The organism is Acidimicrobiia bacterium (assembly GCA_040289475.1).
In the GTDB taxonomy this organism is placed as follows: domain Bacteria; phylum Actinomycetota; class Acidimicrobiia; order ATN3; family PSLF01; genus PSLF01.
This window is the reverse complement of the sequence record PSLF01000006.1, coordinates 57672-107245: the sequence shown is the minus strand read 5'-3', so window position 1 is coordinate 107245 and position 49574 is coordinate 57672. Positions and strand designations below refer to the sequence as shown.

47 protein-coding genes and 1 tRNA gene (1 of these 48 only partly in view) are annotated in these 49574 nt (G+C 55.8%); 10 read left to right on the top strand and 38 right to left on the bottom strand.

The features are described from left to right. The first annotated feature begins 67 nt into the window (after positions 1-67). The gene (locus C4318_04985) at positions 68-286 is read left to right on the top strand and encodes a hypothetical protein (GenBank protein MER3454497.1); all 219 of its coding nucleotides are present in this window, start codon (positions 68-70) and stop codon (positions 284-286) included. 371 nt (positions 287-657) lie between these two features. Here the strand turns inward: C4318_04985 and C4318_04980 are convergent, their stop codons facing one another. The 6 genes from C4318_04980 to C4318_04955 all read right to left on the bottom strand — a co-directional run bounded on the left by C4318_04980 (position 658) and on the right by C4318_04955 (position 6497). Further along, positions 658-1641, bottom strand: a complete 984-nt coding sequence (locus tag C4318_04980) for a hypothetical protein (protein ID MER3454496.1) — start codon at positions 1639-1641, stop codon at positions 658-660. A gap of 75 nt (positions 1642-1716) precedes the next feature. After that, positions 1717-1789: transfer RNA gene (locus C4318_04975), tRNA-Thr, on the bottom strand. A gap of 59 nt (positions 1790-1848) precedes the next feature. Then, positions 1849-3276 carry a cysteine--tRNA ligase gene (locus tag C4318_04970; protein MER3454495.1) on the bottom strand — a complete coding sequence of 476 codons (1428 nt, stop codon included), beginning with the start codon at positions 3274-3276 and terminating at the stop codon, positions 1849-1851. Further along, the gene (ispF, locus tag C4318_04965) at positions 3273-4562 is read right to left on the bottom strand and encodes a 2-C-methyl-D-erythritol 2,4-cyclodiphosphate synthase (protein ID MER3454494.1); all 1290 of its coding nucleotides are present in this window, start codon (positions 4560-4562) and stop codon (positions 3273-3275) included. Before ispF ends, C4318_04970 begins: the two co-directional genes overlap by 4 nt. 6 nt (positions 4563-4568) lie before the next feature. Beyond that, the gene (locus tag C4318_04960) at positions 4569-5717 is read right to left on the bottom strand and encodes a twitching motility protein PilT (protein ID MER3454493.1); all 1149 of its coding nucleotides are present in this window, start codon (positions 5715-5717) and stop codon (positions 4569-4571) included. 300 nt (positions 5718-6017) lie between these two features. Next, entirely contained in the window at positions 6018-6497 is a 480-nt protein-coding gene (locus C4318_04955; protein MER3454492.1) for a CarD family transcriptional regulator, read from the bottom strand. 274 nt (positions 6498-6771) lie between these two features. Between C4318_04955 and C4318_04950 the strand changes: the two genes are divergently transcribed. After that, a complete protein-coding gene (locus tag C4318_04950; protein ID MER3454491.1) occupies positions 6772-7818 on the top strand; it encodes a hypothetical protein in 1047 nt (348 codons plus the stop codon). On the opposite strand, the gene C4318_04945 is transcribed toward C4318_04950, so the two are convergent. From C4318_04945 to C4318_04935, 3 genes are all read right to left on the bottom strand, one after another. Continuing rightward, a complete protein-coding gene (locus tag C4318_04945; GenBank protein ID MER3454490.1) occupies positions 7770-8585 on the bottom strand; it encodes a hypothetical protein in 816 nt (271 codons plus the stop codon). The two genes, C4318_04950 and C4318_04945, sit on opposite strands and share 49 nt — an antisense overlap. Before the next feature lie 115 nt (positions 8586-8700). Then, positions 8701-9057, bottom strand: a complete 357-nt coding sequence (locus tag C4318_04940) for a universal stress protein (GenBank protein MER3454489.1) — start codon at positions 9055-9057, stop codon at positions 8701-8703. Positions 9058-9159: 102 nt separating this feature from the next. Beyond that, entirely contained in the window at positions 9160-11709 is a 2550-nt protein-coding gene (locus tag C4318_04935) for an NDP-hexose 4-ketoreductase (protein MER3454488.1), read from the bottom strand. Positions 11710-12032: 323 nt separating this feature from the next. On the opposite strand from C4318_04935, the gene C4318_04930 reads away from it, so the two are divergent. Beyond that, positions 12033-13136 carry a geranylgeranyl pyrophosphate synthase gene (locus C4318_04930; protein MER3454487.1) on the top strand — a complete coding sequence of 368 codons (1104 nt, stop codon included), beginning with the start codon at positions 12033-12035 and terminating at the stop codon, positions 13134-13136. A gap of 54 nt (positions 13137-13190) precedes the next feature. Here the strand turns inward: C4318_04930 and C4318_04925 are convergent, their stop codons facing one another. From C4318_04925 to folB, 9 genes are all read right to left on the bottom strand, one after another. Next, positions 13191-15257, bottom strand: a complete 2067-nt coding sequence (locus tag C4318_04925) for a hypothetical protein (protein ID MER3454486.1) — start codon at positions 15255-15257, stop codon at positions 13191-13193. Between the two features lie 119 nt (positions 15258-15376). After that, positions 15377-16786 carry a lysine--tRNA ligase gene (gene lysS, locus C4318_04920; protein MER3454485.1) on the bottom strand — a complete coding sequence of 470 codons (1410 nt, stop codon included), beginning with the start codon at positions 16784-16786 and terminating at the stop codon, positions 15377-15379. Then, positions 16787-17563, bottom strand: a complete 777-nt coding sequence (locus C4318_04915; protein MER3454484.1) for a type III pantothenate kinase — start codon at positions 17561-17563, stop codon at positions 16787-16789. A 28-nt stretch (positions 17564-17591) separates the two neighbouring features. After that, positions 17592-18521 carry a nicotinate-nucleotide diphosphorylase (carboxylating) gene (nadC, locus tag C4318_04910; protein ID MER3454483.1) on the bottom strand — a complete coding sequence of 310 codons (930 nt, stop codon included), beginning with the start codon at positions 18519-18521 and terminating at the stop codon, positions 17592-17594. Between the two features lie 88 nt (positions 18522-18609). After that, complete coding sequence (locus tag C4318_04905; protein MER3454482.1) at positions 18610-18984, bottom strand: aspartate 1-decarboxylase; 375 nt, start codon at positions 18982-18984, stop codon at positions 18610-18612. 22 nt (positions 18985-19006) lie between these two features. After that, positions 19007-19954, bottom strand: a complete 948-nt coding sequence (locus C4318_04900) for a pantoate--beta-alanine ligase (GenBank protein MER3454481.1) — start codon at positions 19952-19954, stop codon at positions 19007-19009. Positions 19955-19970: 16 nt separating this feature from the next. Next, positions 19971-21065 carry a hypothetical protein gene (locus C4318_04895; GenBank protein MER3454480.1) on the bottom strand — a complete coding sequence of 365 codons (1095 nt, stop codon included), beginning with the start codon at positions 21063-21065 and terminating at the stop codon, positions 19971-19973. A gap of 19 nt (positions 21066-21084) precedes the next feature. After that, a complete protein-coding gene (folK, locus tag C4318_04890) occupies positions 21085-21645 on the bottom strand; it encodes a 2-amino-4-hydroxy-6-hydroxymethyldihydropteridine diphosphokinase (protein ID MER3454479.1) in 561 nt (186 codons plus the stop codon). 2 nt (positions 21646-21647) lie between these two features. After that, on the bottom strand, positions 21648-22052 hold the full coding sequence (gene folB / locus C4318_04885) for a dihydroneopterin aldolase (GenBank protein MER3454478.1): 405 nt from the start codon (positions 22050-22052) through the stop codon (positions 21648-21650). A 109-nt stretch (positions 22053-22161) separates the two neighbouring features. Here folB and C4318_04880 point away from each other — a divergent pair, with 109 nt between their 5' ends. Next, positions 22162-22686 carry a hypothetical protein gene (locus C4318_04880; protein ID MER3454477.1) on the top strand — a complete coding sequence of 175 codons (525 nt, stop codon included), beginning with the start codon at positions 22162-22164 and terminating at the stop codon, positions 22684-22686. A gap of 87 nt (positions 22687-22773) precedes the next feature. On the opposite strand, the gene C4318_04875 is transcribed toward C4318_04880, so the two are convergent. From C4318_04875 to C4318_04855, 5 genes are all read right to left on the bottom strand, one after another. Further along, complete coding sequence (locus C4318_04875) at positions 22774-23364, bottom strand: hypothetical protein (GenBank protein MER3454476.1); 591 nt, start codon at positions 23362-23364, stop codon at positions 22774-22776. Between the two features lie 184 nt (positions 23365-23548). Beyond that, positions 23549-24448: an enoyl-CoA hydratase gene (locus C4318_04870; protein MER3454475.1), complete on the bottom strand. Its 900-nt coding sequence runs from the start codon at positions 24446-24448 to the stop codon at positions 23549-23551. A 24-nt stretch (positions 24449-24472) separates the two neighbouring features. Continuing rightward, complete coding sequence (locus C4318_04865; protein MER3454474.1) at positions 24473-25165, bottom strand: hypothetical protein; 693 nt, start codon at positions 25163-25165, stop codon at positions 24473-24475. Then, positions 25162-26067 (bottom strand): hypothetical protein, encoded by a 906-nt coding sequence (locus C4318_04860; GenBank protein ID MER3454473.1) that lies wholly within the window; start codon positions 26065-26067, stop codon positions 25162-25164. The genes C4318_04865 and C4318_04860 overlap by 4 nt, the downstream gene beginning before the upstream one ends. Then, entirely contained in the window at positions 26057-27184 is a 1128-nt protein-coding gene (locus C4318_04855; GenBank protein MER3454472.1) for a hypothetical protein, read from the bottom strand. The genes C4318_04860 and C4318_04855 overlap by 11 nt, the downstream gene beginning before the upstream one ends. Positions 27185-27268: 84 nt before the next feature. On the opposite strand from C4318_04855, the gene C4318_04850 reads away from it, so the two are divergent. From C4318_04850 to C4318_04835, 4 genes are all read left to right on the top strand, one after another. Beyond that, a complete protein-coding gene (locus C4318_04850) occupies positions 27269-28117 on the top strand; it encodes a hypothetical protein (GenBank protein ID MER3454471.1) in 849 nt (282 codons plus the stop codon). A 559-nt stretch (positions 28118-28676) separates the two neighbouring features. Further along, positions 28677-28904 (top strand): hypothetical protein, encoded by a 228-nt coding sequence (locus C4318_04845; protein MER3454470.1) that lies wholly within the window; start codon positions 28677-28679, stop codon positions 28902-28904. Between the two features lie 29 nt (positions 28905-28933). Continuing rightward, a complete protein-coding gene (locus C4318_04840; GenBank protein ID MER3454469.1) occupies positions 28934-30304 on the top strand; it encodes a hypothetical protein in 1371 nt (456 codons plus the stop codon). 16 nt (positions 30305-30320) lie between these two features. Then, complete coding sequence (locus C4318_04835; GenBank protein MER3454468.1) at positions 30321-32813, top strand: hypothetical protein; 2493 nt, start codon at positions 30321-30323, stop codon at positions 32811-32813. A 5-nt stretch (positions 32814-32818) separates the two neighbouring features. Here C4318_04835 and folP read toward each other — a convergent pair whose 3' ends face one another. The 9 genes from folP to C4318_04790 form a co-directional block, all read right to left on the bottom strand. Further along, on the bottom strand, positions 32819-34078 hold the full coding sequence (gene folP / locus C4318_04830; protein MER3454467.1) for a dihydropteroate synthase: 1260 nt from the start codon (positions 34076-34078) through the stop codon (positions 32819-32821). A 3-nt stretch (positions 34079-34081) separates the two neighbouring features. Next, positions 34082-34705, bottom strand: a complete 624-nt coding sequence (gene folE, locus C4318_04825) for a GTP cyclohydrolase I FolE (GenBank protein MER3454466.1) — start codon at positions 34703-34705, stop codon at positions 34082-34084. Then, the gene (locus C4318_04820) at positions 34689-36533 is read right to left on the bottom strand and encodes a cell division protein FtsH (GenBank protein MER3454465.1); all 1845 of its coding nucleotides are present in this window, start codon (positions 36531-36533) and stop codon (positions 34689-34691) included. Before C4318_04820 ends, folE begins: the two co-directional genes overlap by 17 nt. A 47-nt stretch (positions 36534-36580) precedes the next feature. Then, a complete protein-coding gene (gene hpt, locus C4318_04815) occupies positions 36581-37123 on the bottom strand; it encodes a hypoxanthine phosphoribosyltransferase (protein MER3454464.1) in 543 nt (180 codons plus the stop codon). Positions 37124-37226: 103 nt separating this feature from the next. Next, complete coding sequence (gene tilS / locus C4318_04810) at positions 37227-38615, bottom strand: tRNA lysidine(34) synthetase TilS (GenBank protein ID MER3454463.1); 1389 nt, start codon at positions 38613-38615, stop codon at positions 37227-37229. 43 nt (positions 38616-38658) lie between these two features. Then, a complete protein-coding gene (locus C4318_04805) occupies positions 38659-39879 on the bottom strand; it encodes a hypothetical protein (protein ID MER3454462.1) in 1221 nt (406 codons plus the stop codon). Further along, positions 39876-40334, bottom strand: a complete 459-nt coding sequence (locus C4318_04800; protein MER3454461.1) for a hypothetical protein — start codon at positions 40332-40334, stop codon at positions 39876-39878. Before C4318_04800 ends, C4318_04805 begins: the two co-directional genes overlap by 4 nt. A 180-nt stretch (positions 40335-40514) precedes the next feature. Then, complete coding sequence (locus C4318_04795; GenBank protein MER3454460.1) at positions 40515-40835, bottom strand: hypothetical protein; 321 nt, start codon at positions 40833-40835, stop codon at positions 40515-40517. Further along, complete coding sequence (locus C4318_04790) at positions 40744-41367, bottom strand: RNA polymerase subunit sigma-24 (protein ID MER3454459.1); 624 nt, start codon at positions 41365-41367, stop codon at positions 40744-40746. The genes C4318_04795 and C4318_04790 overlap by 92 nt, the downstream gene beginning before the upstream one ends. Before the next feature lie 91 nt (positions 41368-41458). Between C4318_04790 and C4318_04785 the strand changes: the two genes are divergently transcribed. Further along, positions 41459-42346: an alpha/beta hydrolase gene (locus tag C4318_04785; GenBank protein ID MER3454458.1), complete on the top strand. Its 888-nt coding sequence runs from the start codon at positions 41459-41461 to the stop codon at positions 42344-42346. 42 nt (positions 42347-42388) lie between these two features. Here C4318_04785 and C4318_04780 read toward each other — a convergent pair whose 3' ends face one another. The 6 genes from C4318_04780 to C4318_04755 all read right to left on the bottom strand — a co-directional run bounded on the left by C4318_04780 (position 42389) and on the right by C4318_04755 (position 47578). Further along, positions 42389-43207: a hypothetical protein gene (locus C4318_04780; GenBank protein ID MER3454457.1), complete on the bottom strand. Its 819-nt coding sequence runs from the start codon at positions 43205-43207 to the stop codon at positions 42389-42391. Next, a complete protein-coding gene (locus C4318_04775) occupies positions 43204-43776 on the bottom strand; it encodes a hypothetical protein (GenBank protein MER3454456.1) in 573 nt (190 codons plus the stop codon). Before C4318_04775 ends, C4318_04780 begins: the two co-directional genes overlap by 4 nt. 30 nt (positions 43777-43806) lie before the next feature. Further along, a complete protein-coding gene (locus tag C4318_04770) occupies positions 43807-44667 on the bottom strand; it encodes a L,D-transpeptidase (protein ID MER3454455.1) in 861 nt (286 codons plus the stop codon). A 9-nt stretch (positions 44668-44676) separates the two neighbouring features. After that, complete coding sequence (locus C4318_04765) at positions 44677-45309, bottom strand: threonylcarbamoyl-AMP synthase (GenBank protein MER3454454.1); 633 nt, start codon at positions 45307-45309, stop codon at positions 44677-44679. After that, positions 45306-46409 carry a peptide chain release factor N(5)-glutamine methyltransferase gene (gene prmC, locus C4318_04760; protein MER3454453.1) on the bottom strand — a complete coding sequence of 368 codons (1104 nt, stop codon included), beginning with the start codon at positions 46407-46409 and terminating at the stop codon, positions 45306-45308. The genes C4318_04765 and prmC overlap by 4 nt, the downstream gene beginning before the upstream one ends. Before the next feature lie 101 nt (positions 46410-46510). Then, positions 46511-47578, bottom strand: coding sequence for a peptide chain release factor 1 (locus tag C4318_04755; GenBank protein MER3454452.1), 1068 nt, complete (start codon positions 47576-47578; stop codon positions 46511-46513). Between the two features lie 620 nt (positions 47579-48198). Here C4318_04755 and C4318_04750 point away from each other — a divergent pair. After that, a protein-coding gene (locus C4318_04750; protein MER3454451.1) for a glycosyl hydrolase crosses the window boundary here: on the top strand, positions 48199-49574 show its 5' portion. Its footprint extends 1261 nt past the window's final position; only the first 1376 of its 2637 coding nucleotides appear in the window; its start codon is at positions 48199-48201; the stop codon falls past the right edge of the window.

Genomic DNA, 49574 nt, shown 5'->3' with positions numbered 1-49574 from the left:
CCTAGAGCGCAGGCTGGAAGGAGGTCCCGTCTGGCTGGTCCGGCATGGTCGGGTTATTCCCGAGAATTTGCGCCGCGAGCTGATAACTGAGGACGAGCTGCTAGCCGCGATCCGTCGCCAGGGAATCTCTTCGGTGGAGGAGTGCGACCAGGTGGTTCTGGAGACAAGTGGGACCATCACCGTGATCCCCCGTCTCCCTACCCCGGTGGAGGAGGTCCTGGCCCGATTGGACCGGCTGGAAGCCAGGCTTAGCAGGCAAACTCGGGACCCCGCCGACGGGGCTTAGCCCTTTTCCAAAAGTGGGCCGCCGTGACGGCCCTCTCAACAACGCTGTCCCGGAGCAAGCCGCGGGTCTCCAGCCCAACCTTGTCGGCGATCACTGGCGTCACCGCGTTGTTGTCGCCGGTCGGGACGTTGAGGGCGACACCGTTTTTTGTAGCGCCCGGATGGCAGCTGCCGCAACGCCTCGACGGCTGCCGGTACGAGTGCAAACCGTACAGCGCAGGTACGCGGGCCCGCAGTCACTCCGCCACGTTTTCCAGACTCATTATCCACGCTGGGAATACGCATTAGGACGCGGAAGTGCTTCCAAATAGGGTGGGGCTGCCATCATGCAATCGTCCCATATATACTCCGTACCACAGAGTTGCGGGGTATCTATCTACGTCTACACAGTAGGTTTGCGGCTCTACCAGGATGCCCCTCGGTCAGGAATTCGGGATCGATAGCGCGGACCACCCTTTTTTCTTCGTCAATGAACTTAGGATCAAAACCCAAAAAAGACAGCTGTGCTAAAAAATCACCCGGGTCTACGCCCGCCCTTTTCAGATACTCCGGGGCCATCTCGCAGATGAGAACAACGTCGTCGCTTTTTTCTAGAGTCTTTTGCATGCCTTTGATTGCATACGGCTCGTGACCCTCTATATCCATCTTTATAAGGTCGAAGGTGGGTACGCCTAGAAACTCGTCTATCGAGACGACGTCTTGTCGGAGAACGGCTCTGACTTTGGCCTCGGGGTGTCTGTGGATGGAATGAGAGTCGGAGTCCTCATAGACAAACAAGTCGACAATGGATGCCCTTTCGCCAACCGCTAGACGGTGTGCTACAACTCTTTCGGCCACCCTGTTGAAGCGAACGTTGAGTTGTAAGAGAGCGAAATTCTGGGGCTCCGGCTCGAACGCTACGATTTGTCCTCCTTTGGCTTTACGGGCGGCCAGGATCGTATAGAGCCCAAACTGAGCGCCCAAGTCCAAGACCCGAGCACCCGGCTTTACAAGGTAGGTAAAAATCTCCCTCGTAAACGGTTCGTAGCTTTGAAGGCCATAGCTGGCCGTCTCGTAGGTACCAGCATGAACGAACAGCGGTATTCCCTGGTTGATCGAGAACATCACACCCGAGCAGGTCGCCGCCCGCTGCAGCGATACCTGAGCTCTCTCGGCTAATTCGAAGAGGGTCGGATATTTCCGTTCCCAAGCTTGAGACACGTTTCTCAGAAGAGGTGCAAGCGCCGAGAATATTAGACCCCTTCCAATAGTGGGGAGATACCGTGCCCATGCTGAAATCTGCAACGCTCGAGAAAAATCGCTAGAGGTGTCTATCGCGTTCTCGGTTTCAGAGTCAACACTTGAATTTCGGCCCATAGATCGGAAGTATCTCGCGATGTGTTGATGTCGGCAAGAACTTGACTCGCGCGCACCCTTGAGTTTTCCAGACCGAGCTGGTGGTCGGAGTCGAACCGACGACCTAGCGATTACAAGTCGCTTGCTCTACCGACTGAGCTACACCAGCACACCGAAGCACGCACCTGCTGGCCATCGCAGGCGCAACTCCTCGCTCTCTGGCAGGAGTCAATCTCCACGTGACCATCGCCACCGTGGCCCAGAAGGTGTATCCTCCACGGACACGCCGAGCTCTTCGAGGCGTGCCCGAGCCTTATCTGCCAGATCGAACATCCTCGCTGCACGTAGAGATTCCCGCAGTTCCAAAACTGTCTCTACGAGTCGATCCGAAATGTCGGCTCTATGACTCGTACTTCTTGCCGATGTCGGATCAAGATCGAGTCCTACCGATGACAGAAGCTCGCTCACGAGGGATGCGTATGCTTCTTTGACGGAATGTCCTGATCCGGAGTTGATGTCGTGGTTTCCAGCCTTTATAACTTCGAATACTACTGCCAAGGCTGCAGGAGTATTGAAGTCGTCGTCCATAGCTGAGGTGAACGCTTTGCGATAGCTGTCGATCTGGCTTCGAATGCGAGGAGGGACATCGTGCGTCTCGGACTTGCTCTCATGGCTTGTCGTGGCGCTACTGGCCCTGAAATAAAAGTCTTCTATGCGAGCGAGGGCAGCCTCGGCCTGCTCGATCTGATCTGCCCCGAAATCTAGTGGGCTTCGGTAGTGGGATCGGAGGGTTAGCATTCTGAAGGCCTCAGGGCGGTGCCTAGTCAAAGCCTCCGCGAGAGTAACGTAGTTACCCGTGGATTTGGCCATCTTCTCGCCGCCTAGGTTGACAAGGCCGGCGTGCATCCAGACCCGTGCGAAGGTGTGTCCTGCGGCTTCGGCCTGGGCTCTCTCGTTTTCGTGATGGGGAAAAACGAGATCCTGCCCACCCCCGTGGATGTCGAATCCATCTCCTAGGAACCGCAGCGACATGACGGAGCACTCGATGTGCCAGCCAGGCCTACCTTTGCCCCACGGACTGTCCCAAGACGGATCTCCTTCGAAGCTTTTCCATAGAGCAAAGTCGAGGGGGTGTCGTTTATTCTCTCCGGGCTCGACTCTGGCCCCGGCTCTCAGCTCCTCTATGTTCTTTCCAGAAAGCTCTCCATAGCGCGGGTAGGTTTCGATAGAGAAGTACACGTCGCCTTCCACGGCATAAGCGTGACCCGACTTGACCAGCTCCGAAATCATCTCGATCATGCCGTCGATGTGTTCTGTGGCCCTCGGAGCAATCGTGGGCCGCTCTATCCCAAGGGCAGCCATCGATTCGTTCCACACTTCGATGTAGCGGTTCGCGATTTCTTTGGCCGTAACTCCCTCCGTGGAAGCCCTTTGGATTATCTTGTCGTCGACGTCGGTGTAGTTCATCACAAACGAGACGTCATAGCCGCGGTACTCGAGATATCGGCGAATGACGTCGAACGAGAGCGCGGAGCGTGCGTGGCCCAAGTGGGGGGCGTCGTACACCGTTGGTCCGCAGACATACATAGCGACCTTCCCCTCCTCTCGAGGGAGAAACTCTACTTTTTCCCGAGCGAGAGTGGAGTAGATCCTCATTCGGCCTCGCTAATCTCAAAAGATTTCGCATCACACGGACGGAGAACCGCCGTGGCTAACGCCGCTATACCTTCTCCGCGTCCGGTAATGCCGAGCCCGTCCGTAGTGGTTGCCTTTACAGACACCGAGGAGATATCCATAGAGAGCGCCCTGGCAAGGGAGCTAGCTATATCGGCCGCATGAGGGGCGATCTTCGGCTCCTCGGCTATGACGGTGACATCCACGAAGTACGGCTCCAGACATTGTTGACGAAGCATTCCACAAATCTCCTCGAGAAACTCTGTGCTCTTGCGCCCTTTGTTTCTTGGGTCGGAGGACGGGTACAGAATACCGATGTCCCCAAGTCTTGCTGCGCCCAGCAGTGCGTCGGCCACAGCATGCGAAGCTACATCTCCGTCAGAGTGACCACGAAGTCCTTTTGGATATGCCAGTCTCGCACCACCCAATACGAGAGGAATTCCACTTTCTAGCCTGTGGGCATCGAAACCTACTCCGCAAAGCGCCCGGTGGGGTACGGGGGCAGAGCGCACTTGTTTAGAAGCAAGCCGAGCCTCGGCTTGCCCCGAAGGAAGTGGCACCACTCCCTGGGCCACCAGAGCTTCTGCCACAGCCCAATCTTCCTCGTAGGTGATCTTGAGGTTTAGTGCTTCACCCTCAACAAGGTGAACGTCCAACCCGGCAGCTTCGGCCATCGCAACGTCGTCGGTGGGCTCGATTGAGCGAAGGCTTTTCGAAAGCGAAGTCACAGAGTCGAAAGCCTTGAGCACCTCTGGGATTATCAGTCCCTGGGGAGTTTGGACCCGCCTTAGTAGTTCTCTAGGAACGGTCGAGACGACCCCGCCCTCCTGTACTAGCCTCACCGTATCGCTCATAGCTATAGAGGGAGCAACTGCAAGGGCTCCCGCCTCTAGCTGTAAGGCTACCCGCTGAAACAAATCCACCGAGGCGAACGGGCGGGCGGCGTCGTGCACTAAAGCGGCACTGAAGCCTCGCCGTACTGCCTCTTCCAACCCGATCCGAACTGATTGGTAACGGTTTTTGCCCCCCCTTACCACGTAACAAGCAAGGCCTGCATCGCGAAGGCCGAAGATTTTTGCCGATTCCAGCCACTTTTGCCATCCAGGAGGGACGACCGTTATGACCGCGCCCACGGCTTCTATATCTGTAGCCTTTCTCAGCGTCCACTCCACTAGGGGCAACCCAAACAGCGGCCGGAACTGCTTGGGCTCTGAGCCAGGGAGTCTCGCTGACTCGCCGGCGGCGGCAATGACAAGTGCTACCTTCACTGGATTTCAGTGGACTGTCGAACGTGTCTCACCGGAGGAGCGCTCGCCCGCATCGGCCTGGACACCCGCTTCGGTGCGGCTAGTAGGGATGGCGAAAAGCATGCGCCCTCTCGACGTCTGGGTGGACGAAGTTATCTGGACCTCGATTTCGGACCCAACCGCGCTAGCGGCGTGCTCCACCACTACCATGGTGCCGTCGTCCAAATACCCAACCCCCTGGTCGGGCTGCTCGCCTTCCTTCTTGATGGCGAGAACCATGACGTCCCCCGGCAACTTGGAAGGCCTGAGGCTCGTAGCGAGCCTGTTTGGATTTAGAACCGTGATTCCCTGGAGCTCGGCGACGCGTTGGAGATTGGAGTCGGTCGTCACCAGGCTGATCCGCATGTCTCGAGCGAGTGACAGAAGTTTGGCGTCTACATCCTGGTGCTGAGGCACGTCCTCATCCAAAACCAGCACGTCGACACGGGGTTGTTCCCGAAGTAGCTCTAGGACATGAAGACCGCGCCTCCCTTTACGCCGGCGCCCGGAGTCGGCTGCATCGGCAAGACCCTGTAGCTCTTCAAGGACAGCAGGAGTAACGAGGAATGTACCCCGTAAAAAACCAGATTGGACAATGTCGAGTATTCGGCCGTCTATAAGGGCCGAGGTGTCAAGAAGAAACGAGTTGGGGTCACCTACTGTATGGTACGACGAGGCTCTGACGTAAGGCTTAGACGACAGTCCCGCCATCGAGAGCAAAGCCTCCGATCTACGAGAGAAAATTCGGAAACCGAAAGATCCACCCACCCACATCAGGAACGCTGCTACCGGATATGCCACCCACCAGGGCGCGAGAAAAAACGCTGGAATAGACGCTACGATCCCAAAAAGCGCTCCTACTAAGGCGCCAATGAATCCGGCGAACAGCTGGCCAGGATTGGACTCGTCAATACGCCTTTCTACGGTTCCAAAAAACCGATCTAGAAACCTTCCGACGACGCCTCCGAGCACGTAGCCTATAGCGGCCCCAAGAACGATCGTAAAGTAGCGGGAAGCGTGCGAGCCCTCCTCCGGGACGCGGATCCGCTGGCTCACTGCAAGCCCAAGCGCCGTGAGGGCGATAATGATGAACAATCGTACGATTTCGACGAACATAGCTCGCGGTCCCTGCCGCATATATCCCTGGCGCCTGGCGGCCCTGCTCCTGGCTTGTGACCGCCAATAATTGCTAACAGAAAAAGTGTAGCCTCAGCTGTTATCGAGGCTTGCACCCTTCTGGATAAATGATCCTCCTTCTATCCATAGACTGAAAGAAGAAGACGCTCGGTCTCGCTCCGCCTGGGGGGAGTCTCACCGAAAAATACTGCTTTTGCTCTAATGATGGTTCGGAACGGCTAGAAGCCAGCGACAAACACGGGCAGGCCAGACTCTCGGGATCAGTAATCATATGCAAGTTAGTAGGGGGAGAATAAACACTCAGGGAAGGTGCTTTTCCAGTTCTCGCTCTGCCTGCTCCGGGTCACAGTTAAGGGCGAAACACAACTCCGAAACCAATATCTCCTTGGCTCTCGAAAACATGCGCCGCTCTCCGGTCGAAAGCCCTCTCTCTTTGTCCCGAATCGCGAGGTTCCTGACAACCTCGGCGACCTCGAATACGTCGCCAGACTTCAGCTTTTCAATGTTGGCTTTGTACCGGCGGCTCCAATTAGTCGAAGGGGAGTTGTCGGGCTGTTTGAAAACCTTGAAGACTTTTTTGACATCTTCCTTGCTGATGACTTGGCGAATCCCGATGTCTTCCGTTTTGTCCTCTGGAACCATAAGGGTCAGGTCCGAAGATGCAAGCCTCAGGACCAGATAGCTACGGCGTTTTCCGTCCAGTACGCGCCGCTCTCTTTTCTGGATTACGGCGGCCCCGTGATGGGGATATACGACCTTGTCTCCGATTTTGTATCCCATATGTGACCTCGTGTGACCTCGGAATCTCCAACCCGTAATTCGCCCAAGTGGATCAAGATGCGGAAACCAAGCAATTTTTCACATTTGACGATACCAGTATCTATCAGGGGATTCCACTGCGACCGCTGTGACCTGGGAGTTGCTGGTAAGTAAAAAGCCGAAGAGCGGTCACTAAACAAAGCGATTGCGGCAATACGACTAGTAATGGCGCTGCACCGACAAAGCGACAAATGAGGTGCTTCAAAAGCGTGATACGCAAAAAGCGTGAAAAAAAGTGCGCACCGCCGCCAAAGGTGCCGGGGAGCGGCGGCGGTGCGCTCGGAGAGGTCTTTTTCTTTTCCGCCGGGGAGGCGGGGTCTCCGGGGAACACGCGCTGTCGCCGGGGAAACGACAGCTGTATTTCCGCGTCACACCTTTAACTATGAGCCTTAATGCCCGTGGGTTCTGTGAAAATCTTCACAAAGTTCCCCGGGAAATTTGGATACGTCTCATTGGAATGAAGGGAGTAGAGGAATCGCTAGCGCGGCGAACAAAAACCTATTATGCTCGACGGGCCTCTTGCCACGCGCCCGCCAATCGAGCCCTCCTCTTGAGTGCAGTTGGTGTAGGAGTGATGACTGAATCGAAGCAATTATCGGCGGAGGTTGTCGACCTTCTAGTAAAGGTCCCCCTGTTCTCACAGCTGTCTTCATCGGAGTTAGCGAAGCTTGCGAAGCTGCTCAAGAGGAAGCGCCTGAGAGCCGGAGAGACTTTATTTCTGGAGGGTTCGGTCGGTTCTTACCTTTACATAATCGCTTCTGGTGCTGTCCGAATTCTGACTAGATCGGTGGACGGACGGGAGGTGCAGGTCGCCCTACTGGGCCCCTTCGACGTTATCGGAGAACTATCGGCCTTGGACGGCAAGCCACGATCGGGAGAGGCAAGAGCCGCAGAACCCACGGAGCTGTACATGCTTTCGGCTGCTTCTCTCAGATCCTTTGTTCTTGAGCATCCGACGGTTGGGTGGGAACTACTAAAAGTTCTTGCGTCACGGCTGCGCAAGGCGGACGAGGCAGTGGCGGACGCTGCCTTCTTGGACGTTCCGGGCCGGCTAGCGAAGCGTCTATTAGAGTTGGGCGAAACTCAGGGGACGCAAACCGCCGAGGGGGTACGGATCCGCATCCCGCTTACTCAAGAAGAGCTGGCGGCTATGATCGGAGCGACTAGAGAGGGTGTCAACCGGGCGTTGTCGTCATTCGCTTCGATGGGGTTCTTGGAGCGGAGGGGCAGGTATTACGTCCTCAAGGACGTGGAGGCCCTGCGCCGGCGGGCGGCAATGTAAAAGGCCACCGCCACTACGCCGGAGCCGAAGCTCAAAGACCACAACGCGATCCGGCTTGTCTCTAGTGTTTCGGATCGAATGAAGACTTCTCGAGTCTCTCCTGGCATGACACGCCAAACAAAACCGGTAGCGCGAGCTTCGGTGTAGCTGCTGAGAACCGACGCCCTTCCTGGCATCCGCACCTCGATCTCGAGCTCCAGTGGTGGACCCGAAGGCTCCTGGGGGCTCGTCTCAGGTGTTTTTTGCTTGAAAATCGTGTCGCTGAGCGCCGAAGGCAGTGGGGGAAGTAGTACTTCCAACGAAGGGAGGCGGACGGTCCCCTTCAAAGTGTAGGTCTTGAAAAGAACGCGGTTTCTCGATTCCAGCTCAAATCCATCGAAAACGGGAGCACCGCCGACCGCAATCGATGCTAGCGCCGAAGAAAGTTCCTGGGGTCTGTTCACGCGTCGATACAGAACAACGGAGTCCGTCACCCATCGAGGCCGAAGCAAGGATGACGATGTCGACAGGAATGACCACCCGGTTGCGGTGAGGGGCTGGAAGTCGAGCATGGAAAGAAGGGGTTTGCCAGTCACCTTTTTTGACACGTCCGCAGCCTCTTTGTCTGCGAAGAATGCGAGAGTGACATCCGATGATCCGCTTGGCCCGACCTCAACGACAGCGCTCACCTTAGATTTGCAGCCGAACAGTAGAACAGTCGATGCAAGAAATACTACAAGCGGGCAAAAGCGCGCCGTCGATGTAGCCGTCGAATTCAGCCGTGACAAGATGATAATGTAGGGCTCAGCCCGCTGCGGCGACAGACCCTACCGTTTTACGGCAATGTCTTTTTGCGACGCCATCTACGATCAAACCTCGGTCCAGCTTCTTTGGTGGAGCGAGTCACCCCGTCGTATGCACGATAAGGACGTCGCAAGGACTGTGGTGACTGATCTTGGAGGGAACGGACCCGAGGAGGAAGCGGTTCACGCCACTCATGCCTTTGTTCCCAACGACTATTAGGTCGTAGTCGCCATCTTGGGCGGTCTCTAAGATGACGTCGGCGGGGTCTCCGGTGTCCACTATCGTGTCGATGTGCACTCCAGATCCCTCGAAACGATCGGATGCATCGGAGACATACTTGCGACCGTGCTCTCCCACCGATATCAAGGTAACTTTGGCCCCGACTTCTTTCGCCAGCTCCACGGCTCGCTGAGCGGCTTTAAGAGATGTGGGCGACCCGTCGACACCTGCGAGTATCTTCCTATACGACACCGCTACCTCCCGAGTTGTAAGAGTGGGGGATTTTCTTGTGACCCCTTAGATGGTGGAAGTATAACTGAGCGAACGCAAAGGGCAGGCTCAGTCCGACGACGGTTCGCTGCTCCCGTTAGCGTTGCTGCCTGCAGAAGTACCCCCCACCGGAACCGGACCATGCGCTCCCTCGGTGCCGCCTTTCTCGACGGGATTGCCTACCGACTCCAAGCTTTTCAGTGTGATCTTGCGGTCTTCCCCTTCGCCTTCGACATCGACAACTACAGTGTCGCCTGCCGAAAACTCTTTCCACAGCACCTTCTCCGAGAGCGGATCCTCTACAAGCCTTTGTATTGCACGTCGGAGTGGCCGTGCTCCTAACTGAGGATCGAACCCTTTCTCTGCAAGGAAAGAGCGCGCCGCATCCGTAAGCTCAAGGCCAATGTCCTGGCTAGCGAGCTGGTCTTTCACTCTCACGATCATCAAGTCGACGATTTGTTTTACTTCGTCGGGTGTCAGCTCCCTAAAGACGATGATCTCGTCAATGCGGTTCAAGAACTCTGGCTTGAAGGCGCGTTTCAGCGCTTCGTGCACGCGCTCCTTCATCTTCTCGTAGCTGACCTGGCCATCGGCTTTTTGGAAGCCGAGCGCTACTTTCCTCAGATCAGACGTGCCCAGGTTCGACGTCATGATGATGATCGTGTTTTTGAAGTCGACCGTCCGTCCCTGAGCATCGGTGAGTCGACCATCCTCGAGGATTTGCAGCAGCGTGTTGAAGACGTCTGGGTGGGCCTTTTCAATCTCGTCAAAGAGCACCACCGAAAACGGCTTTCTCCTAACCGCCTCGGCAAGCTGCCCTCCCTCTTCGTAACCCACGTATCCTGGGGGGGATCCGACCAGGCGCGAGACCGTGTGCTTTTCCATGTACTCGCTCATGTCGAGCTGTATCAGATGGGACTCATCCCCGAAGAGAAATTCGGCGAGAGCTTTGGCGGTCTCGGTCTTGCCGACTCCCGATGGACCCAGAAAGATGAACGATCCAGCAGGCCTCTTAGGGTCTTTGAGCCCCGCTCTGGTGCGGCGTATGGCTTTTGATACGGCCTCGATGGCCTCGTTCTGGCCGATTATGCGATGGTGCAATTCCTCTTCCATTCGGAGGAGCTTTGCGGTCTCCTCCTCGGTCAGCTTGTACACCGGAATGCCCGTCCACTGCGAGAGGACCTCGGCGATCTCTTCCTCGTCTATTACGTCAAAGAGATCGATCCCCTGCTTCTTCCACTCCTCTTCTTTAGCCGCCTTCTCTTCGAGAAACTTCTTTTCTTCATCCCTGAGCCTTGCTGCTTCTTCGAAGTCCTGCTGCTCGACAGCGCGCTCTTTTTCTTTGTGGATAGCAGAAATCTTGCTCTCGAGCTCTTTGTACTCCTCGGGCATCGACATACGGCGCAGCCTCAAGCGACTTCCGGCCTCGTCTACCAGATCTATCGCCTTGTCTGGCAGGAATCTATCTGCAATGTAGCGATCAGCCAAGTTGGCCGCAGCCACGATCGCCCGGTCGGTAATCTTTGCCTGGTGGTGTTGCTCGTATCGGTCTCGAAGACCTTTGAGGATCTCTACGGTGTGCGAGACTGTGGACTCCTCAACCTTTATAGGCTGAAAACGTCGCTCGAGGGCCGCATCCTTCTCCAAATGCTTGCGGTACTCGTCGAGCGTTGTGGCCCCAATTGTCTGAAGCTCACCTCGAGCCAACATCGGTTTCAAGATGGAGGCGGCGTCTATTGCGCCCTCGGCAGCACCGGCACCGACAAGGGTGTGCAGCTCGTCTATGAATAGAATTATGTCGCCTCGGCTTTTTATCTCCTTTAGGACCTTCTTTAGGCGCTCCTCAAAGTCGCCGCGATAACGACTTCCTGCCACTAAAGCGCCCAAGTCAAGCGTGTATATCTGCTTGTTCTCGAGCAGATCCGGGACCTGCTTGTTCACTATTCTCTGAGCGAGCCCTTCGACAATGGCGGTCTTGCCAACGCCGGGCTCGCCTATGAGAACAGGATTGTTCTTGGTGCGCCGAGAGAGGATCTGCATCACTCGCTCAATCTCACGCTCTCTGCCGATCACGGGGTCGAGCTTGCCTTCTCGGGCCATCTGAGTAAGGTTCCGCCCGAACTGATCCAATACGGGGCTTCCAGCCGAGGGCGCTTCTCCGGCTGTGGCCTCTTTTGTAGCCCCGTAGCCTGAGAGCAGTTGGATAACCTGCTGGCGCACCCTCGATAGGTCCGCACCCAGCTTCTGAAGAACCTGAGCGGCAACTCCCTCGCCCTCGCGGATCAGCCCTAGAAGGATGTGTTCTGTACCGATGTAGTTGTGCCCAAGCTGTAGAGCCTCACGAAGAGAAAGCTCAAGCACCTTCTTTGCCCGAGGAGTAAACGGAATGTGACCCGAGGGTGCGTTGGCGCCGTGACCAATCATCTCTTCGACCTCGTGCCTCACGTCCTCGAGTCGAATGTTCAACGACTCGAGAGCTTTGGCCGCGACACCCTCGCCCTCGTGTATGAGTCCCAGCAAAAGGTGCTCGGTACCGATGTAGTTGTGGTTGAGAAGACGCGCCTCTTCTTGGGCTAGCACAACTACTCTTCTCGCCCGCTCGGTAAAGCGCTCGAACAACTTTTCCTCCCTTACCTCGACAGGGGCCAACCCCTGCCTCGAAGAGGCGGTACTCCCCGCATTATAGACGGGCCCCTGTTCACTAAATTCGGATTAGAACTTCCTTTCATAAAACTTTGAGTCCTCATGGGACTTCACTGAATCGACAACAAATATCTACTGTCGATTATTGCTATCGACACCTAAACGCTTTTGACCAAGGGCCGATCGTCCCTCATTGCTTGAGGTCAAAGGCGGTACCCCGCGGATCTGGCTAGTAGTTAGCAGGCCTGAGGCTCTAAATTACGTGGGTATCTTGAGGGCCATCGCAAAGAGGCCCAGCAATTGTCGGATTGGAATTCGGAGATAACTTCAAAGTGTCCTCAGAGTCATCGTATCCGGCCCTCGATGCGCTTCCCGAGGTTGCAGTAGCTCTAAGGCAGGTAGAGGAAAAAATCCTCGAGGCGACGCGCGTCCCGGATCCATTGAACTCGGAAATCATTTCTTATCTGGCCAAAGCGGGCGGTAAGCGAGTCCGACCGCTTCTCGCTCTGTTGGGGGCGCGCTTGGGGGGTCCGATTAGCGAGCCGGCCATCGATGCCGCCGTTGCTGTCGAGCTCATCCATGTAGGCAGCCTCTACCATGACGATGTCATCGACGAGTCTCCGACACGAAGGGGAAAGAGCAGCGTCAATGCCAACTGGGGCAATTCGGTAGCAATTCTAGCGGGCGACTTCGTGCTCGCTCGGGCATCAGAGATCGGCGCTCGTCTGGGTAAGCGAGCTTCCGAACTTCTAGCACGCACCCTGGGGACCATTGTCTACGGACAGATGCTGGAATTGGCCCGGGCCTACGATCTTGATGCCGATGTCGATGGATACATGGAGATCGTAGCCAACAAGACAGCCTCCCTAATCTCCACGTCTTTAGCGTTGGGAGGGATCGTGGCGGCGATCAGTGAGGACGACATCGACACACTGTCGGAGTATGGCAATCGTATGGGTGTGGTGTTTCAGGTAGTCGACGATATTCTCGACATCGTGGGAGACTCGCAAAGACTAGGTAAACCTGTAGGACTCGACATGATAGAAGGGACCTACACTCTGCCGGTCATCTACGCCCTCGAGGTGGGAGGCGACTCCTCAAAGCGACTGGCTGAGCTATTGGATCGCATACGGGTAGCGAAAGAACAGCATGCTCTCGTCCGCGTGGGCGACGACGGAGGCCGCCGCTACGATATTCCAACTGAGATCGAAAGCTTCGTCGATGAAGCACGGAGGATTCTCCTCGGTACGGGCGCTACGAAGCGGGCACTAGAGCGCGCTCTTTTGGAGCTCCAGCGCGCCCATGAACTGTTGCGATCTCTTGGAGAGTCGCCAGTGGTTACTGTGCTCTCAGGTTTGGAACAGTTCATCCTTGGGCGGCTTCCCGAGGAGGGGTTGGTGTGATCAACCTAGAGCTCTACAGGGGCACGGTGTCTAGAGCCCGTGCATTTGTGCACCTTACCCGAGAGCCTCCGGAGGGAAGGATACCCCTAGTGCATACTCGACCGTTTCCTCCGGCGGCACTGCACCGTGGAACCCAAGTATTCCCAATCGGAACCGAAGTGTCTCACCAGCATATGCCGGTGCCGACGGCCTAAATTGGGGACCTACCTGGGTGACGATTTTCTGTCCTTCCCCTGTTCCGCCGCTCCATTCAGGGAAGTGATAGGGCTGCTCTCCCCACAAAGTGCCAAATGCCGAGATGAGGGGCGCCAACCCGTCTTCTACTTCATCTATTCTCATTGGCATACAAGCCCCTCCGGCCAGAGCTGTAGTGTCGAAAGCTATGACCATACCTACAGAGCCATCGCTTATCGCAACCCATCCGTTGGTGACATGGTTGTTGAGTGCTTCCGTCGGCTCAAAAATCTCGTAGGTAAATATTTTGTCAGTGAAGGTATACCTCGAAACATAGAGGGGAAGCCCTACGACGGCGGGAGATATGGCAGCCGGGTACACTTCGGTGAGACCCTCAACTTGAGGAAACTCGCACCTCACATCGACTCTAAGGACCGGAGCGATTCCCCTAGCGCTCAGCGTGAACTCGCATCCTCCTCCTGCCGGCGAGCCATCGGGCCACAGGTAAGGACCGCTCAGGCGGATCCCACCGTCGACGACCGCGTGTTCCAAACGCGCTTCCGCAAGGACTCCCGAGGCCAAAAAACCAGAGCGCAGCCATCCGGACCCTGCCACTTGGACGCCGCTCAACACTACTGGCCCGGGCCGCCCGTCTTCCATAAGCTCGAAAGTGACGGCGGCGGTGGCGAGACCGTCTGGAGTTCCTACCGCCTTGGGAAGGCGGGGAATGCGGCGTCGAGCTAGGGGAGGAAGAGGCATACCGTCGCCGGTGCGGATGGTGGCGTTGCACACGTTGGCTACCAATCCGGGCTTGACACGGCTCCCATTCCTCGCAGCCTCGACTTCTCTACGGGACACCTCCTCTAGCTCGGTAGCAGCTCGCCGTGCGGAAGCGACCCGGTCGGGGTGCAAGTGCGGAGATGCGAGCCCGAAGTGTGTGGTTGCAAGGAGCCGAAGCTTTTTCTCCACCAGCTCGCTGTGAACATCCCGAATCTTTCGTGACTCCGGATCGTAAACAGCGCCCACGTTGTCACGTCGACGGGCTCTCATCACCGTGGTAAAAAGCTCGAAAGCTAGCGGCTTCTCCGACCACGAACCGAACCCGTCAAATACACCATCCGCTAGGTCTTTTGTCAAAGTGACGGTAGCCACAGGATCGGTCGATGCCAAGTACTGTTCTGCCGTAGTGAACCGCACATATGGAAGATCGATCACTTCAGGAAGCTGTTGGGCAATGAGAGCGGGCCACGTAGGCGAATCTGCATCGAAGCACAGATATAGGAGGGCTTCATCTTCTGCGTTGTTATGGATCCAGTCCACGAAGCCACGCAAGCTCCCATGGTCATAGACATCCCCGTGGTGGTACATAGGGAGAAGAATCACATCCCACGAGCCGTCCGGAGTTACCCAACGCAAAGGATTGAATTGTTGTGTCGGGGTCAGTTGAACTTCGCGCCGGAACGCAGTAAAAGAAGTGGCCGAGTAGAAGAGGCTGACCCATCGCAGGCCTGCTCGAGTCATCATTCTTGGAAAGTCTGGAGTAACCATGCATTCTTGGGGGTAGATGCCATCGACGGGGTCATCGGCTAGCACCTCTTTTATCACGGCGCGAGATTTGGTTATTGACGCCACGAACTCGTCGTCAGTGCACCACGCAATCGCCTCTCCTGCCCAACCCATGTGGCGTACCTTGTCTCCTCCAGCGATCCGGGTCCTGATCCGGGTCAGCAGTTCCGGAGCATGATGGGGGATGCGTTCTGAAAGCGTTTCGAAACAGTCGAAGTCCCAATCAAGTGGAACTTCTGGGTAACGCTCCAGGTGGTTTAGTGTCTGAGTGATCACTTGGATATCGATGCCGAACCCGTCCTCGGATTGCGGATTGTCACCCCTGTAGGAGTGGTACATGTTGACGTGTTGCCCCAGGGCGATACTGACTCTAGCTGGCACTCTGCCTCCTCCGATCGGTCAGCAGTATTTTAGCGAGACCAGAGGAGTGATGGGGGCTCCGAGGAATGTTTTTAGAAGTATTGGATGCTTTCTACGGCGATACTGGCTGCCGCATCTTCCTATTGTCGCTCGGGGCGCAACTGAGGAAAGGCTATTACCTCGCGTATCGAGGTGCTATTCGTCAACAGCATCACCAAACGATCAATGCCCATTCCCAATCCACCTGCAGGAGGCATCCCATACTCAAGAGCCGTGACGAAGTCCTCGTCATAAACCATTGCTTCCTCGTCGCCAGCAGCCCTCTTCCGTGCCTGTTCTTGTAAGCGCCTTGCCTGCTCGTCAGGGTCTGAAAGCTCACTGAATGCATTTACTAGCTCGCGTCCGGCTATGACCGCCTCGAATCGCTCTGCTATCCACGGATTTTCCGGTGATGGTTTGGCTAGAGGACTTACCTCGACCGGAAATCCCGTTACGAAGGTAGGTTTGTCGAGTTTGCTCTCGCAGACTTTGTCGTAGATATAAAAGGCGAGCTTTCCTACGCCCCAGGACTCATCGACTTCAAGGCCGAGGGAGCGGGCAGCGGCTTGCGCATTTTCTACTGGGGTTTCCGGACCAAACTCCATGCCCGATACCTCGGCTACTAGGTCGAGCATGGGGACCTCTTTCCATGGGGCAGCAAGGTCTATTGTCATGCCGCGGTACTCTATCTTGGTTTTGCCAGTGCAAGCCGTGGCTGCGTCTGCTACCAGCTTCTGGGTGAGTACCATCATGTCCTTGTAATTTCCATAAGCCATGTAGGCCTCGAGCATGGTGAATTCTGGGTTGTGGCGAGTGGAGATCCCCTCGTTTCTAAAGCAGCGTCCGATTTCATAAATGCGCTCGATTCCCCCCACGAGGATTCGCTTATGGTAAAGCTCGGGAGCTACGCGCAGGTAAACATCGGTCTCGAGAGCCTCGTAGCGGGCCACGAAAGGTCGGGCAGCTGCACCGCCGGGAAGTGGCTGTAAAATTGGGGTTTCGACCTCGAGAAATCCCTGTTGGTCCAGCGTGTGCCTAATTGAGGCGAGCACTTTTGCCCGAGCGACTAGGACAGCCCTGGCATCGTCATTGAGAATGAAATCCAGATAGCGCTTCCGGTATCGGGTCTCGACGTCGGTGATACCGTGCCACTTACCTGGTAGAGGGCGTTTGGGCCTTGTGATGAGGACTAGCTTCTCTGGACGTATGGACAGTTCGCCTGTTTTGGTCGTCAGGACCTCTCCTTCGGCGCCCACTATGTCGCCGAGAATCAAATCTTTGGCTGTTCGAAAGGAGGGATCGCCAATAGAGGCAGGACAGAAAAGTTGTATCGTCCCACTTCCATCCTTGATCACGGCAAAGACTAGCTTGCCTGTGTCCCTGTGCGCTACCACTCTCCCGGCAACTGCCGCCAGATCTCCCGTTGTGGAATCTGGCTGCAACGACGCATAGCGGACTCTAAGGTCGGCAGAGGTTGTGGTCGGCTTGAATAGGGAGTCGGAGCCCAAGATCTATCCGTTCCGCCTGTAAATGATTACAAGCCCTTTCAGTGTGAGGAAGGCATCATGGTGTTGGACGAGCTTGCAGTGGGATATGACCAACGGGGCCAACCCTCCCGTGGCGATCGTGACCACGTCTCCGTCCAACTCGTTACGGATCCGCTCGATCATCGAGTCAACTTGCCCGGCTACCCCGAAGACGATACCGGACTGGAGGCTCTCAGTGGTGTTCCTACCTATTGCTTGTCTTGGTGCTACAAGCTCCACTCGGCGCAGTCCGGCTGCGGCGTCGAAAAGAGCTCTTGAGGCAACCTCAATTCCGGGTGCAATGGCCCCTCCCAAGTACTCGCCGTCCTTACTTATGGCATCGAAGGTCGTGGCAGTGCCAAAGTCAACCACAATTGCAGGCCCTCCGTACTCCTCGTAAGCCGCAACCCCGTTGGCAACTCGGTCGGCTCCGACCTCTTTGGGGTTGTCGTAGAGGATGGGCATGCCGCTTTTTACGCCTGGAGCGAGAACCAGAGGATCTACGCCTAAATGCTTAGCGCACACCGCTCTCAAGGACGCCGTTACCTTTGGGACGACCGAGCACAAAGCGACACTGCGGACTTCTTCGATCCTGAATCCTGCAGAGTCGACAAGTTGGCGCAGGATCAGGGCTAGCTCATCAGCTGTGCGGCTTTCCTCCGTAGATATCCGCCAGTGTGCTCTTAGGGCGTCTCGAACAGCCTTGTCGTCAAAGAGACCCAATACCGTTTGAGTGTTTCCAACGTCTATAGCAAGGAGCATTACTCGTTTCCTGGTTCCACTCTCACAATCAGGCGCACCACGCCTTTCGAATCTCAAACGAGATGTCTATTGCCGGAGCCGAGTGGGTGATAGACCCTACAGCGATATAGTCCGCGCCTGCGGCTGCATAACTCCCTATGTTGTCCAAAGTGATCCGTCCCGAGGCCTCGACTTTAGCGCGACCTCTCACCGCTTCAACCACCCGCCTCACGGCTTCGGGTGACATGTTGTCGCAGAGGACTATGTCGGCTCCGGCTTCAGCTGCCATCTCGGCCTGTGTTTCGTCATCCGCCTCGACTTCTACGACAAGCGCCGGGAATTTTTTCCTGCATTGAGCTACTAGGCTAAAAAGAGCATCTCGATGCGAAATGCCAAGCGACGTTGCGGCACTCAAGTGATTGTCTTTTACGAGGATTCCGTCGTACAAGCCTATCCGGTGATTTGCAGCTCCACCTGCCCGCACAGCTTCTTTTTCGAAGAGGCGGAGGCCTGGAAGCGTTTTTCTGGTGTCCCTTACTACCACCTCAGAATTGTGCTTTCTAGCTTCTTCCACAAAAGCTCTTGCGAGCGTCGCTACTCCACTCAGGTGACAAAGAAAGTTGAGAGCGGTCCGTTCTGCGCACAGGAGGGCCTGCAAACAACCGTTTACCGTTCCCAAAGAATCTCCTGGGCTGAATAGCTCGCCTTCCGATACATCCCAGTGCACTTGGGCGTCGGTATCCAAGACCTGAACACTTAGGGATGCGGGGAGCGTACCTGCCAATACCCCCTCCTTTTTTGCTATGAATACGCCTTCAGCTCTGATCGATGTCGGATCGGCTGCCTTCTTGGCATTGATGCTGCCTTTGACGGATTCGTCGATCAGCTTTGTAAGCGCAACAGATGTGGGATCACAACTGAAAAAATCTTCGATCAATTCGCCCAAGTTGTGGGCGTGCCCCTCTGCTGTGGAGCTCATTGAGATCCCCTCGGCATGGCCGACCAGGTCCTCGCACAATGCGCGAAGGACCGCTCTCCGAGTCGCCCTCGTGGGGGATGCGCCTTCTTTATTCGCTTCCGGGTCCTCCAGAAGTAACGACAATCCGGTTCTTCTCGTCAACGAAAATGACCGAGGGCGACCATTTCTTGGCCGCTTCGTCGGAAAGAGTCGTGTAGGTAAGGATTATGACTTTGTCTCCTGGGCTGACGAGTCGCGCAGCTGCTCCGTTGACACATACTGTCCCAGAGTCAGCCTCTGCCTCTATTGCATAGGTCTCAAACCTAGCTCCGTTGCTCAGATTAAGGACGTGGACCTGTTCATTGGGGAGAATGTCCGCTGCCTTCATGAGAGTGGAGTCGAGAGTGATGCTCCCTATGTAATCGAGGCTCGCATCGGTAACTGTCACCCTATGGATTTTCGATTTGAGCATGGTTCGCGTCACTTGCGGCACCTCTCCATCCAGCCTATCCCACCCGGTTCTCCGCTAAGGATGCGAAGCCCGATATTACAACACCTTTGTCGATCGATACTCTCCCATCCTTGGACAGTATGAACACGTTATCGATGAGACGAGCAGCGGGGGCGTCTTGCCCCGGATTCGATAAATATGCTGCGACTGCCAGGATCGCCTCACCGTTTTCAGGAACCCTATCGAGTTTGTCGATTGTCGTGGAGTCACGAAGTTCTGCGTAGTCGAGACGCGCTAGCGGCTCAGCGTCGACCACGCTTGCGACGGCCTTCTCGAGACGATCCGCACGCCTCTCGCCGCTTTCAAGTAGTTTTGCGGCTTCGAGAAGACCTCCAAACAGACACACTGCTGCGGTCCGGGCTTCTTTCTTTAGGTATTGGTTACGACTTGAATACGCCAAACCGTCAGGTTCTCTAACGGTGGGGCAGCCGACGATAGAAACGGGGAAGTCGAGGTCGTCGACGATTTTCCTCACTACAGCGAGCTGCTGAGCGTCTTTTTTACCAAAGTAGGCTCTGTCCGGTTCGACGATGTTGAATAGCTTTGCAACGACGGTGGCTACGCCATCAAAGTGTCCGGGCCTGGACCCTCCGCACAGTCCTTGGGAAGGTCCTTCCACGGTTACTTTTGTCTCTACTTTATGCGGATACATCTCGACAACGCTGGGAGCAAAGAGAGCGTCGCAACCGACTTTTTCGGCAAGCCGAGCATCGTTTTCTAGGTCGCGGGGGTAGGCGTCGAGATCTTCCCCCGCACCGAACTGCAAGGGATTTACGAATACAGATACGACCAGGCGATCACAGTCTTGGCGGGCTCGGCGCATCAGGTAGAGGTGTCCTTCGTGGAGGGCACCCATGGTTGGCACGAACCCGATCTCTAGACCGTCGCGCCTCCACGATCTCGAGAGTTTCGTCATCTCCAATTTGGTCTCTAGAAGTTCCATGGCTGAGCCTGGCTCCTCAAGACGGAACAATCCGGCCACGATGCCAAGCCTTAGTAGCCTCGAGTCCACTCGCCGATGCCTCGTTCAAGGCGCGACTTTCCCGCGCTGGTGTCTCCATGTCGAGTACGCGGAGTTTCCACTCGGATATAAGAGTCTCCATTTGTTCCCGTTTCACAGCGTCGAGACGTGCCACGTCTAAGGTGGCGGTTGCTAACTCGAGATAACAGGGGATCAGTCGGGGAATAGATTTCTCTAATGCTGCCAGGTGTGCTCTCACCGTGGGGACGTCTCCTCTTGCAATGGGTCCAGTAAGTGCCTGCATTGGAGACATCACTCCCAGGTTGGCGACGGTGCTTTCTACAAGCGGCACGAAAATGGAGGCACCCTGCTTTATCCCCACTCCCTCGGTAATCTGCTCTGCTATGGCCAACAGGGTCACCAAAAAATTCGAAGCCATGGAGCACGCGAGATGATAAGCGGGCCTGTGTTCTTCATAGACCTCGAAAGGTATCATCCCGAGTGATACAGCCATCTCCTGTGCCACCGGCAATGCGGCGCGCGATGCGGTTATTCCAGCGTATTTACCCTTTAGAACCTCTGGTCCGGAGTCGGGATGGGCTATGGATACGACGGGATGAAGGGAGAACACCGACCATCCAAGCGACGCAAGTTGCCTCAGCACTGAGATTCCGTGCGAACCGGAAGTGTGCCCCACTAGCCGGCGCTGCGATCGGTCGTTCCCCCAATCGGAAATCTGCGCCAGTGCGGTCGCCGTCTCTTCCAGGACCGAGTCAGGGACGCACAAGAGAACAACGTCCGCTTTCTCTAGTAGGCTCTCATAGCCCGATGCAACCTCACATCCTAGCTCGGTTGCGAGTCGGTGCGAGGAAGTAGACCTAGGCGAGGAGCCCATTACGGTGCAGACGTTCCAGCCAGCGCCCGCCAAGCTACGAGCGAGAGTACTTCCCACCCTGCCAGTTCCCACTACGGCCAGTCGTGCCGCGTGGTATTCATCGATCAATTGTCCACCGCCCGAACGAGCGGTTTCGCGTTTACGATCCACGGACTCCCTCCGTTCCAGCTCCCATGAAGGGATGCCGGACTCGGTCATCCAGCACGGTCATGCACGATTATACAGGAGTTTCCCTAAACCACCAGCGCCGATCTTGTACGATTGCGACCTTCTGGCTCGGGTCGGCGCGTAGCTCACAGAATCTTTGATTCGCCCTCTCCTCATCGAGGCCTGCGCCATCTATGAAGCCGAGTTCTAGCAACGGTTCCAGCACGAACAGGCGATCGTACATACGGGGATGGGGGATCGTCAGAGCGCCAGTGCTCAGCGATATTTGCCCCCAGGTCAAAATATCGATGTCAAGAGTTCGAGGACCCCAGCGTACGTCTCTCTGTCGGCCGTTTGATACTTCGATTCGTTGGCACACCTCCAATAGCTTCACGGGCTCTAAACGGGTCCGTAACAGTGCGACAGCATTCAGGTACGGACCCTGACCCAGAGGTCCCCCCACTGGCGAGGTTTCGTAAAGCGAAGATGCCGCTACGACTTCGATTTCGTCGTATCGGGCTATCTCGTGCATGGCCGATCTTAGGTACTCACGCCTGTTTCCCATGTTGGAGCCGAGCGAAACGTAGGCGTACACCGATTTGTAGGCAATCTCGCTGCGTGATGAATCCATTTCTAATCGGCCGCTATCGAAGCGTGGTACGTCGAATCTCGATGGTTTGCGAGTCGCGTCACCCTCGCGGCTGTGTATGCTACCGCGTAATCCATGGGAGGATGGAGCTTCTTGACCGTGACAGTCACGCGACCAATCCCTCCCAAATCCAGGACGGCCTCTGCAATCTCGGCTGCTACGCGTTCCAGCAGTGAAAAAGGGGGTCCTGCGATAACCTTTTGAGCCTGAGCACACAGCATCTCGTAGTCAACTGTGTCCTCGAGACGATCGGATTTCTGAGCGTCCGCTGACTCCGTCTCTGCGACAATATCGACTTCGAATGGTTGAGGCATAGCCCGCTCTGCCGGGGTGACGCCGTGATTGCCTGTGAGCCTCAACCCCTGAACTATGATTTCCTGTGCACACATTCCACTCGACCGTCCTTTAGTGCTCAGCGGCGGGTCGGCGTAGCCTCGACTCCCGCTTGTAGCCCTACTTGCACAAAAATGCCCTCTGGAGAGATAGCGAACAGGAGCAATGAAAGAAAAAATAAAGAAGATTTCCAATCACCATCACACTCGGACAACTGTGAAATACGGAATCGTCAGCGTATTAGCAACAATTATTGACTTTGCCGTCCTGAACGGGGGAATAAAACTGCTCGGGCTGGCACCTCAGGTGGCTAAGACATTCGCCTTTTTGGCCGCCACTCTGGCTGTATTCAGGGTCCAGCAGCGCTGGGTGTTCAGGGCGGACCCGGAGACCTCATCGCGAAAGCAAGTCGTTCAGTACCTTGGGGCATCGGTAGCCGGATTTCTGGCGAGTCAGGGAGCGATCACCGTTTCCAACACGCTTTGGCCTGCGAACCTCGTGTACATCAACTTGGCCAACTTGGCTGGCTTTGGTTCGGTGTGGGTTGCCAAGCTCGTGTACTTCCGATTTGTGGTTTTCAAACCCCCTGCGCCCCCGAGCGGCGAGAAAACGTCTCCGCCTGAGACTCCCAGGCTAGAGGTCGAAGGCGATCTACACCCTAGCTCATCGAAGGTTGCATCAACCGCCTGAGAGGCCGCAGGTTTCGAAGGCTGCAGGTTTCGAAGGTGGAGCCTGACGTGTATGCTGTACCGATACGAAGCGGTTTCTGCCAAACACTTACCGACTTCCCAGCGCAGCTACTGCTCGTGCGTCGGGGCCTAGTGGGCGTCGGATGATGCGCTCCATGATCGCAGTGGCCTGCTGTACTCGCTGGCAGAGGCTCGCGTGGAGAAGATACCCCGCCAACATGCCTGCAAGGGCGTCATTGAACTCGTCCATATGGACCAACAAAACCTCGCCTTTGGCTCGACTTGCGTCAATGAAATCGTATATCTGGGGAAGCTTCGCTCTCAGGTCCTCAAACGCCGAAACCTCGATGTTTGTCGCTGGTATTCCAAAGTCGGCATAGGCTTTCATGTTATGAGTAGCCGGGAGCAGTGAAAGTATGTGAGTGATCTCTGACTCGAGAATCCAGATCAGCTCCTCGTCCCGTCGCACGCGGCGATGCCTTTTGGTTGCACCCCCTGGCCGCTCGGATGCTGCGAGCTGACCCTTGATAATCCAGCAAAAGTGTCTCGGTTTGATTCCTTGAAGACCGGGAAACTTCGACTTTCCCCGCGCGGGCTTGTCTTTCTCTTTCAATGCCCGTACGCGCTCAAGCATTATCTGAAGAGATGCATCCTGTGACATGGTCATCGTGCTCACCACATAAAAGTTAATACGGCGGTCAAGTAATTATTTCCTTCGCACGAGTTTTAGATACAGCAAGTCAGGGTTCGCGACGCCATCGACCGGGCGCTCTCGAGAGTCAGGAAGAATCTTCAGCAAACGACGAAAACGCCGACGACCGCGACCGGTCGAAGCGAGAAATGCGTAATTGAAAGTACAGTAGTCAGGACGGCCGTTTGGCAGATCCGTAGTCGCCAAAGGGGTCGTCACGCTCCCGAACTGCTTGCCTCCATCCAACCTCGAGAGCTCTTTGCACGAAATCGAGACCCTCTTGAGTGTGGCGGGCTACTCCGTCAAAGATCGTGCCAAGGACGCGGCTCGAAAAGAATCCCATGTTTTCGACAGTCTGGTTGCATAGCAACTTGATCATGATCAGTTGATTCAGGGGAAGCATCGCCATCCGCCGAGCTAGGTCGAAGGAGTGGGATTCGAGCTTGTCGTCGGGAACGGCTTCTAGGATGAGACCTATCTGGGCAGCCGTTTCGGCTGAGATTTCGTCTCCTGTAAGTAAGTAGCGCTTGGCTTTTTCGAGTCCCAGTCGGTACACCCACATTGCTGTAGTTGGGATACCCCATACTCTTGACGGCGGATAGCCGAACTTGGCGCTGTGTGCGGCGACGATAATATCTGCACACAAAACCAAGTCAGTACCTCCTCCGATGCACCAACCATGTACGGCAGCGATCGTGGGCTTCTTGGCGTACCAGAGCTTCATGTAACAGTCGACGAAGCGGCTCATGTACAGATAGTCTTGGACGGAGTCCCACACGCGCTCTGTCGAGGTAGCGGTCTCCCCGCTTTGCTCCCCGCTTTGTCGTCTTTGGGGTAGCTGTTCAGACTTAGACTGAGCCAAAGTCGCCCAGTCGAGTCCGTAGCCCGCACAGAAGGCAGGTCCTTCTGCCCTGAGAAGGATCACTCTGACCTCTGGGTCGCGGTCGGCCTCGTCGATAGCCGCAGACAGCTCGTCTCTCATAGTGGGCGTGATCGTGTTGTACTGATTGGGGCGCGAGAGGATGATCGATCGTACGCGCTCTCGAGTCTCGGTTCTCAGTGTCTTTGCCATGGTGCAGCTCGGACGTGGACCGGGCTAGCTATCGGCAATGGAAGGTCGCTTGGTCGCTTGGATGCGCAAGGATACCGCGAGGAAGCGGTACTTGAGCATGGGAAGCCGTCGCCAGAAGAAGTCGGTGAACACTTCGAAGCCAGCATTCTCGAACGACTTTTTCACTTTTCGCTCGAGAACGGGCACTGTGTTGGGACTAGCCGCTTTACTGCGCGTACTTATCCAGCGGACTGCGGGATTGTACCCATTTGGCTCGCGACCAAAGTAGACCCCGCCCGGTCGCAGCACCCGTGCAAACTCGCAAGCGGCAACGTCGATATGTGGAAGGTGATTCAGCGTGCCGTTGTTCAAAATCACGTCGAATTTGCAATCCCCGATGGGAAGTGCAAAAGCCGAGCCCGTAACTGCATACAAATTGCTGTGCCGCGGTCGGAGCCTTTCGGTTCCTATGAGTCTGCGCTGAATGATGTCTAGGGCGACGTACATTTCGGGTTCGAAGTTCTCAACGACCGTTCGCGCCAAGGCACCCTCGCTCGATCCGATTTCCAAAACCCTTTTCCCATTGAATGCGGCGTGAGGTTGGGGAACCCACAGTCTCAGATCATCGATCAGCCAAGGTAGATTCGGAGCGTCTTCGATCCGTGTCGCAAAGAATCGGTTCTCTGCCTCGTAATCGAATGTCGGTTCTTCGGTGGTGAAGATTTTTGCCAGCCTCAATTACCCTCGACAGCTAGTGTCGTCTCCTGCCTTCGCGATCTCTTCTTGTGGCCGGTCTGGAGTTCAAACATTTTTGCCGCGATTAAGAGAGGGTACCAAAAATCGTGCAATAGGTAGTAGATCAAGCCTACCTTGCCATCCAGGAATCCAAATCGGAAAAAGTAGCGATAGCAAAAAAACAGTACAGGAGTGAAAAAAGGAGGAACGTGCGACAAGATCCTTTCATGTATAAATGCTTTTATTCGGTTTTCTGAAACGTCTTGGTCACGACGTCTTCTGGCAAGCCGATCCTCTGCTTCCCTCCGTGCATAAAATACGTGCTTTCGTGTCCAGGCGCTGAGGCCTTTTCGGTTGTCATGAATTAGTGGGTGATGCAGCTTTCCCACCGGACCTCGTACGTGCACATACTCCAATGTGCGGGTCTGCTCGACTACTCTAGCTGCCGGAGGGTGCAAAACGTGCAATAACCATACATCCTGATGTCCTCCGAATCGAAGCTCCTTCCCCAGAAAGAACATGCGCCTCCGCATCTTGTACCCTTTTGGTCCTCTATGTGGCGGGGGTAGTGAAGCGATCTCGTCCCGAAGTTCTGGGGTCAGTCGCTCATCGGAGTCCAAAAACACGAGCCACTCATATTTGGAAGCCCACGAGTCGATTATCCAATTGCGGGTCCGCGCTTCTGTGACGTAAGGATAGTGCAGCACTGTGGCGCCAAGTTCTTTTGCCTTTGCGACTGTTGAATCTGTCGAGCCGGAGTCGACGACTAGGAAGTCAGCATCTAGACCAGCTGCGCTTTTTAGACACGCCTCAATCTGCAACTCGTCATTTAGTGTTAAGACTGCTACTAAGAAGCGTTTGCGCCCGTCCGCGTTTACTGAGTTACCGATTATCTCAGTCTCCATACGCGACTTCCACTAATAGCTTATGAAATAAGGTACCGAATTCGCGGGGGGAAGGCAGAAGCGCACGTAGATGGGTCTGTGCTGCATTAGCAATTGCAATTCTAAGATCTTTGTCGCGTTCCAATGTGAGCACGTGGTTAACTGCAGCACGAAAGTCATTCGGGCGAAAGTACAAAGCGCCCGGACCAAGCATTTCCCTGTTTGTTGGGGTGTCTGCTGCAACAATAGGAAGACCAGCAGCAGCAGCTTCGACCATAGGGTAACCGAACGCCTCGCACAAAGACGGAAATAAGAAAACATCTGCATTTTCGTACAAGGCAGTTATATCGGCATCCGAAAGATAAGATAGAACACGAAACGAGGAGGCGACTCCTTCCACTGCTATGCGTTGGTTGAAAATTTTCCACAGACGCGGATTGTCCTGACGGTTTATAGCCACAGTAAGGTTGGCGTTGATGCCTTGGCGGCGAATACCAGATAAGATCGTCGGCAATGACCAGTGTGCCTTGTGGGGCTGGAGTTGGCTCACGTACAGGAGTCGCAGGGCTCTGGCTCGGTCGTAAGTATCGGCAGCTTCAGGATCCCGAATCGGGCCAGTCCACCCGAAGCGGACAACGTCGATCTGGTACGGCAACCCGAGGACGTTCTGAACCGCCGTGGCCATTGTGCTCGAAGGAACGACCACGCGGCTTGCTCGCCGTGCCGAGGCTCTGAGGATCAAAAATTGTGCGCGGAGCCCAAACCGCTCAAGAGCGCTCCGGCCAACGTGGCGATTTGGGCAAAAGTAAGTGTAATCAGTGAGAACAGTGATCGTTTTTCTAGGTGGCCGAATCGCCCCGAACCCAAGAAGTGCCACTGCCACGTCGGGGTTGTGTTCCTCTGCGATCTTACGCCATGTCCGGTTGTCGAACCACAACCTCTGCATCGGACCGCCCACGGTGACAGGGATAACTTCGACTTCAGGCGGAAGCTCGAGGTTGACAGCGCTATTGATACATATCGAAATTTTATCTTCCGGCGCAACCTCGACGAGGGCGTGCATTAGAGTCGAGATGAAGCGTGTGCCACCACCTTCTTTGGTGGGACGAGCAGCTGCAGCGTGAAACAGCAGATGCAAGCACGCCCTCCTAGCAACTGGGAGCTGGAAATCAAAAGGATTCTAGCGGGGCGAGGGAGGGCGTGCTGAGAGAACGCTAAACTGATGAAGGAAAAACACCGGATCGGATTGACCGGGGCCGCGGGGTATCTAATGCAGGCATTGTCCGAGGGCACACAGCCCGATCCGCTCTGTCTAGGTCCAGAGTGGGGGGTAAGAGCCGAGCGGGGGGCTTATCAGCAGCGTCGCTCTCCCCGTAAACGCCTGGCACTCCGGATCGCTGGAGCATCGATTGCCGCTGCCGCACTGTTTGCTTCAGGGACCGTATTTGGCCGGACCTTTTCGAAACCAGTGTCTAGCGGCCCTAACGAGAGCGGGTCGGCAAAGATCGGTTTTGGAGAAGGACTCCTGGCGTCAGACTCACCAGCACCGGCCCACGCGCACGCCCAAGGCGCCCAGCTGAGCGGCGCCCCGCAAGATCTCCTCGATCAGCGCTTGGCCCAGATCAGGGCAGCGACCTTGAAGTATCGGGAAGTTTCGGTTGCCGAGAGCGAGGGATTTAGGCTTGTGGTCCGAGAGCTTCCGGAAATGGGGGCCCACTTTGTCAAAGTTTCCAACACGCCAGCCACCACCTTCGAGCCAACCCAGCCCAACATGCTCCTGTATGAAAGAAGCAGCGGTGGCTGGGAGCTGCTCGCGGTCGGCTATATACTTTCCAAGGACTCTTTTCCCCGGCCGCCCGAGTACTTCCCTAATGCTCAGTGGCACTTCCACCAATCTCTCTGCATATTTGCGTCGGGCTCGGTGGCGATCATGCCCCGAGAAGAGTGCCAGTCAAAGCGGGGCTTCTGGGTCTCCGACACTGGCTGGATGTTGCATGTGTGGTTGTATAGAGACAATCCGTCTGGTGTGTTTTCCGAGCTGAACCCCGTTGTCTCGGGGCGCAGTAACTAAGGCGTGACTAGCTATGCATCCACGAGATGTGCGGAAACTGTAGGTAGGCCTATAAGCGAAGCCCGCCATCTGAGGCAGGGATCGATAGTAGCGGAGCTTGACTCGATAAGGGAGGACGAAACCCACACGAAAAAAGACCCAGACTCTTTCCTCTCAAGATTCCACTGGGGGCTCTATGACCAATGAGGAGACACCAAAGCACTGAGCCTGTTACTGCAAACCAAAGATAGGACGCTTTCTTCCAAGGTGCAGCTTTTAGGGAAAGAAGTTTGTAGTAGCTGCCACGGTATTTTTGGATCCCGTTTGGACCACCGGATCATAATTCATGCCAATCCTTATCTTGAAAGGTGCTCCGAACGCACCGGAAAGCGCCCGAATCATGTCAGAGCGACGGCAGCGAAGAACCGGGATCCTCGGGCGAGTGGTGATAAAACTATATGGCGCTATATAGCGCCGGACGTGGCATAGCTAGCGTACCGAGACTCTACCCACTATTGCTACCGCTGCGGGACTGACACCCTGGCACCGCCAGCACCTACCTCGGAGGACCGACTATCCTATGGATTGCTCAAGGAAATGCTGGGACAAGCGCACTACACAGATGGATCGTGACAGGCCTGAATCTGGAAAGAAAACCGCCTATCCCATGGTTTCCTTGGCTCTCACCGACGACTCCGTTTGGGTGCTTCGGACCAGGGCGTCGAGTGCGTTCCCGAATGTTATAGCGGTCGGCGGCAGTCTCCTCGTTCAATCCCTTCGATCAAATCCCAGCGAGGCGAGCGGTTGAGATCTGAGGCTGGGGCAAATCCTAAGAGAATACGACGGACCGCCCGCACTCGGACTTTAAGCTTCGGCTCCTCGAAGCGTGAGAGCCATGACTCGGCGCCGTTCTACAGCCGTTTTTCTTCTGTAGAGATCTCCGACGATTCGACAATTAACCAACCCAGTGTTGTAGACGAGATCTTCTGTCAGGACGCCAGAGATATGCACCAACTCGCCTGTAACTCTGTAGCCCTCGTGGTGACGTCACCGCCGTACTTTTCTGGTAAGGAGTACGAAGCAGAGCTTGGCGCCTCGGGTACTCCTTCCAATTACATCGAGTATCTACGGCTCCTAGCCGAAGTGTTTTCTGAGTGCATGCGAGTCTTGGAGCCTGGCGGGCGAATAGCTGTAAATGTGGCCAACTTGGGTCGCAAGCCATACAGGTCGCTGTCGGCGGACGTTGTTGGAATACTGCAGGATTTAGGGTTCCTGTTACGAGGAGAGATCGTGTGGGTCAAGGGGCGGACGACCTCGGGATCGTGCGCATGGGGAACCTTCGCTCATCCCGCGAACCCTGTCTTGCGGGATGTAACAGAGCGGGTGATCGTTGGTTCGAAAGGCCGATTCGATCGGGCGATTCCTCAGGAAACCAGGGAGCGGTTGGGCTTGCCATCTACCCCAACAATCACGAAAGACGAGTTTCTGGAGGCAACGGTCGATGTGTGGGAGATCCCCTCCGAGAGCGCCACCCGCGTCGGCCATCCCTCTCCCTTTCCGGTCGAGCTTCCCATGAGGCTGATTCAGCTTTACAGCTACGAAGGTGATGTTGTCCTTGATCCGTTCATCGGTTCTGGCACCACCGCAGTGGCTGCAGTACGCACGGGCAGGAGGTATTTGGGCTTCGACACCACCAGCGAATACGTCGTATTGGCCAAAAGACGAATCGAGGCAGAACTTCGCGCCGCCCAAAACAACCAAAGCTCAGGCGGAAAGAGGTGGCTCAGTAGGGGTGTGTCGGTCACGTCTGACGCCTTGGAGTTACTGAAAGAGGCGGGATTTGCTGATATCCGAGTCAAGCAAACTATCGGGCCCGCCCGAGTCGCGGCTGATTTTGTTGCTGTGGACTCGGCGGGAAGAAAGTGGGCATTTGCAGTGGCGGGTTCTTACACTTCGGTGCCGAGCGGGCTCTCCACAAAGGATGCGCTTTGGGATGTGATAGCCAGAGGCGCAGTGCTCCAGTCATCTCTTGGCGGGGCGGTCCAGTTGCTCGTATTGACTACCGAGCTACCCAGAAAAGGAAGCGCATCCTGGAGAATATTGGAGTCTGTCGTAGGCCGGTCCAAAGTCTTGAGAGATGTGATCGATATCGGAGATGCTTCTGCTTGCCACAAACTTGCTCTTTATGCACGAGGCGAACTGATCTGAGTACCCACCTGGTACCGTGCGACGGCGATTATCCCAGACGGCTCAAGCTGTAGGTCCGAACGTCCTCGTTCCCGAGGAGGTGCGGAGAGGACTGTTCTGGATACTCGAGAAGGGCCTCTCCGACCCGATGGCACTGTTGCTCATCGCCGCGGGTGTCACTTATGCCGTAGTGGGCAAGGCCCTCGATGCGGTGATAGCGTTCGCTGCGGTGATTCCAGTTGTGGCGGTGGGCCTGGTACTGGAAGCGAGGGCAGAGAACGCTCTCGACAAACTCAGGGAGACTACTCGCCCCAGAGCGACCGTGCTTAGAAATGGCCGTTTCACGGAGATTCTCGCGACTGAAATCGTCCGCGGTGATGTCGTTTCGGTCAAAGAGGGCGACATTGTTCCTGCCGACGGAAGGGTGATCGAGACCCGACAACTTAGCGTCGACGAGTCGCCACTCACAGGTGAATCTTTTCCGGTGGAGAAAATCGCTGCAGGCACACCTCTGGCCGATAGCTCCGCTTCTCAGTTGAAGGCCGGTAGCGTTGTCCTCGCAGGACATGGCCTTTTCATCGTCGAAGCGGTGGGGGCTGACACCGAGTACGGGAAGCTCGCGAGGGCCGTGGCTCACTCTAAGCCCGAGGCGACTCCGCTGCAACGAGCGATCCGCCGCTTGGTGTTGCAGTTAGGCGCGGTGGCGGCCATCTTTTGCGCTTCCGTCACCTCCCTCGAGCTTTTGTACGGGCACGGTATCGTCTCAGCTGTCACTGCAGGCGTGAGTCTTGGGATAGCTGCGGTACCGGAGGAGTTCCCCGTCGTTTTTACCTTGTATCTTTCCTTGGGTGCCTGGCGGTTATCTCGCCATCGGGCGCTTGTACGGAGACTTACGAGCGTCGAAGCTTTGGGATCGACGACCGTGATTTGTGCAGACAAGACGGGAACTCTGACCGAGGGTAAGCTATCGGTGGCCGAGGTATGGTCCGTCACCGGAAGCGTCGGGCGTGTGCTCGAGGCCGCCATGTTCGCCTGTGAACCGGATCCCTTTGATCCTTTAGAGAGAGCGATATTCGAACACGCGGAAAAGATGTCGGTCGACACAGCAAGGGTTCGCCGCGAGACGTTGGTTGTGGACTATCCCTTCGATCCGTGCTCTAAGTACATGTCGCACGTGTGGCGAATCAACGGAAGGTACGTTACCTTCGCCAAAGGATCCCCAGAAACGATCTTGACCCTCGCAAGAGTTGGAGAAAAAACCAGAGCAGATGCGGAGGAGTTTGCCTTGCGCCTGGCTGGAAAGGGAATGCGAGTATTAGCAATCGCAGCGGGGCCCGCATCCGACAACCCCGGTGAAAGAGGAGTAGATGAGTCCCAACTTGACTTACTGGGAGTGGTCGCGTTCGCGGATACTCCCAGACAAGGGGTGTCTTCTGCAATTGAACAGTGTAAGCGAGCTGGGATAAGAGTCATGATGATCACCGGCGATCACCCCATGACTGCTACTGCAATAGCCGAAGGTTTGGGACTTCTGGATTCGGCATCGCGACAGACCGAAGTCGGCCCCGGTGGTGTGCTGAGTGTAGCAGTCGGCGACGAGCTCGACTCTGCATCGGAGGAGGAGTTCGACCGAATCGTAAAACAGGCAGTCGTCCTGGCCCGCATTCGGCCCGAGCAGAAGTTCAGCATTGTGCGCCATCTCAAGGTCCAAGGCGAGATAGTGGCTATGACTGGCGATGGGATCAACGATGCTCCCGCCCTCAAAGAGGCGGACATCGGGGTGGCAATGGGAATGCGCGGGACGGAAGTAGCTAGGGCCTCTGCCGATTTGATCCTTCTCGACGACAACTTCGCAACCATCGTCTCAGCTATAGCACACGGACGCCGTATCTTCGACAACCTGTCCAAGGCCGTCTCATATCTCGTGGCTTTTCACATCCCTTTGTTGTTGGCGGCTCTAGTGGTCCCACTTGCGCGTGTTCCTCTGCTGCTTCTCCCGCTGCACCTGGTTCTCCTAGAGATCGTGCTGCATCCAACAGTGTCTCTAGCCTTCGAAAACGCACCACCTTCGCACGACCTCATGTCGAGACCACCTCGCAATCCCAAGGCCAACCTAGCTAGCGTAGATCGACTGGTTCGGCCGGTGATAGCAGGATCGATCCTGTTCATGGTGATGACCGGGGTTTATATAATCGCCCACGCTAAAGGGATCGCAGTAGAGGAGGCGAGAACGATGGCTTTTTCGACACTGATAGCAGGCGACATAGCCATCCTTCTGGCGGAGCTGTGTCCCGAAGAATTTTTCTGGAGAGCCGGTGCTAGGTACAATCCGGTGCTTCTTCCTCTTCTGGTGGGGATGATAACAGTGCTGTTGATCGCCGTATACTCACCGGTTGGCCGAGTCCTTCAGATGAAAGCGGTGCCGCTGTGGGAGCTCGCTGCATATGGATTGGCAGGATTCCTGGCCGTGGCGGTTACGGAGCCTCTAAAACGCTGGTCTATCCAGCAGCGCCACAACGACAAAAACTGAGTCGCTCAGGGGGACGTAAGGATTGCGTCGATGATCCTGCACACTCTAGCTATGGGCTTAACATCGTGAACTCGAACCATCCAAGCTCCCTGGAAGACAGCCCAGGCGCTGGCAGCCGCCGTTCCTTCGAGACGTTCCTCTACGGGGAGGTCCAAAATCTTGCCTATAAACGACTTTCGAGACGGTCCCACCACCACCGGAAGGCCTAAGCTTCTGAACTCCCCTAGACGCCTTAGGATCGTAAGGTTCTGCTCGGGAGTTTTTGCGAATCCGATACCCGGGTCTATGGCTATCGACTCTCTTCGAACTCCCTTCGACATAGCCCACACCGATCGCTCGGCTAAAAATTTCCACACCTCGCTCTGCAGGTCTTTGTAGTCGGTCAGCTCCTGCATCGTCTTGGGGGTCCCTCTCATGTGCATCAGGATCACGCCTGCACCCGACTCCACCGCCACATCTATCATCTCAGGGTCGTCGCGCAGGGCCGAGATGTCGTTAATTATGTGAGCACCCGCTTGGAGTGCCGCTTCAGCCACTTCCGCCGAGGAAGTGTCCACTGAGATCACGGCATCTACGCTTGCGGCAAGCTCTTCTATGACAGGCAGGATTCGACGCTTCTGTTCTTGCGCAGAAATAGGCTCGGCCCCGGGTCTTGACGAGGCGCCGCCCACGTCTATCACATCAGCTCCTTCCTTCCACATTCGGATGCCGTGTTGGACGGCCGCGTTGCGGTCGAGGAACAGCCCGCCGTCGGAAAAAGAATCGGGAGTTACGTTCAATATCCCCATGATTTTGGTGCTCGTTCCGGCGGGGATCTTTTTGTCTTTGGCCAAAAAGTTGCCTCTCAGGCCAGTGTCTCGCTCTAGCGCGGCTCGGATCACCGTACCCACCGATTTCAGATCGGGGCCCAAAAGGTCCAACCTTCTACACAGCTGCTCGAACTGATCGAGCCGGCCCATCAAGATAATGTCGCACTCTCCCTGATCGGAGTAGGCTCCCTCTGGGATAGCCGCTTCTCCTCCGATGTGGGCAAAGTGTCGCCTAAGGCGCCGTGCCACTATGTTGTGTACCGGTCCCACTTGAACGAGGCGGTATAGAACGTGATCTCGCAAGTGGTCGAGCTCTCTCTCGGGAACACCTAGAGCTGCGAGTAGTCGTGCTGCTTCTCTATATCCGACCACCCGCAGGACTCTAGCCCAGGGAGGCCCTTCGAGTGGCGGTGACTCTTTGAGTTCGAGCCGCCCCTCGGGCAAAACGGGCATCATCTTTCATGCACCTGGCCGTATAAGCGCTAGAGCCTCAGCTCTTGTGGAGACGTCGGTCTTGAAGATACCCCGAACGGCACTCGTTACTGTTACCGAACCCGGTTTTTTGACTCCCCGCATTGTCATGCACAGGTGTTCGGCCTCGACCACTACGAGTACCCCTTTCGGATTGAGCTTCGCCTCGAGCACGTCCGCGATCTGAGTGGTGAGGCGTTCCTGAACCTGCGGACGCTTCGACATTACGTCTACAAGCCTGGCGATCTTGGACAACCCGGTTATTTGCCCGGTTTCGTTAGGGAGATACGCAACGTGTGCCTTGCCTAAAAACGGCATCAGGTGGTGTTCACACATCGAATAAAGGGGAATGTCCTTTACTAAAACCATCTCGTCGTGGTTTTCCTCAAAGATCACTTCGAGGACCGAGCCCGGATCCTCGTACATCCCAGAGAAAATTTCTAGGTACATCTTTGCTACCCGCTCCGGAGTTCCTTTCGTACCGGACCGGTCGAGATCAACGCCGAGTGCCTCCATAATGTCGGTCACAGCCCCTTTGATCCGTTCTAGAGCACGAGGACCGAGATCCTTCGAGACTACGGTGTTCGCCCAGTTGTCATCCTGTGCGGTCATTTATAAGTACTCCCTCTTTTGCTAGCTGGACTACGTCGACTTCCTCGAGTATCCTGTCGAGCTCCTCGGCGTCAATCGTCTCTTTATCGAGGAGCTGTTCCACTAAGCTTTCCACTGCGTCTGTGTGGCTCTCTACTATCGAGCGTGCCTTCACCAGGGCTTCGTTGACCAGCTTGCGTACCTCACTGTCTACTTCCGCTGCGACGCTTTCGGAGTGGGAGGTTGGACTCGCCAATTCCTTGCCCAAAAACACTTCGTTAGATCTTGGCCCTATGAAGAGGGGCCCGATGGACTCCGACATCCCGTACTCTCCTACCATCTGGCGTGCCAAGGCGGTCGCTTTTTCTATATCGTCCTGAGCCCCGGTGCTGACATCGCCCAAAATGAACTCTTCAGCTGCTCGTCCTCCAAGGAGTGTAGCCATTTCGTCCAAGAGCTCGTTTCTGGTCATGATGTAGCGGTCCGCTTCCGGTAACGAAATCGTGTACCCCAGCGTGCGGCCCCGCGGCATGATAGAGATTTTGTGGATCGGGTGGCTGTTGGGCAAAAAGTGCCCAACGAGAGCATGACCGGCCTCGTGAACGGCTATACGCCGCTTGACTTCTTCCGTCAATACTCTGCTCTTTTTTTCCGGGCCTGCTAAGACGCGCTCGATCGCTTCGTCGAACTCATCCTGACCGATCGAGGGCTTTCCCGCCCTTGCGGCCAGAATTGCCGCCTCATTCACAAGGTTGGCTAGGTCTGCTCCAGTAAAGCCCGGCGTTCTTCGGGCGAGGACTTCGACGTCCACCCCCCCTTCTAGCGGTTTTCCGCGGGTGTGCACCTTCAGAATCCCGATGCGACCGTTGAGGTCGGGACGGTCAACTGCAATCTGACGGTCGAAGCGCCCCGGCCTTAGAAGGGCGGGATCTAGGATGTCCGGTCGGTTGGTTGCCGCGATCAAGATCACAGCTTCGTCGGTGTCGAAGCCATCCATTTCCACGAGGAGCTGGTTGAGGGTTTGTTCCCTCTCGTCATGCCCACCTCCGAGCCCCGAGCCCCGGTGCCTGCCCACGGCATCAATCTCGTCGATGAAGACAATAGCGGGACTCTCTTTTTTGGCCTGCTGGAAGAGACTCCGTATCCGAGATGCTCCAACTCCGACGAAAAGCTCGACGAAGTCCGAACCGGAAATCGAGAAGAAAGGGACCTTCGCTTCTCCGGCAACAGCTTTGGCAAGGAGAGTCTTACCTGTTCCGGGCGGGCCGTACAACAAGATCCCCTTCGGTACCTTGGCGCCTAGCTTTCTAAATCGCTCTGGGCGCTCCAAAAACTCCGCCACCTCTTTTAGCTCTTCGACGGCTTCGTCCAAGCCTGCTACGTCCGAAAAAGTGACGTCGGATGCCTCTCCTTTTCGTTGACGAGAACGAATCTTGGCAAACGGATTTCTGCCACCCAAGCCACCTCCGGCTGGACCGGACAGGAGATACCACAACAAGAGAGCTACCAACCCTACTGGTACGACGACCTGGACGAGATTGAAAAGAAGGGTTTTCCAGTACGGATCTTTCTGGGTACTGACCTCTAGCACCACATCGGGCTTCGTGCGGATCTTAGTGACTAGATCCGAGGTGTATTCTTTCGGAAAATACACGAGGGCCTTCGATCCATCCGAGTACCAAGCGTCAGCTCTGCCGTCTTTTTCGTAAAGCCGAACACGGATCACGTTTCCGGCTTCGAGACCGTTTTCGAAGTCACTTAGAGATACGGGCTGAAGGGCAGAGCGCGCCTTGTAAGCACGGATTAGAAAAGCCGCCGACGCAAGCAGTGCCACTAGAAGGAAAAGCACTGCGGTCTTTTGTAAATCCTTGAAAGTCTTCCTGCGCTCCTCTGCCACTAGGTCTCCTGGAGGGCTGCGATGTACGGTAAGTTCCTGAAGCGTTCGGCCAAATCCAATCCGTAGCCGACGACGAAAACATCGGGGATCTCGAAGCCCACGTACTTTGCGTTGACCTCTTTTACGCGGTGTTCCTGCTTGAGCAGAAGGGCGCACATTTCCACGCTCGCGGGGGAACGGGCCTGAAGGACACGCTGAAGATACGTGAGCGTGAGGCCAGACGAGACGATGTCCTCGACTATTATCACGTCCTTGCCCGTGATGTCGGCATCGAGGTCTTTGGTTATGCGGACGATGCCCGAGGATTTGGTGGCTGCTCCATAACTAGAAACGGCCATGAAATCAAAGGCTACAGGGATGTCGATATGACGACACAGATCGGCCATGAACACAAACGCACCTTTTAGGATCCCAACCAGAACCGGTTTACGACCGGCGTAGTCTCTGGAAATTCGCCTTCCGAGCTCGGCTACTCGCTGCTGGATCTGGTCTCCAGTAAGGACAATCTTCAACCCAGCATCGACTGCCGCCTGGGGCGACATAGCCTCTACCAATTCCAGGCCCAATAAGTCTCTTTGACCAATCTTGCCGTCTTTGTGCATCGTCTGTACTCTGGCGCAGTGAGCGTTTAGCATTGCCCAAGCATCACATTGGTTCACTAACGAGGTGCAAAGCTTCTTCGTCTCCTTCTTTTACGGCAGCCTCGTTTGAAATCCTGTGTCCTACTACCCAGACTATAGTTCCCTCTGGCTTTGCGAGCACTGGCACGAAAAGTCGCTCGGTCTTGCACAAGCCCCTCTCCGCCAAAAAATCGGCCAAGGGCTTCGACCCCTTCAACCCAAAGGGGCTGAACCGTTCACCAGGTGATGGAGGGCGAACCAATACCGCTCCCGCAACCGAAGCGGAGACCACAGCCTGGGAGGACCTCGCGCGGTCGAAAAGCCGATGCCGGTCGACGGAACCCAGAGAAATACGGCGTGCGGAGATTCTAACTCCGAAAGAGGGTGCCTCGATCTCTCCAGGGATCGTTCCTGGAAGCGGGGGTGGAGCTGGAAGGTTTGAAGCCCGCAGGAGAACCCGCTTTGCTTCGCGTGCGAAGACAAATCCATTGCCTAGATCAGCTATACCTCCTCTGTCGGCAACGTGCAATGCCATGGCGACGAGCCGCGACGGGGGGGGCGGGCTAGCGGCAAGTTTTTCAAAGCCCAGCCGCACGACTCGCCGCGCAATGGCAGCGGGCAGTTGAGTAAACCAAGAAGCGTCCGCAACCAAGGCTGGGTGAGTTCCAATGCGGGTCATATGCGATTGGATCTGAGAGGAAGCGAAGGCATTTAGAAATTCCGCATCGTCTCTCAACAACTCGGTTTGCCTCAGAAGGGATTTTTTGAAACCCTCTCCCAAAACTTCTTCTAAGACAGGAATGGCTCGGAGGCGCACCTTATTGCGAAGAAGTGACAGATCCAGATTGGTCGGATCCTCTACGTACGAGATGCCTTCTGCCTGACAGGCATCCCTTATGTCTCGCTTCCAGATATGGAGCATGGGCCGCACGATCCTACCCGATCGGCGGGGAATGCCTTTTAGGCCATCGAGGCCGGCTCCTCTCGCCAAGTTGATAAAGAATGTTTCTACTTGATCGTCTGCTGTATGGGCTGTGAGTATCCACTCGCATCCCCTTCGATCTGCAGCCTTTTCAGCCTCTTCGTATCGGAGTGCCCTGGCTGCGGTTTCGAAGGAGGCGCCGGGGTGCACATCGGGTTTACGGCGCACGACTTCGATGGGCACTCCGAGGTGTTGTGCGAGAGCACATGCTGCTCGAGCGTCTGTTTCCGAGCCTGCTCTCAGGGCGTGATCCAAGTGGAAAGCGACCACGTCGGCCCCGAGCCGGGCGAGAGCCCATAGAAGAAACGAAGAATCGGGACCGCCCGACACCATCACCAGATAGGGAGAGCTCTGGTCGAGGTGAATCCCCGCCTTCCGCATTCCCTCTGCCACGTCCTCTGGTCCGAGTGTTAGCGACCGCCCATCGTTCATTGTCTCGCTCACCCGATCGAGACCAGGCGCCGCCAAGGTGGCCCTAGGCGGTCACCCGGGCTAGCCAGCGTGGTGGATCCTCTATTTCTTCCAGGGTAGGAAGGTTGGCAGGGTCGTTCCATATTGCGCAAAAAGTCCTTAGGCCGGCCCGTTCTACTACAGCCTTTACGAAGCGCTCCCCGAGCTCGTACTGCTTGAGCTTGGTATCGATCCCGAGGAGTCGAAAAAGTATTCTCTGAAGACCACTAGAGGCCCGACGCTCTCTCAAGATCTGGGACATCCGGCGCGCATCGGGAATTACCCGTTCGCCTATGGTGTCCATCACGAAGTTTCCGTGGCCTTCTAAAACGCACATCAGGGCTTGGAGTCTTCGCATTCGTTCCAGCTGCTCATCGCTGGCAAACATGCCGGCTAGACCGGTATCGCCGAGTGGATCGCGGCCCTGAATAATGGCTTCGGCCATCCGCCGGAGAGCGGATGCGAAGGCCTTCGGGTCGATGTAGGAGCCAGCCATTAGGTTCTCGACTAGGTCGTTGAAGTATCCCTTGAGCCACTCCACTCCCGTGAACTGTGCTCGGTGAGCCGTCTCATGGAGGGCTATCCACATTCTGAATTCTTTACGCCCGAAGCCGAACTGGCGCTCTGCGTTTACGATGTTGGGCCCGACGTAGTAGACCGAGTCCTTTCCATCCTCGGGAAGTACGAGGTCGTACTGACCCAGAACCCTTTTTGAGAGAAACCCCAACACGATACCTATCTGTGCGGAAACGACACTGCGTGCAGCTCCTCTAACCGCCGAAAGGCCGGTTCGCACGACGTCGTCGATTATCGATGCATACGCGGGCAAAGTAGATGCGGACCGAGACAATGCCGGAGAGGGTGGGGTCAGTCTCGCAGCAACTGGGCTAAGGTAGTGACGGAAGATAGCAATGTTTGCTTTTACCCATCCAGCCCTGCTGATGACTAGAACTCTGGCTGGGCCTGCCTTGGGATATAGTCCAGTAAGTTCGCTAACTAAAAGCTCGGCGAAGGAGGTGGCTCCTTCAAAGTCCGCGATGAGAGTGGAAACACCTTCAGTAAATCCAACTGGGGGTGCTCCTGCGAGCCGGGTGGCAACGGCTTCTACTATTCCCCAATCAAGATCGACTTCTCCAACGGACGGCTCACCGTGGTGGGGTGCGTACCCCGACTCCGAAGGGGGCATGAGCGCGAGCGGCCCCGGGGCACCACCATAAGGGCGCCCACCGGCCTCGACTAGGCTCATGATGCTCTCTTGTATCGGGCGCGAGTCACCTTCATGACATACCAGATTACGACGAATGCACCCAACGCCACCGTCGCGGGGAGCATAGCCTTACCTACCAGCAGAGTCCAAGGTTTGTCTTCTTTTTCTTCGAAAACCCGCTTGGGTGCATCGGGCCTCACGGTCACTTGCGCGAGGGTAGGTGACACTATCTTTGGTTGCCGTTCAAAAGTTGATTCTGAAATTACAGATAAGAGCTGCCGCGCAGACTCAAGAACCGATATGTTGCCCGCGTAAAGTTGGGCCGTTCCTGAAACGGGGAGTACTTCCCCAACCGACGCTACAGGCGTGACCTGAAATGCTGCAACTGCGATAATCACTGACCCCAAAACCGCTACAAGTAAAGCCCTACCGAGTCGAGCTGCTGGTCTTCTTTCGACCAGAAAGCTGCTTTGGTCCCATTGCTTTTCACTCATCACAAAGTACCTCCGCGGACAGCTTCGGCTGGCAAGTCTAAGTGAGAAAAAGGCGGTGCTCCAAGCCGCTCACAACAGACGTGACCGATCCCCGTCGCAGTTCGTCCAGAAAGACCACTCGTTGTTACTCAGTCGAAAAGAGGATCGGACAATGCATCCTCGTGTTCGGGCTCAGCATACTCACTCGAACTCTGCGAGGATCATTCTCCTTAGACGCTCTTCGAATCCATCTGGGCATCCTACGCACTGACATGCCCGCTCGATAAGCTGCTTCAGTTTGCGCTCGAACTCGTACCGTCTCAAGCAGTCCGGACATGCTTCGATGTGCTTGGTGACCCGCCAGGAGACCACCTTGCTGGCCTCTCCGTCGATTACAAGGTATATAGCCTTGGTAGTCCTACGACACTCCTCATTCACCGTCCGCGTCTCCCCGTCCCTGCGAGACGGCTTTCGCTGTCTCGTGAGGTGGCTCAGCTGAAATGAGTCCCCGTTCCATCGCATACTCGTACAACTTAGCCTGGAGCGCCTTCCGACCACGGTGGAGGCGTGACATCACTGTGCCTATAGGGACATCCATGATCTCTGCGATTTCCTTGTAGCTGAAGCCCTCTACGTCAGCTAAATACACGGCGAGGCGAAAGGGCTCGGGAAGTTCTTCCATTGCTTTTTTAACCGCGTCGTCAGTGAAAGTATTCAGGAGCTCCTCCTCAGCGCTTCGAGCTGCCTCAGCTGGAGCTGCCTCACCGAGACGATGGTATAGGTAGAAGTCTCCTATATCTTCTACTTGAGTCTCTTGAGGTCTTCTTTGCTTGGCCCTGTACATGTTGATGAACGTGTTCATGAGGATCCGATATAGCCAAGCCTTTAGGTTTGTGCCCTCTTTGAAACTGTCATAGGAGCGGAAGGCTTTGAGAAATGTCTCTTGTACTAGATCCTCAGCATCTGAAGGGTTTCGAGTCAGGTTGAGCGCCGCGCCATATAACGACTGGGCAAATGGAAGTGCTTCTTCTACGAATTTCGTCTTCTCAGCCAATTGGATGCCTTGAACTCTAGAGTCGTCCGATCATACAGTCTTTTGATTGGTAGCCTATAGGCGCCTACAACAACAGCGCGAACATTTGGAGATGTCACTGTCGCTCAAATCAAAGTTATTCGTCCGTTGCAGGATAGGGGGGAACGCTTTCACTGTCGAGCCCGGTGAGCGGATTCCCGAAACACTTCGCTTTCCTGCGACATCAGGGTCCCCAACTAAGGCGGCCTGTGTTTTCTTACACGCTTTCCCCTTGGACTCTCGGATGTGGGAGCCCGCGCTGGAGTGGGCATCGATCAGAGGCTATCCATCTTATGCTCTCGATCTTCCAGGCTTCGGGCGATCCAAGGCCGCCAGGGATTTTCTAGAGATCATTGATATGGAAACTGCAGCCCGGACGGTGCTCGATTGTCTCGATGCGCTCGGCTTGCAGCAAGCGGTGCTAGTTGGGTGCTCTATGGGCGGATATGTCATCTTCGCAATGCTGAGACTCCGTCCCCTAGTAGCAAAAGGACTACTCCTGTCGGACACCCGAGCAAGTGCCGACACCGAAGAGGCGAGAGCTGCAAGGTTCAGGGCCATTGAGACAATAAAGTTGGGCGGGCGCCATGAGTTTCTCGAATCGATGCTACAGCGTCTACTTTCATCGGATAGGTCGCTCACAGACGACGTGGCACGCTGGGTTGCCAAGATCATGAACGATCAAGAGGACGAGACCCTCGTGGCGGCGCTCCACGGCCTGGCCCAGAGGCGAGACTCCACAGGACTTCTCGGTAGTATTCGGGTACCCACCGCTGTGGTAGTTGGAGACTCGGATGCTCTGGTAAGCGTGGAGGAGGCGCGCGCTCTGGCTGAGTCGATACCCTCAGCGACCCTAACGGTAATTGCTGGCGCTGGCCATTTGCCGAACCTAGAGGCACCCGAAGCTTTTCACCAGGCGTTAGGATCGCTTTTGGCGCGGGTCGAAAAGAGAAGTTCTTAGCAGCTCGAGGGGGGCTTTCTAGCGAGTTTTTGACGCACAGTGCTATCCTGCGGAGTGCGGCGGTTCTTGTGGGTTTTCCGGCTCCCAAGGGGGGCGGGGTGTAGGGCTTAGCGTGCCCACTGCCTCGGGCCGTCTCGGTGCAACGGTACGAGCTGCCGCTCCGTTGAGTCGCTCGTCCAGTGCGGCAGCCTCTTCGAGTTGACGGTCCGCTTCTGCATACAGTTCGGGGTGAGATTCCCTGGTGATCATACGAAGGCGTCTACGCGCTGAGTCGAACTCCGAGTAAAAAAGAGCCAGGGCATTACGGGCTGCCTCGAAGCGCTCGTCGTCGGCGAGGAGCTTCGCCTCTTCGAGCCTCTCTCTGGTATTGGCCAGTGCCACGCGCGCTTCGGCTTCGGGGCCACGCGCCAGCCATTGTCTGACGCTCTCATCCGCCCGCTTGAGCTTCCACAGCGGGTCTCCGGGAAGGGAGTTCCGAGAAATTTCATAAGCGGGAATAAGCGCGGCTGTGAACAATGCCAAGATAGCTACACCTAGCCAGAGGCGTCGGCTCCTGTGACGGGTTTTGGGAGCAGTACCCCAGAGGGCCAAGGCCTCGGAGATCGCTTTTCGCTTTTGTTCAGCTTTTATTCGGACCTCTAACAAGTCGCTCTGTCTGTACAAGGTCTTGAGAGCGAGGGTAACTTGCTGATTGTTGTGTTGGTGGGTCGACCCTCTAGCCGCTCGCGATCGCGTGTCATCCTCTAACGATTCGGAGAGAACGAGAGTTAGGTGCCGTTTGTCCTTCCCGACGTCGTTGGAAGGTGATGTGTCATCGCTCATCTGGTCTGCTCCAGCACCTTTGCCTTTCTGTGAACTCACTCTTGGAAGGCTCCGAGCCAGTATCCCAGCTCTTGCAAAGCCTCGGTCTCCATCGCCGCGACGTCGGAGGAAGGCTTCCCCAAGACAAACACTACCTCGCTTCTGGTCAGTCCGGAGATAAATCGCAACACGACGTAGTTCTGCCAGAAGGGGGGTAATTGGCGAATGGCTGCGGCCAGCTCGTCAGCTGACTGTCGATACTCAAGCGTTTGGGTTGTGGCCTCGTCCAGAAAGTGCGGGGGGAGATGATGTCCCACAGATGGAAGGGCCTGTTTATAGTCACGTTCGAGCAGAGCCCACGCAACCGACATCATCCATGCTCGCAATGAAGGGGCGTCGGCTTGTGCATGAGGTACGGATGCAAGGACCGTGGGAACTACGGCATCTGCTATTTGCTCAGCGACGGTAGTGTCTCTCGTAGAGAAGAATAGAAGCCTAAAGAGGGGGGGATATAAAACGTCATAGAGGGTGCCCAGAGCGTCGGGGTCCCTGTTCATGGCGAGCTCGACGATGTCGGGCTTGCCCGAGTTTTCCGATGAAGGTTCGGATTCGGAGCGGTCCGCTTGCACGATAAAAGGTGTTTGGTAGGCGACGCGATATCAATCCTCCATTATCTCAACCGGAGTCCCAAGAGGTAGAAGACCTACGAGCTTTTCGATGTCTTCGTTGCGAAGGCGGACACAGCCGGCAGATACTTCCTTGCCTACAGAGTCGGGCTCGTTGGTACCGTGGATTCCAATCACCTGTGGCTCTCCATCGGGACCGTATACCGAGTTGGAGTAGCCATTGAGCCCAAAAGCGTAACTGCCCCATGGCCCCGCGGGATCCGTTGGTTGGAGGAGTTCTTTTATGTAGTATCTTCCTCCCGGTGTAGGGGTGTTCTTTCGTCCTATGCCGGCTGGAAACGAAAAAGCGAGCCTGCCTCTCTCCCAGACCTCAAGTCGCTTGGACGCCAGGCGTACTCGCACTACGTGCTCGACTCCGTAGAAGTTAACCTCTGAGGTGCGTATCCACCCAGTGGAACCATTTGGTGGTCCCGGCAACATAACCCGTGCCCACCCTTTTCGAACTTCCAGCACCAGGAATGTCTGGGGGACTCCATGTTCGTTCGTGCGGGAAAGCACTGAGGTAGGCGTGAGTGACTCGGGAAAGGCAAAGATCCCGATGGTGTCGCTGGCTACCTGGGCCGCAATAGCGTTGTAAGTGGTTATCGCTAGTGGATCGGTCGCACTTCTTTCTTCAGGCGCAACTATGAGAGCACCGGGAGGCTGGAAGCCCGTCTCATCTGAGGAGGGGGGCACAGACTTAGTGCCGGCGAGGCGCGACGATGCCAACACGGCCACGATGGCGGTTCCGATAACTACACCACCTATCGCTAGACGTCTAAGCATATGGCTTTTAGCTGCCGCGCCCCGGGTTCGGTCGAGCGGCAGTTCCGTCTTGTGGCTATCTTCGGGCATCGTCCTCGCTCATCTGAGTTTGCCAAGGAATTCCGCGGCGGAGATTGCCCCTTCCCTCAAGATTTGAGGATCGGAAACGAGGCTGACTACGGTAGAGGGAACTTCGGTGGGGGATGGCCCACCGTCGACGTACAAATCTACTCGGGATCCGAAAGCCTCTACTGCTTCGGTAACCGTTTTGGCCTCGGGAGCTCCGGATGCATTGGCACTCGTCGAAGTTATGGGTCCTGCCCTGAGGCAGATCTCTGAGACAAACCTCGATTGTGGCCACCGGATGCCGATCGTGTGCGGGTCACCGCCCAAGTTCCAAGCGATCCCGGGGCGCCGCTTCAATATCAATGTCAGAGCCCCTGGCCAAAAAACGGAGGCCAATCTCTCCGCCTCAATATTGAGCTCAGCCACGGCTCGTGCCTGAGAAAGATTCCCAACAAAGACTGGTAGAGCTTTCGAAGTATCTCGTCCTTTTAGTTCGAAGACACGGCGTACGCCGGCCTCCGATTCGGCAGCAGCGCACAGACCGTACACGGTGTCGGTGGGCAGGACAGCCACGCCGCCTTTTAAAAGAATATTTACGACCTGCTCGACAAGAGCTGGGTCGGGAGGGTCCGTAAGTACCTGGATCGCAACGTCTCGAGTGGTCATCTGCAACTTCCGTCTGACCCTATGTTGTTCTCAAGCTCTCCGGTTCCGTCCCTCGGAACCCAAGGCGAACCAGTTCTCTGATAGCCAATACAAGCCATGTGAGTGGTTAGCCCTGCGGCGGCGGGAACGGCGCTCAGATGCCTAGCGTTCACAAACTCAGCATGCAGCTTCGATGCTACGATCACTCTTGGCCGCCCTTGGAGGTCGTAGACGGGGGGCGCAAGTTTCATCCGATGGCGCAGAAGTTGCTCTGCGAGGGCGGGATCTTTTGTGATCCTGTCGGCCTGATCAGCGCCGATTTCCAATGCGACCATGCCGGTGGGAGTAAGCAACCGGGGAGTTACACATAGCAAGTACCGCAGGTACCGGAGGCCGTCTCCTCCACCGTCGAGTGCTGCGGGTGGATCGTACTGCCTGACTTCGGGCTCCAGGGCTTCGATGGCATTTGAGGGAATATAGGGGGGATTGGACACGATTACGTCGAAGGGTTGTTCTAGATACTCGCGGAAAGCCGATATCCAGCTACAAGCGACGAAAGACACCCGTTCTACGAGCCCCATCCGCTCAGCGTTTCGCTTTGCGCACCTGAGGGCGTGTTCGGAGATGTCAGTCGCTACGACCTCGCAGTGTTCGGCCTCGGAAGCAATAGATAAAGCAATAGCACCCGATCCGGTCCCAAGATCCAGTACCCGCGCCACTCGGCTACGACAGTGTCTCCGAATGTGGTCCAAGGCAACCTCGACGAGAATTTCTGTTTCCGGCCGCGGTATGAAAACGCCTCTACGTAGCCGTAATTCGATTCGTCGAAATCCCGCTACGCCTGTCAGTAGTTGCAGCGGCACGCGTCTCTTCCGCTGGGCGACGTACTCGAAATAGGTAGAACGCTCTGCACAGGATGCGACTTGGCGAAAATGTAGTGCCAGCCTTGAGAGCGAAATTCCCAAGACATGAGCCGCGAGCTCCTCGGCATCTCGTCTAGGGGAGTGGACACCAGCCGTTTTTAGCTGCCTGGTAGCTTCGGAAACGAGTTCAGCCCAGACGCAAGAGTCCAACGGCCCAAAAGCTTTTTCACGTAGCTGTTTTGTGGTTACTCGGGCCATGGTGTCCTCGGTCTCTGTCTCAATGCTCTCTTATGCACGATTGTGACACTCGGGGCGACGAAATGGATTGCCGGCCGGGGGCCAATATCGCATATCCGGGCTCACTCGACCGATGCAAGCAGCTCGGCCTGTTCGAGCTCGAGGAGGGAGTCTATGAAGAAGTCGAGATCCCCTGCCATGACCTTCTGGATGTCGTGGATGCTTTTGCCTATGCGGTGGTCCGTTACCCGGTTTTGGGGAAAATTATACGTTCGCACCTTCTCGGAACGGTCCCCCCGACGGATCTGCGCTCGTCTCTCTTCAGCGGTTTTTTCTTCCTGCTTTCGGCGCTCTAGAGCCAACAATCGAGATCGAAGTATCCGCATAGCGCGATCGCGGTTTTGTATCTGACTCTTCTCGTCTTGACAGCTGACCACGATTCCTGTGGGCAGGTGTATGATGCGCACTGCTGAGTCTGTCGTGTTGACCGACTGTCCTCCGGGGCCGCTCGACCTGAACACGTCGATTCGAATATCTTTCGGGTCTATTTCAACCTCGACCTCCTCTGCCTCAGGGAGAACGGCGACTGTTGCTGTCGAGGTGTGTATCCTCCCGGACGACTCTGTCACTGGAACCCGCTGCACTCTGTGTGTGCCAGCCTCGTGTTTTAGCCGTCTATAAGCGCCGGGTCCCTTGACCGCGAAGATGATCTCGTTGTAACCACCGATTTCATTAGGAGAGGAAGACAAAATCTCGGTGCTCCACCCTTTTGACTCGGCATACCGTTCGTACATACGAAAAAGATCCCCAGCGAACAGCTTTGCTTCGTCACCTCCAGCCGCACCCCGGATCTCCACTATTACGTCCCTTTCATCGGCTTCGTCCTTGGGTAACAAAAGCCGACGGAGCTGTGCTTCTAAATCTTCGAGAGCCCGTTCTTCTCTCGCTATTTCTTCCTTGAGGTACTCTCTCTCCTTGGGGTCCTCCTCGGTGCTCAGCAGCTCTTTGGCCGCTTCGATATCTTGATAGGTCTGACGGTAACGAGAGAACTTATCTACGACTGGTTGCAGTTCGGCATGTTTGCGGGCCACTTCGGCTAATCGCGCGCGATCCTTGGTAAGCTCGGGAGAGGCCAGCTCCCTCTCGAGCTCTTCATGCTTTCTTTCCAGCTCCTCCAATCGTGAGATCAGATCCATGCGCCCTGGCCCCAAAAGTACTGAAGTAAAGGATAAACGCCTACTAACACTGCCGGTTATAACGGATCGTTTCCCAACACGCCGGCCTAGTTTACAAACGACGGCTGGCTCAGCCGTGTTCCATTGATCGCAGCTCGAGCGAGCTCTTAACTGAAGTTTCGAGGCATAATCGGTAATATTCAATTAAAAAATCATGGTTGAAGTAAGGCATAAGCGAGTTCATATGTTTGGTCATTGATAGCAAGCTGAAAACCCAATTTCAAGCATGTTTTTGGCCTGCAGATTAATCTGTCACGAAAGTGATAATAACGATGTGTGTGCATCGTTCTAGAATTTAGCATGTCGGTTACTTAGAGCATTTATAAATGCTAATTATTCGCATGGGCTAATGGGTTTTTATCCGATATGCGGAGCTAGCATGCCCAAGTAGTGGTGTGCCAATTTTGCTATGGGTTTTGCCTTATTTAAACTCTCAGTTTGCAATTGCACAAATGGATCGAGAATATGATCAGTGTTTTGGAGTTTAGCACTGCATGATTTAGTCGTGCAGTCGCCCCCTCGTGATCGAACTGCATTGATAACTGGTTTGGAAACGAAATACATAGGGGTAGGACATGAGCGGTAAAGACGAAAGAGCCCCAGCAGAGCTAGACCCGGGATGGAAAAGCCGAGCGGTTCAAGGTTCCGATTTGGAGCGAGTAGGTATTGAAGAAGTATGTGCTCTGACCGGTGGTGTCGACATGTGGCATACGACACCGGTCGAATCAGTGGGATTGCCATCGGTACGGATGACCGATGGCCCCAATGGTGCTAGAGGCGAGATTTTCGGGACCTCGAGATCTACGTGTTTCCCCTGTGGTGCTGGGCAAGCAGCCACGTGGGATATAGATCTTGTGTACCGTATTGGGAAGGCTCTAGCCATCGAGGCCAAGTCGAAGCTGGCCGGTGTGCTTCTCGCCCCGACTGTGAACATTCAGCGTTCTCCGTTAGCTGGCCGAAATTTCGAGTGTTTTTCTGAAGATCCTTACCTTACTGCCGTCATGGCAGTCGCATTCGTCGAGGGAGTTCAATCGGAGGGGGTCGCAGCCTGTATCAAGCACTTCGTGTGTAATGAGTACGAGACCCATCGCATGACGGCGAGTTCCGTAGTGGACGAACGGACTCTACGAGAGATCTATTTGCTTCCCTTTGAGGCGGCAGTCAAGACGGCGAGGGTACAAGCTGTCATGGCTGCTTACAATCGCCTGAATGGAGTCTTCTGCAGCGAGCACCGCAGGTTGTTGACGAATATCCTAAGAGATGAGTGGGGCTTCGACGGTGTCGTAATTTCCGACTGGGGGGCAGTTCACAACGGCCCAGCCGCGGTAAAAGCCGGACTCGATTTGGAGATGCCAGGACCACCAAGACACATGGGTCCGCATCTTGCCGCATCGGTACAAAACGGTTCGGTGCCAGAGAGCGTAGTCAGGCAAGCAGCAACTCGAGTAGCTCGTATGGTTAGATCGATCCAGCTTTCGGGAGCTCCAGTAGCCAAGCCCGGAGATCCAGAGGGGAGCGAGGATTCGCCCGCTCACCGCAAGCTCGCTCGGGAGGCAGCGGCTAAGTCTCTCGTTCTGTTGAAGAACGAAGGTGTCCTTCCCCTTGATTCAGCGAATCTCCGTCGGTTGGCTGTCATAGGTGCCTACGCTGAGGAGCCCGCAATCCAAGGCGGGGGCAGCGCGCAGGTGAGGCCACACGCAGTTTCCACGCCACTCGAAGCAATCACAGAACGCGCTCGCGCTCTTGGAGTTGATTCGACCGGCGGAATAGAAATTCGGTATGCCCGAGCGTGGGAGCCAAAAAGCCAAATCCCCTCTGCGGACCCGTCATTTTTCAAGCCTCTTGACGAGGTGGGCTCGCGCTTTGTCGTCGAGTACTTCGAGGATGCTCAACTTTCGGGAAATCCCGTTCGTTCGGAAGCTGCCCAGCACGCCTCGATAGCGTGGGCGGG

Bases quoted from the DNA above. Each gene is read 5' to 3' on its own strand.
- C4318_04895 (MER3454480.1), bottom strand. From the start codon at position 21,065: ATGACCGAGTCCGGCATCCCTTCATGGGAGCTGGAACGGAGGGAGTCC.
- C4318_04785 (MER3454458.1), top strand. From the start codon at position 41,459: ATGTCACTGTCGCTCAAATCAAAGTTATTCGTCCGTTGCAGGATAGGG.
- nadC (MER3454483.1), bottom strand. From the start codon at position 18,521: ATGAGCTCCACAGCAGAGGGGCACGCCCACAACTTGGGCGAATTGATC.
- C4318_04795 (MER3454460.1), bottom strand. From the start codon at position 40,835: ATGCGATGGAACGGGGACTCATTTCAGCTGAGCCACCTCACGAGACAG.
- folP (MER3454467.1), bottom strand. From the start codon at position 34,078: ATGATGCCCGTTTTGCCCGAGGGGCGGCTCGAACTCAAAGAGTCACCG.
- tilS (MER3454463.1), bottom strand. From the start codon at position 38,615: ATGAACGATGGGCGGTCGCTAACACTCGGACCAGAGGACGTGGCAGAG.
- C4318_04850 (MER3454471.1), top strand. From the start codon at position 27,269: ATGAAGGAAAAACACCGGATCGGATTGACCGGGGCCGCGGGGTATCTA.
- C4318_04970 (MER3454495.1), bottom strand. From the start codon at position 3,276: ATGAGGATCTACTCCACTCTCGCTCGGGAAAAAGTAGAGTTTCTCCCT.
- C4318_04860 (MER3454473.1), bottom strand. From the start codon at position 26,067: ATGGAGACTGAGATAATCGGTAACTCAGTAAACGCGGACGGGCGCAAA.
- C4318_04800 (MER3454461.1), bottom strand. From the start codon at position 40,334: ATGAGTGAAAAGCAATGGGACCAAAGCAGCTTTCTGGTCGAAAGAAGA.
- C4318_04845 (MER3454470.1), top strand. From the start codon at position 28,677: ATGGATTGCTCAAGGAAATGCTGGGACAAGCGCACTACACAGATGGAT.
- C4318_04805 (MER3454462.1), bottom strand. From the start codon at position 39,879: ATGAGCCTAGTCGAGGCCGGTGGGCGCCCTTATGGTGGTGCCCCGGGG.
- C4318_04900 (MER3454481.1), bottom strand. From the start codon at position 19,954: ATGGAACTTCTAGAGACCAAATTGGAGATGACGAAACTCTCGAGATCG.
- C4318_04770 (MER3454455.1), bottom strand. From the start codon at position 44,667: ATGCCCGAAGATAGCCACAAGACGGAACTGCCGCTCGACCGAACCCGG.
- C4318_04960 (MER3454493.1), bottom strand. From the start codon at position 5,717: ATGCGGCAGGGACCGCGAGCTATGTTCGTCGAAATCGTACGATTGTTC.
- C4318_04870 (MER3454475.1), bottom strand. From the start codon at position 24,448: ATGGCAAAGACACTGAGAACCGAGACTCGAGAGCGCGTACGATCGATC.
- C4318_04915 (MER3454484.1), bottom strand. From the start codon at position 17,563: ATGCTCCTTGCTATAGACGTTGGAAACACTCAAACGGTATTGGGTCTC.
- C4318_04980 (MER3454496.1), bottom strand. From the start codon at position 1,641: ATGGGCCGAAATTCAAGTGTTGACTCTGAAACCGAGAACGCGATAGAC.
- C4318_04880 (MER3454477.1), top strand. From the start codon at position 22,162: ATGAAAGAAAAAATAAAGAAGATTTCCAATCACCATCACACTCGGACA.
- folB (MER3454478.1), bottom strand. From the start codon at position 22,052: ATGTGTGCACAGGAAATCATAGTTCAGGGGTTGAGGCTCACAGGCAAT.
- C4318_04955 (MER3454492.1), bottom strand. From the start codon at position 6,497: ATGGGATACAAAATCGGAGACAAGGTCGTATATCCCCATCACGGGGCC.
- folK (MER3454479.1), bottom strand. From the start codon at position 21,645: ATGGATTCATCACGCAGCGAGATTGCCTACAAATCGGTGTACGCCTAC.
- hpt (MER3454464.1), bottom strand. From the start codon at position 37,123: ATGTCGCCCCAGGCGGCAGTCGATGCTGGGTTGAAGATTGTCCTTACT.
- prmC (MER3454453.1), bottom strand. From the start codon at position 46,409: ATGGCCCGAGTAACCACAAAACAGCTACGTGAAAAAGCTTTTGGGCCG.
- folE (MER3454466.1), bottom strand. From the start codon at position 34,705: ATGACCGCACAGGATGACAACTGGGCGAACACCGTAGTCTCGAAGGAT.
- C4318_04765 (MER3454454.1), bottom strand. From the start codon at position 45,309: ATGACCACTCGAGACGTTGCGATCCAGGTACTTACGGACCCTCCCGAC.